The following is a 53,353-nucleotide window of genomic DNA, read 5'->3' on the forward strand; positions in this document are numbered from 1 at the left end:
TGCTTTAATAAAAAAATTTTTTGTGCAATTGGGACTATAACTGCTTCAGTTTTTCCGCTTGCGGTAGGGGCAATTATAGTGAGATTCTCATTGGCTAAGATTAAAGGAATTGCTTTTTTTTGAACTTCACTTAATTCCCGGAAATTTCTCAAAAAGATATAGCTTATTTTTTTGTCTAAAATTTTATTTTTCCCTCCTTAAATAGTTGATAATTATATAGATCGAGTTTTTCTATAACGAATTTTGAAAAAAGTCGAGTAGAATTGTTGGATTTCTGGAAAATGAATTCAAAATTTTCTTCAATGAAATCTTCAGCATTGATATTAAGTTTATAGCCTAAATTATAAAGGTTAATGATATTTCGTGTAAGAATTTTATAGTCATCTTTAGATAAATCATTTAATTCTATTACGTCTAAAGAAAAATCGTCAATTAATTCATCTGCAAATTCTATTGGAGTAAAAGCGATTACAGCTTTTAAATAATTTGGAGATTTGTGAATATAAGGAATGTCAGTATAGTTGGCACCATAGATTAGACCGGATTTTTTACCAATGGTCATATTTTGATCATTATCAGTATATCCTTCATTTGAAATAATTGAATTTTTACATGTTAATGTTAGAGCTTTAATAAAGTTTTTTGCTAAAGTCATACGGCGAAGATTTAGCAGGGTATTTTCAATGAATTCTGCTTCATCAATTAATATTAAAAGTCCATTAAAACCTAAATAACTTGTAAGATAATCACTCAAAAAAGTTAATAAATTTATATGAACATTTGTTGCAGTTTGAACTGTCGGGATTTTACTTTTCATTTTAGGGAGTTTAGAATATCCTAACCACCATTCTAAAACTTCATAAATATTTATATTATCAAATGTTTTTATATAGCTGAAAAAGGAATAGAGAATCCGATTATTTCCATAATAATCTAATTTGTTTTCTTTTATATTTTTTATCAAAAAGTTTAAGAGATCAATGAAATCATAATGGACATTCCCTTTTTTTACTTTTAATGATTCTAATATTTTCTTGTAAATTTTATATGAATTATTGGGTGGAACTTCAATATTATCAAGTTCAATTAATGCTGTAGCAAAATAATTTTCTAAAGCAACTTCATTAAGCCATTTTAGAAAATGAGTTTTGCCGCTACCATAATTACCGACCAAATAAATAACATTCTGACTATCACTTTTAAGAAAATATTTTAATGTATCTATTTCATGTTTTCTACCAACAATTATTTGTTCGGCATGATATAAAGGAACATTACCTAAACGTAATGATTCCAAGCTCATTCTTGCTTTAAGTTCTTCAGATAGTGGAACAGATTCAATTTTTTCTTTTTTTTCAGGAATTAGTGAGGAGTCTTCGATTATTTTAACTTTATTTCTTTTTAACCATCTTTTTAATTTTGGTTGATTAAATTCAATATATAACTCATCTTGCATAAATCGAGTACCAATAACTTTCCCGTACCCATATTCGTCCGAAAAAACAGTTTTGCCCAGCATAGCTACATTTCACCATTTGCTATTTTTTTAATTTCTTCTTCCGTTGGATATTTTCCATAAGTTTTTATAAACTTAAGACAATGAATTAACTTTTTGACAAAAAATCTTTTTAATCCCTCTTCATTAAATTGCCAGTTCATTGTTTCGTCAACCAATAATTTAATTGAGGTCTTGAGTTCAGTTTCATTAAAGGTAAAATCTTCAGCGATTTCAAAAATATTTGCTAATTTTAAACCGATTTGAAATAATAGTTCTTCGTTAGAGTTGTTTATATGTAATAAATTTAATTTTGTACCAAGAGGATTAAATTCAGTAAAATATGAATTTAGGCGTTGTTTTAACGCTTCGTAATCATAATCAGGTTGAGTTAAGAAATTTTCATCTGTATTTGCATATAAAATAAGACAATGTTTGAAATTGCTTTGTCCGCATTGATCAACTAATTGACGCAAATTATGGGCTACTTCTTTTTTTGCTCTTGAACCTAACGTAGAAAAACGTTCGCCTTCGTCAAATAAGATAACTAGCCCATTATAATCAAGTTGTCTAATTATACCTAATAAAGACCTTATCATTGGAAAGACAGTTGACTTGTCTATCTTATGTAAAATGCCATATTTTTTATGAACAGAAGGAAAGAAACCTTCACCTTTAATCCAGGAGATAATTATATCGAATTCATTTTCATCTTCTCTTAACAAAGCATTTAAAGCATTAACAATAGCGTTTTTAAAACTTGTATTTTCTACACCTTTTATTGAATTAAGATGATTTAAAATTTCTTTGTTAATCTCATCGTTTGAAAGTCCAGCTTGTATCAATTCTTCTTTCTTTTTTATAATCCAACGTCGAAGAAAGTACTCAATTCCTTTTTCTATATTAAAAACATTTTCTGGCTTTTTATTTTCAGGATCCATCAGGTTGTTGACTATTGCTTTATAAACAAGCTCTAATTTATGAAATGGGGTTTCATTGTTATTTAAGGAAACATAACTTGCTGCGTAGTTGTTATCGAAAGCTAAATCACGAATACTATATAAAAAATGGGTTTTTCCGTAACCATAATTTGCAATAATTAGCTTAAATGTAGATTGACCGTTTAAAATTAAATCTTTGAAATAATATTTATCAAAAGCATCTAATATACTATCTAATCCAACAGAAAAATAACTACATCCTATTTCAGGAGGGGTTCCAGTACTTCCAACAATATGAATAATGTTTTTTGCAAGTCTTTTATCAATTTGAGGTAATTCACTCATTTATGTTCCTCCTTTTAAAATCTTTCGTTAAAGTAACATTCACAATATATTGTACCTTCAAGTTTATTACCACTTGGGACCCAAATACTTGAAGCTTTATTTGCTTTACTAATATTGCTGGTAACTAAATTAATTTTATTTGCGATGTTTTCCTGTTTTAATAAATATAAGTCATAAGCAAATTGGGCTCTGGTATAAATATAAGTCATTTTTTTTGGATGTGGCTCAATGTAAAAATCCTTACTTTGAAGAGAAATTACTAAATTGAAATAAAGATCAGTTATGCTCATTTTTTCTTTTGGTTTATATTTTTGGATATAAATATCATATAACTTTCTATTAAACTCATCCATCGATTTCCAACGAGGTTTTTTAATGTTGTTTACTTCATTAATAATTGTTTTAGCTAATTGTTCTGGAGTTGATAAATTACCTTGGGATAGTAAGCTTCTTTGGTCACCAAAAAATAGTTTGTATTTGCGTTTTTCAAAATTAATTTCTAAAGAAAACATATCAAAAACTATTTTAGGAAGTTGACCAGTTATTTTTATTTCATTTTCTTCTAAACAGGTATTTAGTTCGTTTATAAATGAATTTTTAAGTTTAGTTATATTTTCTTTAAATTGTTTTTGAAATTCTTCAATTTCTAAAGTTAAATTATTGTTTAAATTATTAAAGTTGTGAAAAATATTTTCTTTCAAATTAATTAAGTTAGCAAAAAAGGACTCACTCACTTCTAATTTATACATTTTTGGTAAAAGCTTTAGAAATTTATTTATGTCTGATTGAATATTTTTTAGCTCATTAATAGTATTGGAAGTATTATTCATAAGCCACCTCCCAAAAAATACAAAAATTTTTGTTAATTCCATCAATATTACTAATTACGACACAATATAAAAATTTCCTGCTTTACATGTTTCTACCCACATAAAATAACTGTTCAATGCTCAGATTCCGTGGCCAAATAGAAAAGGAATTTGTTTAGATAAGTGAGCTAAATTTACGGCCACTTAATTTGAGCTAAGTTTGGGCAATTACTTGGAAGAAGTTATTAAGATTGCCAATGAAAATGCAAGTGCAAGTCCTGGTGAGGATATTACGAGTGCTGAAAAATATTTTCAAGTTTTAATAGAAAAAGATAACAAGATTCAAAAAATTTTTGAGGAAGAAGAGAAATTAATTTTAGAAGAGCAGAAATTAGTAAAGCAGTTAAAAGATGAGCAACTTAAAAGTACAGTGCAAACTTTTTATGATTCATTAGAAGATTACATAATTAGCACAAAAAATAACTTCTTAGTCTGGAAAATATGATAACGAAACGGCAGAACAAAAAATCAAAGAAATTAACAGTGAAATCATTTGATAGTGATGAATTCATGTTAGATTATGTGTATTATACATTAAAGAAAACAGAAAAAGGTTGGATAGGGGTTGATAAAGAATATGAATAAATTTTTTTACTAGTCACAATGGCTGGTTTATATTTTGTGTAAATTTGGCTTATAGCTGTGAAAGAACGAGATTGGCAATTAAGGCACCTTCCGGAGCATCTTCGGCCAGTAGTATTTCCGTCCAAGGTGATGGTTAGGCCGGTTGACACCAAAAAATTTAAGGAATAGTGTTTTTATCCTGGATTATTCCAGATTTTTTATTTGGGCTTAAAAATGAATTTGCAGGAATAAATCTCTTTATGCCGAAAATAAGCATTAGAATAATTTTTGGGGGTTTTTATGGATACCTTATTTTCAACAGAAATTACATTAACGAATAAACTTCATATCGTTGCGAATGGAGAAAAAGTTTCCTGGGGTAAGAAAGAAATATTCAATTCAGATTTATTTGATGAGTTTTATGGAATTAGTTATGTTTCTTCGGGTAAATTGTTTTCGGATTTAACCCGGGGATTTAAAAAAGTAAAGTTTGTTCTGGGACTACCAGATGGTAATTACCAGTTAAATTTTGCAGATTCTCTTGCTAAAGCAATTGACATAGAGGAAATGGCAAAGTTTTGGAATGAACTTGAGTATGAAGTTCAAAAAAATATTGCTCAAGAACGAATTCAAATACGGTATCCACTTAAGAAAGTTATTCACTCTAAAATTTATTTATTACAAAATGGTACTACCGGAAAAAAGAGAGTGATAATTGGGTCTACAAACTTAACTGAGCAGGCGTTTTCAGGTCTGCAGTATGAAGAAGTATTTGTTGTTGACGATGATTCTAAATTATTTCAAATATATTTTGAACGTTTTGAGGAAATATTTAATGATTCGGTGGATTATATAAACTCGTCGCTTAAGAAAAAAGTTTTACAGGAAGTAGATAATGAAACAGCCAATATTATTATTATAAATACTCCCGATGTATTAGCTGATTTACAGGTCGAAAAGTTAATTGCCAATCAAACACGGTTAGTCTTACAGGAAAATGAATTTGAGGAATTACACAGTTTACAGCAAAAAAAGAAACAAATGTTTGAATATCAGCTAGAAAAAGATGTAAAAACAAAAGAAATTATTAGTGAAGTTTTTAAAAAATCGGGAAAGGTTTATTATTTAAAATCACAGCAGGAAATAAAGAAAAACCTTCATACCATAAAAACTATCCTTTCTCCAAAATACATGCAAAAATATGAGGATATCGATTTACGCCCTCGGCTCATTTATAATGAGCTGGATAAAGATATTATTTTTACTGATGACGTGGAAAATAAGATAAGTAAGTTCTCACGGGAGGCTTCAAGGGAGGAAATAAAGGCATCTCTTGAAGTGATAAATAACTTTATAGAAGCATATAAAAGATTTACTGTTATTGAGACAAAGGACCATCGCAGCAAGGTTATGGAAGCAATAATGTATGCATTTCTTTCTCCTTATATCTGGCTTGCACGAAGAAGGATCAGTATTGAAAGCGGTTCAGAAGTGGTTAAAACCGATATTCCAATTTACCTGGTTATAGGAGGAAAAGCAAAATCAGGAAAAACAACTGCCTTAGAATTTATAGGTCTTTTACTTGGTTATAAAGCGCCTTATTACTTTGAATCGCCGTCCGGAGGGGTAAAAAGTCTTTCTCCTTTTATTCAAAGCTTTTTTACTACAGAAAATGTAACACCTGTGTTAATGGATGAAGTTCCGCCTAACTTTTTCAATGCATCAACCGGTGAAAATAAAATTAAAGAAACCAGTAATGCGGCATTAGAAAAGCATCCTACTTTTATTCTGACGACAAACGCGGAAAAAGTAAGCATGGCCCACCAGGTTCAACGACGGCTGTATTACTTACAGATTGATAATCCTTTTGACACCAATAACTTTAACAAGGAAATGAAACAGTATTTAGCTGATATCAAGAATAATGCCTCAGATATTCTTTTTCGCGACTTTCTCTACCGGGTAAGAGGAAAACTCAATGCAGGCCAACCTTTATTTGACGGTGAAAATATTCTTAATCTTGCCAGGGAAATTTTTAGGGAATACTATGAAATGTGCAGTTTACCAATTCCAGAATGGTTTCCTCTAAAACCTTTTGACGATTATGTTGAAGAAGGAAGGCATAAATGGCGGTTATTGTTTGAACATAAGAGGGAAATGTTTATAGTTCGTAAGGACGGCAAAATTTTTGTTGAAGAAAAACTGTTTAGCAATGATGAGGAAAAAAAGCATTATATCGATTATCTGGGAGATGGCTGTATAGAAAGGAAAACTCCGTTGGTGCTTATAAAGAAAAATTTTTATGAATTTATTGGAGTTAAGAATGATAATGTCTTAAATAGAGTTTTTGGGATTTTTAAAATAAAATGAGAAGATGGTAATCCCTAGCATGTAAAGCCGGGGATTTATCTTTTTTGTGCGAGGTAGGCAATACCCTTCTATTGCAAGTGTTAACCCATATTAGGAAAATGTTTATACCTTTCATGTTAAAAGAAGGATAATTATATTTTGATAATGTTTATTCGAAAAACTTTTTTTATTTAACCAAAACTAAAGGATTTTAAAAGAAAATGTAGAAATCAGGTAAATATAGCCATAAGAAGGAAAAATAATTAAAAATATCCTTTAAGTTTTTAAACAAGTAATCTTTGATGCTCCTTTGATTAAAAATTTGAAACTTTCGTAGTAAAAGTCTTTTTAAAAACAATAAAATTTGACGATAGACAAGCAAATTTTTTTTTTGGAGGTGTTGTTCATTGCTTTGGGAGATTAATGCGTTTGATGTAATTCATATTGGGAGAACTCCTGGAGGTGAATGTTTTTCAGAATTCATAGATGCGTTGATTTGTGCTCAAGCAACTATTAGCGGATTTCCTATATGTGAGATTCGCACAAATCTTAGGACGAATATCCCAGACGGTGGCGTAGATACTGAAGTGTGTCAGCCTATTCCCATAGATTGGACTGGTTGGCTAAAAGATACCCCAACTATTTGGCAATACAAAGCAACAGAAGCGAAGAATATTTTTTTGAAGTCAAATTTAAGGAAAGAGATTAACAAAAATTATGTAACATTGTTGCTTAAAAAAGGTTATGCATACCGTTTATGTATATGTGATGATATGTCTGCTCCAGAAAAGCAAGAATGGGAAGAGTACATAACTCAGCTCATTAGAGAAATTGAACCTAATGCTCCAAAAGCAAAAATTTTAACAGCAAGCGATCTTGCAAGGTGGGCAAATTGCTTTCCAACGATTATAAGTTACTATTTTCGACCTAATTTACTTAGTTCCTGTTTGCATATAGAGGCATGGGGAAACAACATTACTAACCTGACACCAGAATATGTGTTCGTGCCAACATGGGCTAATGTTCGGGAAAAAATTATGCAACATGTCAACTTTAAAAATGAAATACCTGATGCTGTTTTACCAATTTTTGGTGAAGCTGGTGTAGGAAAAACTCGACTGGTTTATGAATGTTTAGTTAACTTAAAAAATGCCAAATTTCTTGTAGCTTATACCGACGATGAAAAAAAAGCAAATGAACTGGCTCGATTGTTGGCCAATGATAGCAACCTTTTTGCCATTCTCGTTGCGGATGAGTGTGGCATAGAGGCGCGTATGCGGTTAAATGAATTATTACGGGGCTCTAGAAATCGTGTTCGGGTTATTGCCATTGATAATTCTAGCGAACGTCATTTTTGGTATACACCCGAAATATGGTTGGAAAAAATTCCTGAAGAGATTTTAATGGAGATCTTAGAGAAAAACTACCCAGAAGTGCCTGTGTTACGAAGAAGGGCTTATGCAGCCTTGGCAAAAGGTTTTGTGAGGTTAGCTGCGGACTTATGCAGGAATGATGGGTTGATTGCAGGTATTGGAAATGTTGAACCTATATTTCCCCATATTCGAGATTATCTAAGCAAGCGTCTTAGTAATAGTGAATTAATGGTATTGCAAGCTTTATCACTTGTTACGAAAGTTGGCATGAAAGGTGACCTTACTCATCAATTGGATGACTTAAACGAGTTAATTAAAATTAGTTCGCAAGAGCTTAAAGAAGTGGCAAATAAACTTCACGATGGACCCGGTTTTGTATCTAAGGCTGGCAGGTTTTTCTATGTTACACCAGAAATCATCGCTCAAGTAGGCTTTGATCTTGCATGGAAGCAATGGGCAAGTGATGATCCACAAAAATTCTTGGAATCAATTCCCCAATCGCTACTTGAAGGTTTTTTAAAGCGAGTTGCAAAGAGTGCATCAGACACTGTAAGACAAACAGTTGCTGACTTTTTTCGTAAATGGGCAAATGGCATTACCCCAAGAGATCTGGTCTCTATCGAAACGGTGGATCGTTTCGTAACCCTTGTTGAAATGGATCCTCATACGTATTTGCCAACATTACGCCGTATTATTGAAAAAGGGACTCGTGAAGAACTATTTGCTATAAAAGGGGATAGTATAGCTGGTCGGTGGGGACCTCGGCGTTCATTGGTGTGGCTTATGGAGCGTATTGCAGCGTTCCCAGAGCATTTTGAGGATGCCGAAAGGATTTTACTCAAACTTTCACTTGCAGAAACTGAACTTCGTATCGGTAACAATGCTACAAATATCTGGAAGCAGCTATTCCGCATCTTTCTTTCTGGAACTGCTATTCCATTTTTGGAGCGGTTAAAAAAGCTTGAGGAGAGGATTTTTGCGGATGATAGAGAAGTCTCGTTTCTCGCACTGGAAGCCTTAGATGGTATATTTACACCTTTTTCAGCGCGCGTGCTTGGTCCTCCTATTGTAGCAGGCAGAATCCCTCCTGAAGAGTGGCAGCCAAAAACGTACAGTGAACGAAAAGATTGCTTGGATGCGGCAACAAATTTATTAAAAAAAATAGCTAATTCAAGTTTTCCTATAATACAGAAGAAAGCATTAGAAATCGCGATTAAGCATACAAGATTTTTACTTACATCAGGATACTTAAGTTCCCTGAAAACTTTATTTTCCAGCGAAGTTCTGGACGACCAAATGCGTGTGGAAATTATTGGACAAATTCAAGAATTCTTGCATTTTGATTGTAAGTCAGAGCATAAAAAGGGTTGTCCATTATCGCAAAACTACATAGACGAGGTAAGACAGTGGTTAAGATTATTAAAGCTAACAGATTTTCACGGAAGGATTGTGACTATAGTTGGTGGAGATCCGTGGCAGCATTCAATATTGGGCGACGAGGGAGAGTGGAGAACTGAGTTGCATTCCGTTGCAATAGAATGCCTTAAATATCCTAAAAAGTTAATTCAGGAAATTGTATGGCTATGTTCTCCTAATGCAAAAAGTTCTGCATTTTTAGGCGAGGAGATTGGAAAATTAGATAAGGATGCAAAATATCTCAATTTGATTCTCGATTCAGCTTACCGTTTTAATACTGCAAATTTTGCCGGAGGTTATGTTCGTGGACTTTTAACTGCTTTTCCTAAACATTTAAACAAAGTGAATGACTGGATTGATAAAATACAAAATTTAAATCCGAAGTTAGCATATGAGTTAGCTTTAGCTGGTGGTGAATTTACAAAACCGCTTCAACGAACGTTGCAACTTGTGGATGAATTGAAATTATCGGCTGCCTATTTACAAGAATTTCTTCGTGGAGTTGGACAGAGGCCACTATTAATTGAAGAATTTGAGCAGATTTTTGTACGATTGATTAGAGCATCTGAAAGCGGAGATGGTTCTGCGATTAGAGTTGGTATTAGATTAGTTGCCTACCGGCTAAAAGATGAAGAAAAAGATGAAGAAGCGTCAATTTTGCAACACCAGCGTATCTATTCTATGGTTTGGCGCCTTATGGAAATTACTGCAAAGGATGGGGGTGGGGAATCATATTGGTGGACTCGAATTCTTGAAATTCTTACTAATTATGAACCTGATCGGGCTATCGGTATTGCTGTTACAGGCCTTATTAGTGATAACTTTATGCATAGAAAAGAATGTGAAAAATTCCTAATTGATTTAGGCCCAAAATACCCGGAAACGGTGATGGATCGAGTAGGCGCAATTGCTTTAGATAGTAAAAATGGAAGTAGATTTTTTATCGATATTTATAGGAATTTAATTCAATCTATTCCAGCTCCTATCATTATGGATTGGATTCAAATGCATGGAGTGGAGGCAGCACGTCGAATAGCAAGGCACTTACCTATACCCTTTATTGATGATGAAGGTAAAGCGGTAGTTCCGCCTTTGACAGAATTCGTCTTAGAAAAGTTTGAAGATGATGAACGAGTTTTTCGGGAATTCTGTATTGGTGTTCACGGTATTCAAATATATACAGGAGATATTGCGTTACAGCACAGGAAGGAGGAAGAGATTGCGCGAAAATTTCTCAATCATCCATTACGTCGGATTCGGGAATGGGCGCAAGTTGAAATAGAAAATGCATGTCGTAATGCAGAATATTGGTTACAGATAAATGATGAGTTTGGTATTGAATAATAAATCAGGCAAAAAAGAATTAAGATCACGGTTAGATATTTATTAATATATTACACTTATATTACACTTAAACTATTTACCATGAGGCCAGATTTTTACACTGAGAAGAACTGAAATTATAAATATATGTTTTTACTAACCAGCCTTTTTTTGGCTGGTTTTTTTGTGGCAGGGAAGTTAGTTTTTATGGCGAATTTTTGTTATATTCACAAAAATTAATGGAGGATGTAATGGAGGATGAAGGATGCCAGCTAAGCTTTTAAAACAAAATCGGGAAATAGAAGAAGAGTTTTATAAAAAAAATAGCCGAAAAACAGGCAAGGGAAAAAGTAATTATAATTTAATTGTGCATTAAATATTCTTGTTGCCGACGAAGTGGTTTTATTAATGTAAAAAACCTTAGTTTGCTGTCGACAAAGAAATTTTTACTAAAGGGAGATGATTAAGATAAATACAATTTCATCATTATTTAATGCGTTGCTTCAAGTAGTAATTTTTTCATTAGTTCCATTTATATGGTGGTTAGTAACGGCAAGAGAAAAAGAGAATTTTTTACACTGGCTTGGATTTAAAAAGCCATTAATAACAAATAAAAAACAATTTTTTACATTGTTTTTGGGCAGTATTGTTTTATTTTTTCTACTAACAATTATTATTTTACCTAAGTTTATTGATTCAGCAAATTTGGCAATATCACAATTTTCAGGAAAAGGTAAAGCAGTATTACTTCCAGCTTTAATTTATTCTTTTATCCAAACAGGCCTTTCGGAAGAAATACTGTTCAGAGGATTTATTAATAAGCGCCTTAGTGCAAAATTTGGATTTACTATAGCAAATTTTAGTCAAGCATTATTATTTGGGCTTTTACATGGGCTTATTTTTTATACTTTCGTGGGTTTATGGGGAATAATTATAATAATTACAATCACAGGATGTGTTGGTTGGATTATAGGATGGATAAATGAACAAAGAGCAGGTGGTTCGATAATTCCCGGGTGGCTGTTTCACGCAAGCTCAAATTTATTAATGTCAATTTTAGCAATGTTTAATTTGATTTAACCTTACTCAAGATTTTTAACTTTAAAACTTTCCTGGTGGTGAAAAAAGATGAGACAACCCAACCGCTTAATCCACGAAAAGTCGCCGTATCTTCTGCAGCATGCCTATAACCCTGTGGACTGGTATCCCTGGGGAGATGAAGCGTTTAAAAAAGCGCTGATGGAAGATAAGCCGGTTTTTCTTTCAATTGGTTACTCTACTTGCCACTGGTGCCATGTGATGGAGCGGGAGTCGTTTGAGGATGAAGAGGTGGCAGATTTATTAAATAAGCACTTTGTGGCCATTAAGGTAGACCGGGAAGAACGGCCGGACATTGACCAGATTTACATGACCGCCTGTCAGGCAATGACGGGGCAGGGAGGCTGGCCTCTTACCATAATAATGACTCCAGAGAAAAAGCCGTTTTTTGCCGGGACTTATTTCCCCAAAAGGTCTAAATGGGGCCGTCCGGGACTTATAGAGATCTTAACGGAAATAGCGAAACTCTGGGAGACTGACCGGGAGCAACTTCTTACAATAAGTAAGCGACTTTATGAATTTATGCAGGCGATGCCGCAAAGTAAAAAAGGGGATTTAACCGAAGAAGTATTAGAAAAAGCCTACCGGGAGTTTTTGGGAAGGTTTGATAGCGAATACGGCGGCTTTGGGCCAGCGCCCAAGTTTCCCACTCCTCATAATCTTATTTTTCTGCTCCGGTACTGGAAGAGGACCGGGGAAGAAAAAGCTCTTTTTATGGCGGAAAAAACTTTAGAGGCGATGACCCGGGGTGGGATTTATGACCATATAGGATACGGGTTTCACCGTTACTCCACTGACCGGGAGTGGCTGGTGCCTCATTTTGAAAAAATGCTGTACGACAATGCTCTTTTAGCGTATACCTACCTGGAAGCCTATCAAGCGACGAAAAAAGAAAAATATGCCCGGGTTGCCCGAGAGGTTTTTACCTATGTCAAAAGAAAAATGACATCACCCGAAGGAGGGTTTTATTCCGCGGAAGATGCCGATTCGGAAGGGGTTGAGGGTAAATATTACGTCTGGACGCAGGATGAGGTAAAAAAAGTTCTTGGTCCGGAAGAGGGGGAGTTATTCTGCCGGGTGTATGATATAACCCCGGAAGGCAATTTTGAAGGTAAGAACATACCTAATTTAATCCATACTGATTTGGAGTCAATGGCCGTAAAGTTTGGAAAAAGCTTGGAGGAATTAACCGAAAGTTTGGATAGAATGCGGCAAAAACTTTATCAAGAGCGGGAAAAAAGGGTTTTGCCGCATAAGGATGATAAGATTTTAACTTCCTGGAATGGGTTAATGATTGCAGCGCTGGCCAAAGGGGCAAGGGTACTGCAGGATCAGGAACTCTTAAATATGGCTCAAAAGGCAGCAGAGTTTATTTTTTCAAAGCTTAGAAGGGACGATGGTCGGCTTTTAGCCCGCTACCGGGAGGGAGAGGCGGCAGTTTTAGCGTATCTGGATGATTACGCTTTTCTTATCTGGGGATTAATTGAGCTTTACGAGGCTTCGTTTGAAGTAAGGTATTTAAAATTGGCGGTAGAGCTCACAAGGGAGATGCTAAAACTTTTCTGGGATGAAAAACACGGGGGGTTATACTTTACCGGGGTCGATGGTGAAGAGTTAATCACTCGACCCAAGGAAATATACGACGGAGCTATGCCCTCTGGGAATTCGGTGGCGGCGCTAAATCTTTTGCGTCTTGGTCGGATGCTTGGTGAGGAAGACTTTCTTCAAAAAGCCGAGGAAATATTATCGACTTTTGCCGGCAAAGTTTCGGAGATACCTTCTGCTTACTCCTTTTACCTGCTGGCGTATATATTTTACCTTGGACCTGTAAAAGAGGTAGTGGTGGCAGGAGAACCGGGTGGAGAAGACACCCGGGCGATGATCGAAAAAATAAATTTGGCGTATTTACCAAACTCGGTAGTGCTTTTCCACCCGATAGGCGATGCGGGGCAAGAGATCCAGGAAATAATACCGCATATTGCGGATAAAAAGCCTCTTCCTGGGGAAAGGGCTACGGTTTACGTGTGTGAAAACTTTAGCTGTAAAGCTCCGGTGGTTGAAGTGGAGATGTTAGATATTTTCTTCGGCAAAAAAGCTTGAGATAAAATCTTCCGGGGTAATTGGATTTACAGGTGAAGGCGCTCCTCTCTTGCTTCCTCTTCGGATATGGTATGAGGCAAAATACCTATTAAAGATTTAACAATAGCAGTTTTGTCTTCTACAGCACTTGTTAGCTTAGCAATACGTTTGCCGTTTTTGGTAATTATGATTTCTTCCTTTTCGGCAAGCTTAAGGTATTTACCAATTTTGGATTTAAATTCGGTGGCAGATATTATCATTTTTTCACCTCACTTTAAAAAATAGCTCAATATCTAATATTAGTATACTTAAAAATAGCACAAAAACAAAAATTAAAATTGGACAAATAACAACGATAAAAACCAGCCGGTGCGGCTGGTTTTTATTTAGAAATTTCTTTTCTTAAGACCATACGGATATAGGTAGAGTAACCAATGCCTAATTGTTTGGCCTTTTTCTTAATTGCAATTAGATCCTCTTTAGGGATACGGACGGAAACATGAACCATTTCAGGACGTTCAAATTTTATTGTTGCATCCTCCCATTCCAAATCTTGAGTATCAATGTTATCAAAAAACTGGGCGGTTTTTTCGATAAAATCACGAGAGTCTTTCAAGGTAATACCTCCTTTCCTTTGGGGTCATATCCCTTGCTGTAACAGGATAAGCTACTCCATGCCCTTCATAGATAAAAATAAAGACAATATATCTTCCTTCAGATGTACGACCAAGAAGACGGTAAATCTTTTGCTCAGGGTTTCTATCGGCTTGTTTTAGAACCTGAATAACGCAAGGGCTATCAAAGGCAGCTTCCTCAACTTCCTCAGGAGAAATATTATGCCTTGCGATATGGTTAATTCTATCTGGAGTCCAGTCAATACGTTTTATCTTCAAATAAATCCCTCTTTTTATATCATATAACAGTTAGGACTTGGTTATATTATAACACAATGTATCACAAAAGCATACCTTTAGATTTAAGTTTACGTTTAATTTTTTGCAGGTAAAAGTCGAAAACTGGAGAATTATATAATTAAAAAGCTTAAACTACATTTCTTTTGGAAATTTCCTGAGAATTTGTTATGATATAAAAAAATCATACATTTGGGGTAAGAAAGAATGAAGTTATTTTCGGTAGTGCCGGAAAGATTTTTTGGAATACTGGCCGGGCCCAACCGGGAGATTTACGCTGATTTACTTTTACAAATCTATAAACTTTACCAGCAAACTCCTTTTCGGCTTCAGCGGGAGGATGTTATCGCTTTAATAACCGACGTTCTTGAAGAGCGGGAGGATTTTGTTCCCGAAGAGGGCGAAGAGGAGATGGGAAGCGCCCGGGAACGGGCCAATTTTATTTTGCGAAGATTATGTTCTCAGGATGTGGGCTGGTTTAATTTAGAAGAGGATAATGACTACCAGCAGTATGTGACGATTACGGAGCCTGCCCGGGTTATGTTAGAAGCCCTGGAGAAAATAGCCAACCGGCAAACGGAGGAATACCGGGGGTATGTTTTTGCTACTTACAGTGCATTGTGTTCTCCGGAAGCCGAATTGCAGAAAGATTTGGCTTTAGATAGCGCTTACCGGGAAACCCGGAATCTTTTAAATAGCTTAAAGACGCTAAGAGACAACATTAAAGGTTATATCAAAGAAGCGGTAAGTAAAACTTCGGCAAAAGAACTTCTAATCCTCCACTTTGAAGAATATACCCAGAACATTATCGACCAGAACTACCACCGCCTGAAAACTTCCGACCATGTTTCCCGCTACCGTCCGGCAATTATTAACAAAATTAACGAATGGGAAATGGATCATGTGGATGAAATAATAAAATTATATCGGGAGCGGGATAAAGAAAAGCCGGAAGAAGTTATTCGGCAGGAGTTTTACGAAAAAACTTCGTTTATCAGAACTGCCTACCGGGAGCTTGATCTTTACCTGGAGGAAATTGACCGGTATAACGCCCTTTATGCCAAAAGCTCTTACCGACAGCTTAAGTATCTACTGGAAACTGACCGGGATTTAACCAGGACGCTTATAGATATTTTAGATTATATCGCCGGACAGGTAATGCAAAAAGAGCTATCATTAAAAGATTATTTAGAATATGCTTTACCTGTAAAACTTAATGAATTTAAATTTTTTAATAAAGACCCTCTCTATAAACCAAGAAAACCGGCCAGCGAACACCGGCCGGAACAAAAGCTGGTGGAATTACCGCTGGAGAAGAAAAAAGAGCTTTTAAGGAAAACACTGGAAGAAGTAAGGGAGCGGTATTCGGTCGATGTTATAAACGAATTTTTCCTGGAAAAAGCCCAAGGCCGGGAAGAAGTGGAAGCAGTAGAACTGGTAGAAAACCTGGAGGATTTTATCAAGTTAATTTACCTAAATGCGTATTTTCGCCACAAAAAAGCGGTTTACGTTATTAAAGAAGACAAACGGCGTTTTGCCGGAGAAAAAGTGCAAAAAGGACCTTTTGCGTTTAAAAACATTAAGATTGTAAGGAAGGGAAAAAATGGAAGAACTTCTTTTAATCAAAGATTATTCACCTAAAACCCGGGAAGAATTTACCCGGGCGGTAAATAAGCTTCTTACGCAAAATTTTGTGATCCGGGACCTTGAAGAGGATAGAAAAGACTATTATTTTATCTACCAGCATGAAAAAGAAGTGCGAGCTTTTTTAGAGCTTGCCGGCTGGGAACTGGTGCACTTTGCAGCCCAGAGGATTTACCAGGCGGCAGGTAGCAGTGATTTTAACAAGCTTAGGTTAAATTTAGTGGAAAGTTTAGTACTCTTAATTTTACGAACCCTTTATGAGGAAAAGCGGCGGGAGCTAACTCTTGCGGAAAATCCACTGGTGACGGTGTTTGATATTCAGGAGAGATTTCGGGAACTGGGAATTAAAGATAAACCTTTGGATAAGAAATCTCTTCGCGAATGTCTTTCCCTGTTTTCCCGTTACCGGCTGATAATCCTACCCGATGGAGCACAAACTTTTCCCGAGACGCGAATAATCTTGCTACCTACGCTGGCGGTGGTTCTGACCGATAAAGATTTGCGGGCGTATCTGGAGAGCTTAAAGAGCAGAGAAGCGGAGGAAGAAGCTGATGAAAGCTGAAAATTTTAAAGAGCTCAGGGGTATTAAGCTTATAAACTGGCATTATTTTCAAAATGAGACTATTAAACTAAAAGGGGCAACTCTTTTAACCGGGGATAACGGTTCCGGTAAATCAACCATCTTGGATGCTATCCAGTATGTTCTGGTGGCGGACCAGAGGAAAGTGCGCTTTAATTCATCGGCAGGGGAAGAACACTCTAAGAGGGATTTACTGGGGTATGTGCGCTGTAAAACCGGGGCCGACGGGGCCCAGGGGAAACGGGTACTGAGAACCGGTGACGTAACTTCCGTTATCTGCCTTGAGTTTTTTGACCATAAGAAAAAGGAGCCGTTTTTAGTGGGGGTAGTAATTGATGCCTACAGCGATGATACTTTAAAAGAACAGTTTTTTATCATAAATAATGCTTCTATAAACGATGACTACTTTATCGTTGATCAGCGGCCAAGGAATATTACGGAGTTTCGCGCCAAAATGGGGCCTTTAAAAAATGCAGAGCTTTTGGCCAAAGATGCGTATAAACATCAGCTGCGGACCAAACTTGGTCACATCCATGAAAAGTTTTTCTCTTTATTTGTTAAGGCCATTTCCTTTAAATCGATTAAGGACATCCGGGAATTTGTTTATGAATATTTGTTAGAGCCCAGGGAAATCGATTTAAGAAATCTTTTGGAAAACCTGGAGCAGTATGACCGGTTTTTGGTTCTGGCCGAAGAAACCGAGAGAAAATTACACGATTTAGAAGTAATCTTAGAAAAACATAATCAGCTAAAAAAAGACATAACAACCCGGAATCTGCACCGCTACCTGGTGTTACGGGGAAATCTTGTTGATTTGCAGGAAAGTTATCAAAACCTAAATAGGAAGATAGACGAGCTTGCCGGTGAAAAGGCAAAGCTTGAGGAAAAGCTAAACATTCTTACAAAAAGGTTGTTAGAGGTACGGGAAGAAAAGGATGATGTGAATAAAGCCCTCTGGGAAAATTCGGCGTACCGGAGGTTAACGGAGATTGAGAAAGAAATTAAAGAGCTCCAGGCGGAACAAAAAAGGTTAAAAACGTTACAGGAAAAAGTCCAGACTTTTTTACAGAATGAAGCAGCAATATATAAAAAATACGGTTTTAGCCAGGCAGAAATTTTAAAAGAAAGGGTCTTAAATTTAAGGCTAAAAGACGTAAAAGCGCTTTTACCGGAGCTTATAAACTTTCGGAAAAATTTAAAAGAACAAACGGCGCAGGAGTTATACCGGATAGAAGCCGAGATTTCTACAAAAAAGGCCTTAAAACAGGAAATCGAAGAAATCCTTGATGGTTTAAGGCAAAACAAGCATACCTATCCTCCGGAAGTGGGAGCGTTAATTAATCTTTTAAAGGAAAAGTTTCGGGAAGAAGCGAAAAAAGAAGTGGAACCGAAAATCTTAGCGGAGTTACTTGAGGTCAAGGATGAACGCTGGCAGAATGCGGTGGAGGGATATTTAAATACCCAGAGGTTTGATATCATCCTGCCACCGGAGGATTTTGACCGGGCTCTTGCCATTTACGAGCGGTATAAAAAGGAGCGGCGAATTTCCCGGGTGGGGATTGTCAATACCGGCCGGGTGAAAAAGTATTTAGGACAAATTGAGAAAAATTCTTTGGCGGAAGAAGTTACCAGCGAGAATCCCTACGCTCTGGCATATGCCCAGTTTTTAATGGGCCGGGTAATAAAGTGTGAACACGAGGGGCAGTTAAAACTTTATCCGCGGTCGATAACCCCGACCTGCATGGTTTATCAAAACCACACTGCCCGGCAGATTGATTTTAAAGTTTACGAAATACCTTACATCGGCAGCCGCGCTATTAAAAAACAGATCGAAAAAAGAGAACAGGAGCTCAAGGAATTAGAGCAGGAACTTGATAAGTTATACCAGGAGAAGTTTAAGCTTACCGAACGACAGGAGGAACTCTCAGGAGCACGGGATGAAAAGGACCGGGAGTATGCTCTGTTGGAGGACCGCTTGATGGAGCTTTTGGAGATTGGGGAAATCGAAGAAAAAATAGCTAAACTTTCCCGGGAAAGGGAAAGTATCGATACTTCTGGAATTAAAGCGCTGGAAGAAAGCCTTGCCAAACTTGCTATAGAAGAGAAAGCTTTAGAAGCAGAAAAAGATAAAGTTCAAAAGCGGCTGGGAATGGTTACTAAAGAAATTGAGTTGAAAACTGAAGAAGAAAAACAGCTTAAGATGGAACTTGAATCTGCCCGGAGGGAGTACGATGAGTTTTGTTCTAAGAATCTCGATTTGGTGGGGGATGGGGAAAAACGTTTTGAAGAAGAATTAAAAGGAAAAAGCCCGAAACAAATTGCCCAGAATTTCTTGAGCAGTTTAAAAGGCCTTGAGACCAGAATTAATAATCTTCGGGCGGATTTAACGGAGTTAAGAAGTAAGTTTAACCAGAAGTATGCTTTTGGCGGCAGCATAACCGGGGATGATATTACCGATTTTCTTGATTTATACAAAAAACTTGCCGAAAGTGAGCTTCCGGATTATAAAGAACGGATGGAGCGGGCGAAAGCCCAGGCGGAGGAAGAGTTTAAATCCCACTTTGTGCATAAGTTAAAAGAAAGCATTGAGGAGGCTAAAGGGGTATTCCGGGAGCTAAATGCAGCTTTGCGGGGCATAAAATTTGGGGATGATGAATACCGGTTCAGGTACGAAAATGCTCCGGAGTATAAAAAATACATGGAGCTTATCGATGAAGTGGATAAGTTAACTCCCGGGGAGACAAGCCTTTTTAGTGGAACTATCCGGGAAAAGTTTAAAGAAGTAATGGATGAGATGTTTGAAGGGTTTTTAACCCGGGATAAAGAGGCCGGGGAGTTTTTAAATCGTTTAACCGACTACCGGAACTACTTAACCTATGATATTGAGATTCTCCACGGCGATGGAACCACTTCCCATTACTCCAAAGTCTACGGTTTAAAGTCCGGCGGAGAAACACAGACTCCCTTTTATGTGGCAATTGTGGCGTCTTTTGTCCAGCTTTACCGGATACACCGGGGCGACAGCACTATAAGGCTAATGCTTTTTGATGAAGCTTTTAACCGGATGGATGCCGACAGGGTGGAGTCGAGTATCAGGTTTATGAAATTTTACGGTCTGCAGCCGATTATTGCCGTGCCTTCGGATAAGCTTGCTCTGATTGCTCCTCATGTGGAAACCAATTTACTGGTATTAAGGGCCGGAGATCAAAGTTTTGTGGAGGAATTTTATTATGATGGAGCCAAGGAAGGGATAAGGATTGCCAGTGCATCAGGTTAAAAAGCTGTTAGAGGAGCTTTTGGAGAAATATGAACAGGGGAAAAGGCCGCTTATCAAAATCGCCGAAAATACTTTTCCCCGCTATTTTACCGATGGGGAGTTTAAAGCTCTATTTCATGCAGCCCTTAAAGACTGGGAGCGGGAAGGGTTTATCACCTTAGTCTGGGAGCGGTTTGAAAAAGATAATCTTTTAAGGCATGTTAAACTAAATCCTGAAAAAGCTGAACTTCTTTATGAAAAGCTTTCCCGGCAAAAACCTCAAGAAAAAGAAGAGCATTACCGTAAGCTTTGGGCTAATTTAAACGATTTTCCCGAATGGCTCGGGGAACTGAAAAAAGATATGTTGATAGAGCCTTTATTTGATGATGATGCAGAAATAATAGTTGCCGTATTAAACGCTCTTTCCCTGAATAACGAAGAAATACCCAAAAGGGTTTTTAGCCAGCGGTATCTGGGCGATAGTAAACTTTTTTTAAAAGTGGAGCGCAAAGTTGCCGCACTTTTGCAAAAATACTACTTTAAAGATATTGAGGTATCCGGGGAAGCCGTTTTTTCCGAGTTTGGGGTGGTCAATAACCCGGTCTACCTTCATCTTGCCGGTCCCGTTATCCTTAAATACCCGGATGGACGGCTCTTTGACCTTAAAGGGCTTAATTATGATGTAGCTTTTCCGGCCGGACTTGCCCTGCAGCTGGAAATTGCCGATTTTACTGCTCAGCGGGTGGTGACGGTAGAAAATTTAACTTCCTATTACCAGTATGTAAGAAGCTATCCGGAGGATGCAGTGCTTTATCTTGGCGGTTTTGCCGGGAAGATGGAGCGGAAATTTTTAAGAAAAATTTATGATTATTGTTTAAATCGGGGATTAAGTATTGATTTTTACCACTGGGGCGATATTGACCTGGGCGGTTTTAATATTTTTTTACATTTGAAAAGGGAAACGGGGATTCCTTTTAAGCCGCTCTGGATGGATTTGGATACCCTTTTAAAATATAAGGAACGGGGGATGAAGCTTTCTGAAAGCTACCGGCAAAAACTTACTAAAGCCCTGGAAGACCCGGTTTATCAGGATTTCAGGACGGTTATTGAAATGATGTTAGCCCTAAATATCAGGCTTGAACAGGAAGCGATTGAGCTTTAATGGCGGAAAGGGTAATCAAATAAAAAAGCCTCTGGGTTTTCGCCCGGAGGCGTTTTGTGTGTATTATCAAGATTGGCAGCAGGTACCTAAAACCGCTAACCGGCCTTCGGAAAAGTATTTAAAAACCATTGTAAACGGTTTAAAAGAAACTTATAATTTAACAAAAGAGGAAATTGTAGAGTATTTAATCAAAAAGAATGGCGTGAAAGAATATTACAATTCTTCCGGTTTAATATGAACCTTTTAGAGTGAGGTGCTTTTATGTCTAAAGGGCAGCTTTATTTTGTGGTGGCGTTAATTTTTGCCATAGTTATTGCTATTTTTGCTTTTCAAAACCAAACGGCGGTAGCGATAAAGTTTCTCTTCTGGAGTTTACCGCAAATTCCCCTGGTTCTGGTAATTTTTCTCTCAGCCCTGGCTGGAGCCTTTACAGTGATTTTACTGGGGACTGGAGTTTATTTCAGGCTTAATCGGGAAATTAAAAGTTTAAAAAGAGAAAAGGAAGCTTTAAAAGTTTCTGGTACCAGGGAAGAAAATTAAGAATAGAGAGCTTCTTTATTAAGAGGTGACTTTTATGGAAAACCAGATACTGGGGATTTTACAGCAAATAGCAAAGGATGTGCAGGGGCTAAAGGGTGATATGAATGACATGAAACAAGACAAGCAAGGTATGAAACAGGAAATTAATGATCTTTAACAAGATATGCAAGGAGTAAAAGAAGACTGCCTTAATTGAGGAAAATAATCTAAAACTTCAACTGCTGGCCGAAATTCAGCAAGCTCACCGGGAGCAAACGGAGCGGCAAATTGCTGAGTTAAAAGAAGAATTAAATAAAAGGTTGGATGTTATTGAAGTGGTGGTAAAAAGTATTGCTTCTGAAGTTAAGCAAAATAATAAAAAAAAAATTTTTTAGCTTTAGCTGAAATTACCGGGACCCATGAAATGGAAATTAAAGTTATAAAAAAAGTATTGATTATGGCTTTGGCTGAATGAAATATTTTTGCTTTATAATGGGGATTCTTTAAGTTTATCCCAAAATTCACTCAAGATAGGATAACGTCGATAAATCAAGAAGTAAGCACCTTTTAAGTTCGTAGCGATGGAATCTTTTTGGTAATTACATTCAACACAGTACAGATTGTAATCATGATTAAAAATTTCATTTAGGTCTTTAATTTGTTTGGATTCATATAATTTTTGTATGTAAGTTATATCGAGAATTAAATAACCCAAGTTGTTGTCGTTTACTTCCAACCAGGCATGGGGTAAACCATCAAGATAGCCAATAACGATATTTGATTTTATATTATGGCTTAATAGTAATGAAGCTAATAACTCGGTTTGATTTAAACATACCCCACTTTTTTCAACCCAGGTTTTGCTTAATGGCTTATACCAAGAATATGAACTATTTTCATCGTATTTAATATTTTTTATTATGTATTCAATTGATTTATTTAATATTAATTTTTTATTATTAGCCTCATTTTTCTGGATAATTTGATAGGTTATTTTTTTGCCAAAGTTTAAGACACAATTTTTATAATTATAATTTAAAAGTTGAAACAGTCCATAAAACATTAAAATAATTAGAAACATTTTGAAAAATATAGCTATCACCTTTTTCATAAGCGGTACACCACCTTTTCGATAATATTATACATAATGTACGCTAAAATTACAATTAAACGAAATTAATGAAATAAAAAAACCGGCCCTTAAGCCGATTTATCTTTTATCTGGTGCCGAGAGCGGGAGTCGAACCCGCACGGGTGTTACCCCACCGGATTTTGAGTCCGGCGCGTCTGCCAGTTCCACCATCTCGGCACTGTCCATAAACTCTGCAAAACTTATTATAGTAAACTTCTTTTTATTTTGCAACAGGAAATTTATTTCGGGCAGGTTGTTTTGCCCGAAAAATTTTTTTATAATGTAATCGAACATATGTACTAAAATCAAGGGTGAGAAAGATGAGGCAGAGGGTAATTATTCATGTAGATATGGATGCTTTTTTTGCAGCGGTGGAGCAGCGGGATAATCCTGAGCTTAAAGGGAAACCGGTGATTGTGGGTGGAGTTCCTGGAGAGCGGGGGGTAGTAGCGGCGGCATCGTATGAAGCGCGGAAGTTTGGAGTAAGGTCGGCGATGTCTTTATGGGAAGCGGCAAGACTTTGCCCCCACGGTATATTTATTCCCGGAAACCATAAAAAATACCAGGAAGTATCGGAGAAAATCTTCAGGATTTTTCGGGAATACACTCCTTTAGTAGAACCGGTGTCGTTGGATGAGGCTTATCTTGATGTTACCGGTAGTCAAAAGCTTTTTGGACCAGGGGTTGAAATTGGGAAAAAGATAAAAAAGCGGATATTTGAGGAGACGGAACTGACGGCATCGGTAGGGGTTGCTCCCAATAAGTTTTTAGCCAAGTTAGCTTCGGAAGTAAATAAACCGGATGGTTTTTGTGAAGTTACCGAAGACAACATACTGGATTTTTTAGCACCGTTACCGGTGGAGATGCTCTGGGGAGTTGGGGAGAAAATGAAAGAACGGTTAAATGACATGGGGATAAAAACTGTCCAGGATTTCTGGGAACTGCCGGAGTTTTTTCTTAGGAAAAAGTTTGGGGTTCTGGGACAGAATTTATATTATTTGTCCCGGGGAATTGATTTTCGGGAGGTAATTCCGGAAAGAGTACCGAAATCTTTAGGCAAAGAAATTACTTTGCAAAAGGACAGCAGTGATGTGGATTACCTTTTAGGAACGCTTTTAGGGCTTACCATGGCAGTGGGTCGGGGGCTTCGCCGGGAGGGATTTTATGCCGGCGGAATCAGTGTTAAGATTCGCCTTTCAAGCTTTATAACCTATACCCGGCATACAATGTTTTTTGAGCCGACCTGGATGGATGAGGTGCTATACCGGGAAGCCAAAAGGCTGTTTTTAGAAAATTACCACGGTGAATTACCGGTAAGGTTAATTGGGGTAACAGCAACACCGCTAATTCCGGTAGAATCGGGCCGGCAAATATCGCTGTTTGGAGAAGATCCACGGCGGGAAAATCTTTACCCGATAATCGATAGGTTAAACCATAAGTACGGAAATAAAACCGTGACCAGGGCTAAAATTTTAAAAATTAGCGGTCGAGGATGAAACTTTTTTAATAAAGGAGCGTCAAAAAGGGGTAGAAAGGAAAAAGGGGGATTAAGGTGAGCAGCGACCTTTACCTGGTAGAGCAGGCCAAAAGGGGTGACAAAGAGGCTTTTGGTTATTTAGTGGAAAAGTATGAGAAAAAGATTTTTTCTTTAGCTCTAAGAATTTGCGGCCAGCGGGAAGAAGCGGAGGATTTGGCACAGGAAATATTTTTAAAAGTCTACCAAAAGCTTAATACTTATCAGGGGGAAGCGGCTTTTTCTACCTGGCTTTACCGGGTGGCGGCAAATACCTGTTTTGATAGGCTGCGTCAGCTAAAACGAGAAATGAGTATTCAGAAAGAGTTTAATGAAAGAGAATTTTACAAAAAGGCCTTAACCCCTGAAGAAGAGTTTTTTAACCGGCAGGAGATATTAAACATAGAAAAGGCCTTGCAAACCTTACCGGAAGATTTAAGGCTTGTTCTTCTCCTGCGGGAGCAGTATGGATTAAGGTATGAAGAGATAGCCAAAGCTCTTTCTCTTAATCTTGGTACCGTGAAAAACCGTATTTTTCGAGCAAGGGAGAAATTAAGAAAACTTTTAATGCAGCAAGGGGAAGGAGGGATGGACAGTGGAGTGTAATGAAGTTAGAGAACTTCTTTCCGCTTATATCGATGGGGAAGTAACCGCCGAAGAAAAGAAACAGGTCGAAAGGCATCTTCAAAGTTGTGCCGGGTGCCGGGAGGCATACGGGCAGTATGTAGATATGGGGGCGGTTTTGAAGATGTTGCCCTTTCTGGAGCCAGATACGCCACTGAGAGAAAAAGTTCAAGATAAAATTAAATATAAACGAAATATTTTAAACCGCTTTATCTGGTCGGAATGGGTTGCGGTGGCTGTGGCGATGGTCTTAGTTTTTGCTCTGGGAATTACGGCGATAAGCTTATCGGGGTTAACGCTTTATCCAAAAAATGAAGCGGTAGAGGTAGTTCGGGATAAAGCGGTTAGCGTTGCGGGAGGGCCATCCGAAGGTGCTCTACCTGATGAGCAAAATACGGGAGTGCTTCCGGCAAAAAGCCCAGCAAAATTTGCGCCAGACCTTACCGGGGAAGAAGCTACTTTTAAAACTACCAGTACCGACGAGCGAAAAATTGTAAAAACTGCTTCCGGCAAGCTTACGGTAAAGAAGTTAGAGGATTTTGACCGCTGGCTTGCCCAGGAGCTTGGTCGCGTTAACGGCTATGTAAAATTTTCCCGGGAAGAAAAAGAAATCCGGGAATTGACCTTAATGATTCCGGCAGATAAGCTAAAAAGCTTTGTTGATGATCTAAAAAAGCAGGGAGAACTGGAAAGTTACAGTGAAAATGCCGAAGATGTAACCAAAGCTTACCGGGATATGGAAATAAGGATCAAAAACCTGGAGTCGGAGATTGCGGCAGTGCGGGCGTTGCTTATCAAAGCTCAAAAAGTCGAAGAAATTTTGGCAGTACGGGCAGAGCTAAATCGGCTGACCGAAGAATTAGAGATCACTAAAGCTTCTTTTGAAGATTTAAAGCAAAATGTAGCTTATTCGACTTTAAATTTAAAGGTAGTAAAGGAAAAAACAGCACAAATCGGAGAAGATTCGCTTTTTAAAAATTTAGGTAAAAAGATAAAAGAGCAGTTTGTAAAAGCCTTTAACAATTTTTTTACGGTTTTAATAAAACTTTTCTTCCTGTTAATTTATTTACTGCCGTATTTAATCCTCTTACTTTTAATAATATTTTTCGTCTACCGCTTTAAAAAGAAAAAGTCCGGTACTTAAGCTGTCCTTTTCGGGCAGCTTTTTTCTTTTACCAGTCAGCTTTATTTGGTACAATAAACTTAAAATTATTATTTTGGAGGTAATTATGGGAAAAGTAGTCCTGGTGGATGGAAATAGTTTATTACATAGAGCGTTTTTTGCCCTTCCGCCTTTAAAAACTACTAAAGGGGAGCCTACCGGGGCGGTTTACGGGTTTTTAACGATGCTTTTTCGGGTAATAAGAGATGAAAAACCAGAATATTTAGCGGTAGCTTTTGATGTTAGCCGGAAAACCTTTCGTACCGAGCAGTTTACTGCATACAAAGGGCACCGCAAAGAAGCTCCGGATGAACTGGTACCCCAGTTTGCCCTGGTACGGGAAGTATTAAAAGTTTTAAATGTGCCCTATATTGAACTTGACGGCTATGAGGCAGATGATATTATCGGCCACCTATCAAGGGTGTTTGCCGGGCAGGGGCATGAGGTAGTAATTTACACCGCTGACCGGGACATGCTGCAACTGGTCGATGAAAAAACCGTGGTATACCTTACCAAAAAAGGCATTACCGAACTGGTTAAAATGGATTTAGCTGAGGTTTTGGAAAACTACGGCTTAAAACCTCAGCAGCTTGTGGATGTTAAAGGATTAATGGGTGATCCCTCGGACAACATACCCGGAGTTCCGGGGATTGGGGAGAAAACTGCTTTAGATTTAATAAAAACTTATGGCTCGGTGGAAGAAGTTTTGGCCCGCAAAGAAGAGTTAAAACCTAAATTAAGAGAAAAACTTGCCGAACATGAAAGTTTAGCGAAAATATCGAAACAATTAGCTACTATCCTGCGGGAAATACCGTTAGAAATCTCCCTGGAAGATTTAAAAGTAAAAGAACCTAATTATGAAGAAGTAGCTAAATTATTTCTTCGCCTTGAGTTTAAAAGCTTTTTAAAAGAAATAGAACCAAAAATAAAGAATGAATACCAGGAAAGTAAAGAGTTGGTGCAATTTGAACCGGTAGCAACGGAAGAACGGATTGCGGTAATCTTTAATAATGGATTTTATGTTGATGACGGGGAAAAAACAAAGTTTTATTCTTTAGAACAGCTTTTTGAAATACAGGAAATATTTCGGAATAAAAAAATTATTACCGACGACGCCAAAGGAATTTATCATGTCTGTTTAGAAAAAGGTCTGACTTTTCCCGAAATTTGTTTTGATGCGCGGATAGCAGCTTATGTTTTAAATCCGGCCGACCAAAATCCCGGGCTCAAGGGGCTGTATTTAAAGTATGGTTTGCCGGTGTTTGAAGATTTTTCTTTAAATATCAGGGGTTTATTTTATTTATGGAAAGAAATGATGGAAAAAGTTCACGAGCAGGAGCAGGAAAGGTTATTTTATGAAATAGAACTTCCTCTAACTCCGGTTCTTGCTCAAATGGAGCATACCGGCATTCAGGTTGACCGGGAAGCTTTAAAAGAAATGTCGGTGGAGCTGGGAGAGCAAATTGAAGAGTTAATCCGGGAAATTTATGCGCTGGCGGGGGAAGAGTTTAACTTAAACTCTCCCAGGCAGCTGGGAGTTATTCTTTTTGAAAAACTTGGGCTGCCGGTAATTAAAAAGACCAAGACGGGCTACTCTACCGATGCGGAGGTTTTGGAAGAGCTTTTACCTTACCACGAAATTATTGGCAAAATTTTGACTTACCGTCAGCTTATGAAGTTAAAATCAACCTATACCGACGGTTTAATGCCTTTAATAAATGAGCGTACCGGTAAACTTCACACCACTTTTAACCAGACCGGTACCTTAACCGGACGTCTGGCGTCTTCGGAGCCCAATCTTCAAAATATTCCGGTGCGGTTGGAACTCGGCCGGAAATTACGCAAGATGTTTATACCTTCCCCTGGTTATGATTATATTGTTTCGGCGGATTATTCCCAGATTGAGTTAAGGCTTCTTGCTCATTTTTCCGAAGAGCCCAAGCTTATTGAAGCGTACCAAAAAGGGGAGGATATTCACCGGAAAACCGCTTCAGAAGTATTTGGTGTACCTTTAGAAGAAGTTACCCCTGAGATGCGTGCTCATGCCAAGTCGGTGAACTTCGGCATTGTCTATGGCATTAGCGATTTTGGTTTAGGCAGAGATTTAAAGATTCCCCGGGAGATTGCCGGAAAATATATTAAAAATTATTTTACCAATTATCCCAGAGTGCGGGAGTATCTCGATGAACTTGTCCGTACGGCAAGAGAAAAGGGATATGTGACCACGTTATTTGGGCGAAGACGTTATATTCCGGAGCTATCGTCCAAAAATCGCACAGTGCAGGGTTTTGGCGAAAGGACGGCCATGAATACCCCCCTTCAGGGCTCAGCTGCCGATATTATTAAGCTTGCAATGATTAATGTAGAAAGGGAATTAAAAAACAGCAAGCTTAGGTCCCGGCTCCTTCTTTCGGTGCACGATGAGTTAGTTTTGGAAGTGCCGGCGGAAGAGCTGGAAGAAGTTAAAGGGCTGGTAAAAGGGGTTATGGAGTCGGTGGTTGAACTAAAAGTGCCTTTAATCGCTGAAGTTGGCGCAGGAAAAAACTGGTATGAAGCCAAGTAAGGAGAGAGTATTATGCCAGAACTTCCGGAAGTAGAAACCATTAAAAGAACCCTTGCCCCTAAGATTGTGGGAAAAACAATTTACCGGGTAGAAGTATATCTTCCAAAAATTATTAAAAATGTTTCGGTTGCCGAATTTACCCGGCGCGTTGTGGGAAAAGAAATATTAGCTTTAAAACGCCGGGGGAAGTATTTACTGATAGATCTTTCCGGAAAGGAAACGGTAACGGTTCATTTAAGGATGACCGGGAAACTTTTAATACTGCCCAACGGTTCGCCGAAAGAAAAACATACCCACGCTATTTTTGATTTTGGCGATTTAGAGTTACATTTTAATGATATACGCCAGTTTGGTGGCTTTTCTTTTGAGATGCCGGAAATAGGTCCTGAGCCTTTAGATGACGAGTTTACCCTTGAGTATTTGAAAACAAAACTAAAGGCGTCACGGAAAAATCTTAAGGCCGTTTTATTAGACCAAAAAATAATTGCGGGTATTGGTAATATTTACGCTGATGAAATCTTATTTGAGGCAGGGCTTTCTCCCAAAAGGATAGCCGCCGGCTTATCGGAAGATGAGGCAGAAGAGTTATTTAAAGCTATACGGAAAGTCTTAACCCTGGGGATTGAGCACCGGGGAACGTCTATTAGAGATTATGTTGATGCGGAAAATCAGCAGGGGAGCTTTCAACGCTTGCTAAAGGTTTACGGGAAAAATGGTTCACTCTGTGTTAGATGTAATAAGGTCTTAATCCGCGAACGTCACGCCGGTCGCAGTACCCACTACTGTCCGCACTGTCAGAAATAAAGGAGAGACAGGCACCTTCTCTTACGTCTTTAAATAATTTAAAAAAGACGGGGAGGTGCCGGCGATGGAATTTTATTTAGCGTTGTTTGCTTTAGCTCTTAGTGTAGACGGGTTTGGTGCAGGAGTAGCTTATGGGCTAAGAGGATTGAAAGTTCCGACCCTGTCGGTACTGGTGGTAAGCAGCACTTCTGCTTTGACCATTGGGCTTGCCATGCTGTTAGGAAAATTTATCAACTTTTTTGTTCCGGAAAGTTTTACCCGCTATTTTGGGGCGTTTTTACTTATGGCCATCGGTTTGTATGTTTATTTTTCCGGGGGTAAAGAAGAGAAAAAGTCTTCTATCGACCCGGAAGTGGTTTTTAGTGTTAAAATTTTTGGTTTAATCTTTCAAATTTTACGTTCTCCGCAATTAGCCGATCGGGATGAATCGGGGGTCCTGTCTTATAAAGAGGCAGTTTTGTTGGGTGTGGCCCTTGCTTTGGATGCTTTTGGGGCTGGAATTGGTTTAAGTTTATCCGGTTACCCGGTTATTTTAACGATGCTAAATGTGGGGTTAATTAAGTTTTGCCTTTTTTATGCAGGATTGATTATCGGTAAGTTAAATGGGAAGGTGAGTTTCATTAAAAATTACTCCCGCTACTTGGCTTCACTGGTTTTAATTTTTTTGGGAATTTCACGTATAATTTAGATTAGGGGTGTTGTTATTGCTGGTTATTGGACTTACCGGAGGTATAGCGTCCGGTAAAAGCACTGTTTCCCGGATCCTGCGGGAACTGGGTTTTGCAATTATCGATGCTGACCGGATTGCCCGGGAAATTTTAAGCCCTGGACATCCGGCATATCAAAAGGTAATTGATACTTTTGGTAAAAATATTTTAATGGAAGATGGACAAATTGACCGGGCTAAGTTAGGTAAGATCGTATTTGCCAACCGGGAAAAGCTTTTGGTTTTAAACAGCATTACTCATCCGGAAGTTTTAAAGGAAATAAGAAAAAAAATAAAGGAGTTAACTTCGGCGGGGGTAGAAAGGATTGTCGTAGATATTCCTTTGCTTTTTGAGGCGAAGATGACTTCACTGGTCGATGAAATTTGGGTGGTTTACGTTCCCGAAGAAGAACAAATAAAACGGCTTATGGCCCGTAATGGCTTTTCCAGGGATGAAGCTCTGGCCAGAATTCGGTCCCAGATGCCGTTAGAGGAAAAAGTGAAACTGGCGGATGTGGTGATTGATAACAGCGGAAGTATCGAATCTACCCGGGAGCAGATTTTAACCATTTTGCAGAAACGGAAGTGGAACGGTTGATCAGAAAAATAAATGGTTTTTCCTTAACGCTGGCGGTTTTGCTGGTTGCGATTTTACTTTTTCCCTTTTGGGGTAAAATATTGTATCCCATAAAATACAGGGATAAACTTTACGATGCTGCATCTTTTGCCGGAATTGATCCGCTATTAGTGGCGGCAGTGGTTAAAGCGGAGAGTAATTTTAATCCCAGGGCTATTTCCCAAAAAGGAGCAATGGGTCTAATGCAGATAATGCCGGAGACTGCTTTTTGGCTGGCCAAGGAGATTAATGAACCTCTGGCTAAACCGGAAGAGCTTTTGGAACCTGAAAAAAATTTGGTTTTGGGAACTTTTTATTTAAAGTATTTAATTGACCGCTATGGTAACTTAGAGTTAGCTTTAGGTGCCTATAATGCGGGTGTCGCCAATATGGATATTTGGCTGAAAAGCAATAAAGCTAAAAATCCAAGTCTTTATCCCTTTAAGGAGACAAAGGCTTTTGTAAAAAAAGTTTTATGGAATTATAGGGTATATTGTTTTTTATATTGATGCGGGGTGATAAATATAAAAATATTCCTGGATAAAGAGGGTAATTGGTATTACGCGGGACAGCTAATAATCAATGAGAAGATAATTGAATTATTTTATAAAAGTTTGACCTATAAAAATGGGAATTATTATTTAGTGCATAATGGTGAAGAAAAAAAGATTGATGTTGAGGATGCTCCGTATTTTGCTGAAGGGGTCGTGGAAAAAGATAGCTGGCTGTATTTAAAATTAAAAGGTGGATTAATGTTACCCATGGAAGGGCCGGTTTATTTTAAAAACCGGATTCCTTATACCAGTGTCAATAACCTTCCGGTGAAGTTTACAAGAAAGGCTTTTTGGGCTTTATCCAGGTATTTCAGCGACGACGGGCAGAAGGTAATTTGCGGAAATTTTTGTACTAAAATTGTAGAAGAAGGTGAAGGAGATGAAAAGGGTACAAGTTAAGGTTATTTGGGTTATTTTTTTACTTTTTGCACTTTTTCTTCAGGGGTGTGCCGGGGATGTTGATGCTGCAACAAATTTTATTCCTGCTAAAGTAGTAAAAGTTAGTGACGGTGATACGGTAAAAGTTAAATTATCTTCCGGTAAAGAAATAAGGGTAAGAATGATTGGGGTAAATACACCGGAACTTTCTCATCCGGAACTTGGAATTAAGGAGCAGCCTTACGGGAAAGAAGCTTTTAAATATACCAAAAAAGTTCTCTATCCCGGACGGATTGTTTTTTTAGAGTATGATGTGCAAAAGCAAGATAAGTACGGGCGAGATTTAGCTTATGTCTGGCTTAAAAAACCGGTGAAGATTACTGAAGAGGAAGTTCGGGTTAAAATGTTTAATGCCCAACTTTTGCTGGAGGGGTATGCTCAGGTAATGACTGTTCCTCCCAATGTAAAATACTCCAAGCTTTTTGTAAAGTTCCAAAAAGAAGCCCGGGAAAACTCCCGGGGCTTATGGAAATAATTTCTTATTTTTTAAGTTACGAAAACCTTCTATGCAAAAACCTAAGGGGTACCACTCACAGTCCTGGCAGAGGGCGATAAATTTACTCTCTTCCAGGACCATTATTTTTTGGTAGGCATTCTTAACTGAAATTTCCCTGGTATTAAAAAAGGTTAAAAGAAACTCATCTTTTTTAATTACTTTATCATTGCTGCGACACAAACCGTTTATGAGTTCGGGACAGTTTTTACATATGTCGTCGGGCTGAATTTCAAGCTCAAGGAGAAGCGTGGGGTTTTTAAGAATTTTAGAGCGAATTTTGGAAAAGTTTTGGGCAAAGTGGTCGTTATAACCCAGGCCCCGGAAACCTAAAAAACACAGCAGATGATGAGGCCTTAGCTTAACCATTTAATTTGACCCCTGCGGTGGATAGAGCTTTTTGAAGATGGGTTGCCAGTAATAGAGCTATGGCACCTTTTAATATATCCCAAGGGATAAAAGGTGTAACACCAACAGCTATGGCTTTACTTAAGGGTAGTTTTAAAACATAAGCCAGCTGGATTGTTCCCAGGGAATAAATTATAAGAAGAGATACAACGACTGCCAGAATTTTACCCCGGAGATTAAAGTTGGTGAACTCAACAATATAGCCAGCGATTAATCCGCTTAAAGCAAATCCGAGCAAGTAGCCACCGGTTGGACCTAAGATAACGCCTATACCACCGCGAGCCTGGGCAAAGACCGGAAGACCCACCGCTCCTAAAAGCAGATAGGTAACCATTCCCCAAAAAGATTTTTTTCCCAGTAAAAAAATTCCGAGAAAAACTGCAAAGACCTGAAGGGTAAAGGGGACTCCTCCGGGGAGAGGTATGGCAATCTGGGCCAAAACTGCGGTAACGGCCGCTAATAGAGCAGCATAAATAACCGTCCTAATTGTCAACTCCAACACCTCCAAAGTTAACCTTTTATTTTAAAATAACCTGAGAAATTAAAAAAGTCAACTAAAAAGTTAGACAAAAAAATAAAAAATTTTCTTAAAAAATTATTCCTGCTACTTAAAATTTTAATAAAATAGTGATAATATAATTATAATAAAACGAAAGGGGTGAAAAAATGCCTCGAAAGAAGGCTACAAAAGTAACCGGGGAGAGCGTAAATATTAATATTTCTGAAGCTCAAAAAAATGAAAATACCGCAAATAATGCTAATAATATAAGTAGAAAAACAGCAAAGCATTATATTATAGAACTTTTAAAAGAAGCTCCGGAACAAACAATTAAAATGACTTTGGAAAAGATTACGGAGTTAATAAATCAAAAGATTGTCCTTGAGGGCCGGGATTATAGATATCAAAGGCCCAATATTTGGTCCGCAATTCAGAAATTAGCGGAAAATGGTGTTATAAAAATTAAGAAAGGGAAAAATCGCCGGGATCCAAATACCATTATCTTACTGCAGCCGGAGGTAGACTTTAACAAAATTTCCAGCAAGCGTTCACCGGGAAGGCCGGAGCAAAAAGTTTTTATTACCAAAAAACAGTATAATCTTTTGAAGAACCAATTAAAGAAAACCGAGAAACAGCTTCTAAAAATTTTCAATAACTTAAAGGATATTAAAGAAACTCTGGATTTAATGGAAAATAAAAACAGGAGAACTCCTGAAGATAAGGGAACGGTTAGAAGACGGGGGCGACCCAAAAAAGTTTAAAGGAAGGGAAACATTATTTACGAAAAATACGTTGGGGTAGCGGAAATAACGCCGGTACCTCTTTTTTATAGTTTTCGTATTCCTGACCAAAAATATTAATAAGCTTTTTTTCTTCTAATTTAATACCGATAAAAATATATCCGCTCAGGATTATATTAACCAGAAGTCTTGGCAAATTAAAGCCTTCACTCCAGATTAAAAGGAGAGCTGCCAAGTATAAAGGGTGTCGCAGATATTTTAGAGGTCCTTTTTTAACAAGGTTTTTGCTATCTTGCGCAGCCAAACCTAAAAACTCTTTAAGGTTATAGCAGGAAAAACTCCAGAGGATAAGCAAAATTCCGGTTATTATAAAAATAGCACTCAGCCAAAGGGGAATGACTACAAGTTTGGGCTCGGAGAAGTTAATTTTTAGATATAAATAGGCACCGGCAAAACTAATTAGGGAAATTAAATTATAAAAAATTCGATAGCTTTTAGGGAAAAATTTATCTTTTAAGAAATTTTCCACCGGGGGATGAATTAAAAAACTATGAAGAAAGCAAAATAAAAGCCACAAAATTATTAAGATGAGATATTTCATGTTGTTACTCCTTTATAGATTTTTTCTTTATTATCTTACATTATGTAATTTTGTCAAGGTGATTATATGTGCGGGCGATTTTCCATGGCAGAAGATTTTGCAGTCTTAGAAAAACTTTTTAATTTAGAACCTGTAGATTTTCCTTTAAAACCCCGGTACAATATTGCTCCTACCCAGGATGTACCGGTGGTAATCTGGGAGGGAGGACGGCGTTTAAAGTTATTTCGCTGGGGCTTAATTCCGGCGTGGGCCAAGGACCCTGCTATAGGCCAGAAAATGATTAATGCGCGGGCGGAAACCGTTGACCAGAAACCCAGTTTTAAAAATCTTCTTTTTCGAAGGCGATGTCTGGTGCTGGCCGATGGATTTTACGAGTGGGAAAAGACCGGAGGGAAAAAAATTCCTTATCGGATAGTTTTAAAAAACCGAAAGCCTTTTGCTTTTGCGGGATTGTATGACATCTGGCAAGATTCCGGAGGGCGGATGTTATATTCCTGTACGATTATTACTACGGAGGCTAACAAACTTATCAGGTCAATACATGACCGGATGCCGGTAATTTTAAACAATAAAGCAATTTCGGTTTGGTTAGATTTAGGAATTAAGGACATCGCTTTACTTAAAAATTTGCTTGTACCGTATCCTGAGGAAGAAATGGATATTTATGAAGTAGCACCGTTAGTTAACTCGCCCCGGGTAGACATACCTCAATGTATTGAACCGGTTAAACGTTTGTTTTAAAACAAAAAACCCGTAAGCCAGCAGCTTACGGGTTAATTTTTTTATGGTGTCGGAGGTGGGACTTGAACCCACACGGTTTCCCACACGCCCCTCAAACGTGCGCGTCTGCCAGTTCCGCCACTCCGACGTAACTCGCAAGTTTTATTATATAGTTACCTTTAATCGGTGTCAAGAATTTATTTTTTGGAAATAATTACAAGTAAAAAACGGATGCGAAAAATGTGGTAATATGTATTATGTAATTAAGGAAATCACTGCAGAAGAAAGGTGGAAACTGATGTGAGTAAGGTTTGCAAAAAATTTTCCTTGCTAACTTTATTGCTTTTATTTAGCCTTTTTGTTAATGGATGTGCAAGTTTTACGCTATCCGCTAAAGATTTTGCTAAACTTTATAATTTACAGCAAAGTTCAGCGATTTATGATAAAAATGGTCGTTTTTTGACCCAAATTTCGGGAAGCGAGCGCCGAACTTATGTAAAAATTGATGAGCTTCCGCCATATGTTCCTCAGGCTTTTGTAGCAATTGAAGATGCGCGTTTTTATCAGCACTTTGGTATTGACATCGTGGGAATTTTGCGGGCATCAGTAGTTAATATTTTAAAGAAAGACCTTGCCCAGGGGGCAAGCACCATTACCCAGCAATTAGTACGTAATGTTTATTTAACCCAGGAAAAAACTTTTGCCCGGAAAATTAAAGAAGCCCTTTTAGCGATTCAGCTTGAACGGGTTTATACCAAGAAAGAAATACTGGAAATGTACTTAAATGTAATTTACTTTGGCAATGGAAATTATGGTATTGAGGAAGCTGCCCAAAATTATTTCGGAAAGCCGGCTTCCAAGCTCACCCTTGGAGAAGCGGCAATGCTTGCGGGAATACCCAGGAGACCAAATTTTTATGCACCGACTATAAACTATGAAGCGGCGGTAAGTCGAAAAAATCTTGTTCTGGATAAAATGGTGGAGCAAGGTTATTTAACCCCGGAGGAGGCGGAGAAGGCTAAAAGGGAAGAAGTAAAAATTAATCCTGAGGCTCAAAATAAGGGCAACCAGTATGCAGCGGTTATTGATAAAATTTTCCAGGAAAGCGAAGAGGATTTTGGACTTTCCCGGGAACAATTAAATACCGGTGGTTATAAAATTTATACTACTGTTGACCGGGAAGTCCAACGGTATGCGGAAAGAGTCTTTGCTGATGCCCGGAATTTTCCGCCCAGTACCGATGAAATTATAGTTCAAGGGGCTGCTGCGGGAGTTGATCCTGAAACCGGTGGGATTGTTTTCTTAATAGGAGGCCGGAATTATGGAAGATTTGGTGGGTTTAATCGAAGCTTTATGATGTACCGCCAGCCCGGTTCTGCTTTTAAACCAATTGTTGATTATGCTCCGGCTTTTGAAAAGGGGTATTTACCATCGGATTTTATAGTTGATGAACCTGTAGCTTTTGGGGATTATAAACCAAAAAATTACGATGGCACTTATCACGGTAAAGTAACTTTAAGAAAAGCCCTGGTAGAATCTTTAAATATCCCTGCAGTAAAGCTTTTAAATGAGATTGGAGTTGACACCGGGTATGAATATGCCAAAAGGTTTGGTTTTGAATTAACTGCCAAAGATAAAAACCTGTCACTGGCTTTAGGGGGATTGGAGCGGGGAGCATCACCACTGCAGATGGCTGCTGCCTATGCCGTTTTTGCCAGTGGCGGGGTATACAGGACGCCCCATATCATTAATAAAATCATTGATAAAGATGGAAATGAGATTCCCAGAAGAAAATCTTTAGAAGAAAAGAAAGTTATTTCCGAAGAAACGGCTTATTTAATTACCGATGTGTTAATTGATACCGTAAAAAAAGGAACGGCCAGAAGGGCAAATTTTGGGGGAATTTTAGCGGCAAAAACTGGAACTACCGAAGTACCCTTTAAAACTCCTGGGCAGAAGGGTACCAAAGACGCGTGGATTGTAGGTTATACGCCGGATATTTCGGTGGCAGTTTGGATGGGTTATGATAAAACCGACCGCTTGCACTATTTAAAAGGTGTTACCGGAGGCTCATACCCTGCGGTGATTTTACGAAAGATAGCTTCTTACTATGTACAAGTGCATGGAGAAAAGCCTTTTACAATGCCCAAACAACTGGTGCGGGTAAGCATCGATGAAAAAACCGGATTAATTGCGGGGCCTTTAACCCCTCCCGGACAGGTAGTTGACGAAGTTTTCCCTAAAGGTAAGGAACCTAAAGCTCTTTCGCCCGATACCCCACCAAATCCTGAAACTCAAAACGGTAATTTAACGGCAGCGTATATTGAAGGTAAAGGGGTTGTTTTAAACTGGCAGCCAAAACCGGGATATACCTACCAAATATACCGCATAAATGAGGATGGTTCAACGTTAATGGTTGGGGAAAGCTCAACGGGGTCTTTTACCGATGCTAAGGTGACTTCGGGCAGCCATTATCAGTATTACCTTTTACCCGTACAGAAAAAAGAGGATGGCAGTGTTAAAATGGAGTTACCAAGCGTTCCGGTAGTTATTGATATTCCAGCGTCGGTAACCGGCGGAGTTTACTGAGTGGGTTTTTCTAATTTTTTTCAGGTAAATTGTTGAAATATTTAAAATTGTCATTTAACATAAAAAAGAGATATGAATTTAAAACAGGGGGGATTAGGCTTTGGTGGATGTGGCGATTGTCCGGGCCAAACGGACGCCTATTGGTAGTTTCGGGGGACAGTTTAAAAATGTATCTGCAGGTAATTTAGCAGCGACAGTTATAAAGGAGTTAATAAAGGATTTACCCTTTCCGCTGGAAAAAGTAGACGAGGTAATACTTGGGAACTGTCTGATGAATACCGATGAGCCAAATTTAGGAAGAACTGCTGCTTTGATGGCCGGGCTTCCCATTACAACCACTGGCTTTACAGTTCAAAGGCAGTGCAGCTCCGGGATGCAGGCGATCGTTTCGGCGTATCAGGAGCTGGTTTTGGGTGATAATGACATAATTATTGCTGGTGGAGTGGAAAGTATGAGTACCGCTCCCTTTGTGTTGAAAACTGCCAGGTGGGGGCAGAGGCTTACTCACGGGGAGATGACCGATGCCCTCTGGGAGCTCCTAACGGATCCGCTACATAAAATTTTAATGGGGGTTACGGCCGAAAATTTAGCCCGTAAATATAATATTTCCCGGGAGGAACAAGACGAAATTGCTTATAGGAGCCATAAACTTGCCATTGAGGCAATAGATAATGGTTGGTTTGCGGAGGAAATAGTGCCGGTAGAAGTAAAAAATAAAAAAGAAAAAGTTTTGGTGATGACCGATGAACACCCGCGCCGGGATATTTCCTTAGAAAAATTAGCGGCCCTTCCTCCCACTTTTGTTAAAGACGGTACGGTAACCGCAGGGAATTCTTCCGGTTTAAATGATGGGGCAGCGGCGGTTTTAATGATGCGGGAAGAGACGGCGAGGCAGTATGGACTGGAACCGCTTGGTTACATTCGGGCCTATGCCTGGGCGGGGGTTGAGCCGGAGTTAATGGGATATGGACCGGTGCCAGCTGTTCAAAAACTTTTAAAGAAGACGGGGCTTCTTCTAACGGATATTGATTTAATTGAGTTAAATGAGGCTTTTGCGGCTCAGTACCTTGCCTGTGAGAAGCTTTTAGAGTTGGATAGAAATAAAGTAAATGTAAAAGGCAGCGGTATTGGTCTTGGACACCCGGTGGGTGCTACCGGAGCCCGGATAATAGTAACTTTACTTTATGAATTAAAACGGCGGAATTTAAAACGGGGCATTGCTACTTTATGTGTTGGCGGTGGTATGGGAATGGCAGTACTGGTGGAACGGTAGTTTGTGAAAAAAATATTTTTATTTTAAGAAGGAAAAAAGGAATAAATGTAGTATAATTTATATCAGAAAACAAACCCAGAAGGGTTTAACGTTTCTTTATTTTACCAAAAGGACAACTTTATAATATGGAAAAAAAGCCACGAAGGCCGGGAGCAGGAAGCTCGGTTTTGGTGGCTTTTTGTTTTTTAAACCTTTAGGAGGGAGATTTTATGCATATTGCCGATGGAATTTTAAGCCCGGAAGTTTTAATAACAACAGCGGGAGTTTCGGTAGGAATGATAGGACTTTCGCTTAAGAAAAGCAAAGGGCAGTTAGGAGAGCGACAAATTCCCATGCTTGGGGTGGTTTCAGCGTTTATCTTTGCCGCCCAAATGCTAAACTTTCCGATTATCGGTGGTACTTCGGGACATTTACTGGGGGGAATGCTGGCAGCGGCTTTACTTGGTCCCTGGAATGCTGTTTTAACCCTTACCACGGTCTTATTTGTTCAGGCGGTATTTTTCTCGGATGGTGGCATTACAGCTCTGGGGGCTAATGTCTTTAACATGGCGGTAATAGGGGTTTTTACGGGGTATTTGTTTTACCAATTGCTGCAAAGAATAATTCCAGGAAAAACCGGGAGAACCTTAGGGTTAATTGGGGGAAGTTGGCTTTCGGTGGTAGCTGGAGCTTTAGCCGCATCGGTTGAAATATCGTTATCCGGTTTATTGCCTTTTAAAGTTGCTGCAGGGGCCCTGCTTTTCTGGCATTCTTTTATTGGCCTGGGTGAAGCACTTATTACTTTAATTGCCGTAACGTATTTGGAAAAGATTTTTGGGGTAGGGTTTTTTCATGGAGTAAAGGAGGTTGCAATAAATGAAAAATAAGATTTTAATCGGCTTAGGTACTGCCCTTCTGCTGGCGCTTTTATTGTCGCCTTTTGCTTCGGCTAATCCGGATGGTTTAGATAGAGTTCTTAAGGATTTTGGTTTGGAAGAAAGGAGCAAGACGATTCTTGTTTCACCGGCTGCCGATTATGTTTTTCCTGGGATTAAAAACGAAAAGCTGGCAACGGGGATAGCCGGAGTTTTTGGTACCTTACTGACTTTTGGGGTTGCCTGGTTTATAGGAAAAAAGCTGGTAAGTCGGTAAAATAATCTAAACCTTGGCATTTTAGATAAAATTCCCGGCCGGTAAGCAGCTTTGCTTATTGGCTATTTTTCTTTTTTTTGTCATAATGGAAAAGGGGTGTAAAATGAAGAAAAGTCACTGGCACCTGGAAGATATAAAAAAACAAAGTCGCCTTTTTAACAAACTTGATCCGAGGATAAAAGTTATAGGCTTTTTTTTGTTAATTGCTTTAAGTAGTTTTATAAAAAGTTTTATACCGCTATTTCTTAATTTAGGGCTGGCAATTACCCTGGTGTTGCTTGCCCGTTTGCCATTAAACTTTTTGCTTACCCGGTTTATGTACTTTTTGGCTTTTGCTGGTGTTTTTCTTATCGTGCTACCGCTTATGACTCCGGGAGAGGTAGCTTTTACCTTGGGACCGGTTGTTTTTTCTAAGCCCGGGCTTATAAAAGGAGCGGTAATTGGAATCAGGCTTGTTACCATCTGGTTGTATATTTCTTTAATGCTTGGTAGCACCGGTTTTCGGGATTTTCTGTGGGCTCTTTCACGGTTACGTATTCCCCCGGAGTTTATAGGTATTATCGAGTTTATGTTACGTTATTTAGCTTTATTTTCCGAGGAATTGAAAAAGGCACAAACAGCAAGGAAGGCCCGACTTTTTCAGGAAGGAAAAAGTTTATGGCATAAAAGAACTTTTAAAATTTTGGGCCAGACTATTGGCATGCTTTTTTATCGAGCTTATTTAAGAGGTGAAAGGGTCTACCGGGCAATGCTGGCCAGGGGCTTTACTGGTAGGTGGCAGGTGCTGGAGGAAAAAAAAATAGGGAGGAAGGATGTTGTATTTTTTTTGTCGATAGTATTTTGGGTTTTAATGTTACTTGATTTTGAATATCATGGACTTGCCTGGCGGTTAATTTGGAGGTTATTAGAATGAAAATTGCGGTGGAAATAGAAAATTTAATGTTTTTTTATCCTGATGGGAATAAAGCTTTGGATGGGGTATCTTTTGTAGTACCGGAAAGGTCAAAAACAGTTATTTTAGGCCCTAACGGTGCGGGAAAATCAACTTTGCTTTTACACTTAAACGGACTTTATACCCCGAATCGCGGGAAAGTCAGGATTTTTGGTAAATTAATTAATGCGGAAAATATCCGGGAGATTAGAAAAAAGGTTGGACTTGTTTTTCAGGATCCCGATGACCAGCTATTTGCTTCAACGATTTTTGATGATGTGGCGTTTGGACCGCAAAATCTTGAACTTGATAAAAAGGAAATTTTAAGGCGGGTTGAGGAAGCCTTAAAAGCGGTGGATATGTGGGATTTAAGAGATAGACCGCCCCATCATTTAAGTTTGGGACAGAAAAAGCGTGCTGCTATTGCGGGAGTATTAGCGATGGAGCCGGACATTGTGGTGTTAGATGAACCCATGGCTTATCTTGATCCAAGAGGTCAGGAAGAAATTACTGCTATTTTAAACAGGTTAAATAATGAGGGAAAAACGGTTATTGTCAGCACCCATGACCTGGATTGGGCGCTGGAATGGGCCGATTACGTGGTGATTTTAAACGCCGGACGGGTGATGGCGGAGGGGGATAAAAGCATCTTAACCAATCGCCGCTTATTAGAACAAAATGGGTTAAAAGCACCATTGCTTGTAACGCTTTTTGAGGATTTTGAAGGAAAACTGGGTATTCCTACCAGTTTAAAGGAAGCAAAGCAAAAGCTTAAGAAGATTATGCTGTAACATTTAAAGCCCGGCTTTAAGCCGGGCTTTAACCTTTTTTAGCCTCCGGTCATAAAATAGTAGACGACTGGAGGGAGAACAATGGTATTGGAGATAAAGGCCCGGAGTAGTTTTTTTTACAAGTTTACCGCTTTTATGGGACCGGCTTTTTTAGTTTCCATTGGTTATATTGATCCGGGAAACTGGGCGGCAAACTTTGCGGGAGGTTCGCGTTATGGTTCGATCATGTTAGTAATGGTGCTGTTATGCAATCTTTTAGCTATTTTGTTTCAATCGTTGGTTGCCTATTTAACTTTAAAGACCGGAAAAAGTCTGGCGGAAAATATTGTGGAGAGATTACCTAAACCTCTGGTAGCTTTTTATGGAGTATTGGCGGTAACCGGTGCTATGGCTACCGATGTGGCTGAGTTTGTAGGCGCGGCATTGGGATTTAGCTTAATATTTGGTTTGGATCTTTTGAAGAGCGTTTTAATTGCCGTGGTATTTGTGATTTGTGGTTACTTTTTGGAAAGACAGGGGAACCGCAAAGTTGAATTTTTAATCATGTTTTTTTTAGCCGCCATAGGTTTTTGTTATCTTTTAGAGCTTTTAATTTTAAAACCGGAGATAGATAGCCTGATTAACTCAAAAATCAAGCTGGACCCGGATTTTCTTTTTGTAGTACTGAGTATGCTGGGGGCTACAGTTATGCCTCATAATCTTTTTTTGCACAGTGATCTGATTGCGGAAAAACTAAAGCAGAGAATAATAACTACTAAAGATTTTCCTGTGGTTTTTTTGGAAAACTTAATTGCGTTAAATTTAGCGTTTTTGGTTAATTCAGCGATGATTGTTGTGGCCAAAGATATGTTTTATGACTGTGGAGTAGCGGTGGATTCCCTGCGGCTGGCCTATCATACCCTTGAACCGGTGTTAAACGGTTGGGCAGCACTGCTCTTTGGATTGGCCCTGGTGTTATGCGGCCTCAGTTCATCCCTCACGGGTACAATAGCAGGACAAAATCTTTTAGAAAAGTTTTTACCTGTAAACCTTTCGGTACTTATGAGAAAAATGATAATCATAACCCCGGCATTGTATTTCTTTTTAAAAGGCCTGGGTGAAATTGAACTTTTGCTTTTAAGTCAGGTGGTTTTGAGCTTTGTTTTGCCGTTTGTTTTAATCGTGCTCCTCTGGTTTTTAAATAAAATTGCCAATAAATATCTATTAATTTTAGGCTGGCTTTTAACGGCAGTAATTGGAGTGTGTAATGGGATTTTACTTTGGACAGCTATTTTTTAATTGGTTTTTTGCCAGGTTATGATAAAATTAGATGGAAGACAGGAGGTCATATGATGAAAGTTAAAGTCAAACCTGACGATTTTATTGTGAAAGAAGAAATCACGGCACCAATTTTAAAAGAAGGAAATTTTAAAGTTTATCTTTTGGAAAAACGCTATTGGAATACTTTAGACGCCTTGCAGAGAATTGCTGCCGAAAGCGGTTTAAAGCTTTCGGAAATTGGTTATGGCGGAAAGAAAGACCGCTATGGCCATACTTTTCAATACATAACAGTTAAAGCTACCAAAAATTTAACGACCCGGGAAAGAAACTTAAAATTGACTTTAATGGGTTATCTCAATTCGCCAATGAGTCCGGAATTAATTGCGGGGAATCATTTTGAGATAACATTACGGGCGCTTTCGGGAGAAGAAGGGCGCGACCTAATAAAAAGGGGAGAGCAGGTTAAAAGATACGGTTTTCCCAATTACTTTGATGACCAGCGCTTTGGGAGTTACGATAAAGAGCAAGGTTTTTTTGCCAAAAAATTAGTGCTGGGTCATTTTAATGGAGCTTTAAAGATTTATTTAACTTCAATTTATCCCGAAGAATCAAAGGAAGCAAAAGAAAGAAAAAGGTTTTTTATGGCTAACTGGGGTAATTGGTCTTTGTGTCTTGAAGCTTCTAAAACTCGCGTTGAAAGGGAGATTTTTAGTTTTTTAGAAAAGGAACCGAAAAACTTTGCGGGAGCGATAAATTTAATTCCTAAAGAACAGCTTTCCCTTTACTTTGCTGCTTATCAAGGTTACCTTTACAATAACTTATTAAAAGAAGTCCTCTTAAATCAGGGAATTGAGCTAAGAGCGTATCCAGGAGTAGTGGATGACTATTTATTTTATTTAACATTACCGAAAAAGAGTTTTATTTATTTAAAAAGTTTACTGCTGCCAACAGCAGCCCAAAAAGTTTCCTTTCCCAACGAGGAAGTACGGCGGGAGTACTTTAAAATCCTGGAACGGGAAGGCTTGAAAAGTGGCGATTTTAATTTAAGAAAAATCCGTAAAGTTTATTTTAAATCGTTTTTAAGACCTGCGGTGGTAATTCCCGAAGGGTTTTCTGTAGGAAACCTTGCCAAAGATGAACTTTATCCGGGAAAGCAAAAATTACAGTTAAAATTTTTCCTTCCCCGGGGAAGTTATGCCACGATGTTAATTAAAGCTTTAAGCATAAATTATTAGGTATACCTTTAGCCTCCCGTGTTCTCTGGGAGGTTTTAAATTGCGTTCTTATATTTTTGGTATTGGAATGATAGTGGAAGTAAGATATATTGTAGGTTAGAGGGGGTTTAAACAGCTGAGCCGAACAATGTACAGTAGTGCAATAATAAGTTTTGCAATAAAGAAATCTAATTGTGCAAAATTGGAAGGCAGCGATGGTAATGAAGCAAATCATAACAATACAGGCAAGGTTATTCCCAAAAAAGAAAGAAAAAGAATGTTTAGATAACCTGATGCGAAAATGGAACTCCTGCAAAAGATATGCTTATAACCGCCTGCTTGAAGGAAAAACCCGAAAAGAACTCAAGAAAGATCTGCAAAGCCTCTTTGGATTGAATTCCAGATATGTAGACGATGCTATACTTGAAGCCAGCGAAGTTTTGCAAAGCACCAAAGAACTTGGAGAAAACCCTCGTAAAGTTATCTTTGGCGGGAAAGACCTGTTTTTCAAGTTGAAAAGCAAGCATTTAAGTATCAAACAAAGGCAAAAGTACAAAAAAGAATGGTTAGATAAACGCAAAGGAACTCTTTTCTCCAGAGGGGATAAAACCAAGCAGGGGAACTTAAATTTAAGAGTTATCGAAGAAAACGGTCAATTTTTTCTAAGGATAAATACAGGAAACAGGAAATGGTTGTTTATCCAGCTTAAAAGTTCTCATAAAAAGTGGCAGAAGTTTGATGAAACAATGCTAAATTCCTGTCCTTACAGCGTTCGCCTTCAAAGAAAAAACAATAAATACTATGCTTACATTTCTTTTGAAGATAACCTACCTGATACAGCAATAGATTTCAGCAATGGAGCTATCGGAGTAGACTTGAACGCTTTTCCATCCCACATAGCCTGGGCTGAAATAAAGAAAGAGGGCAATTTAGAAAGCTATGGAGAAATCCCCACACCACATCTCTGGGATGGAGGAAAAGAGAAAAGAGATTACTATGCATGGGTGTATGCCAACGAAATTGTAAAATTGGCACTTGCAAAGAATAAAGGCATAGTGATAGAAAGGGTAGCAATAAAAGACAAAGGCTTTCGTGGAGATAACAAAGGCAGGAAATCCAGAAGGATAAAGCACAGTTTTAGTTACCGAAAGTTAATTAGCAGAATAAAGACCATTGCCCAAAGGTACGGCGTAGCCATAAGAGAAGTAAGTCCGGCTTATACAAGCGTAATAGGAATGCTAAAGTACGCACCGCAGTTTAATTTAACAAAAGATACAGCAGCAGCCTATGTGATAGCCCGAAGAGGATTGGCTTTAAGGGAAAGAATTCCCTTGAAGTATAAAGAGCTTTTGAAAAGCCTGCAAAGTAAGTCACAGTCGGTATCTTCATCAACCGAAGGAAGGAATGAAGGTACTGCGGTAAAGGGGAAAACCTTACCGTACAAACCGTGGCGAGTTTTGCGGGTAGCCCTCCTGACTGGAGCTCTCCTTGACAGGCCATTATATCGTGACCTGTCACCGCTGAAGAGAATACTTGTCAGCGGTATGGGAGAAGGTGGCTGAAAGCTACGGCAAGTTCCATAGCTTGGTGATGGGACTATGGGAGTGCCTGAATACCGCCTGCTGGGAATGGGCACTCTTGAAAGGGCGGACTACAAATAGCCCAGCTTCTCAAACTGCACGGTTTTGTACAGTTTGGGGTACCAGGATAAGGATGAAGTTTGATAATAAGAGGAAGATCGATAAATACCTTTTTTCATCGTTAATATTATTACTGGGTACACCTTTGGTTTTAGCCGGGGTATTATACACTCAAGGGGTTAAAAATGGCTTTATTTCGATATCCGCATTTTTTTTAATTGTGCTTAGTTTATATCTCATAAATATTCCAGTCTGGCTTGTATCTCGAAAAAACTTTAAAAAACTTTCAGTAACTTTTGAAGTAACTCCGGAAAAGTTAATTTATGAAAGCCAGGAAGGAAAAAAGGTTTTTCCCAAAAAAGAGATTAAAAATATAATATTGTTAAAAGACGGAAAACATGAAGGTTTAAAAATCGCTACTACCCAAGAAAATTTTTACATATCTCTTAACCAATTTTCTGACGGATTTAAAATTAAGGAGCAGCTCAAAAATGACGGATACAGCATCAATTAAACCCCGACTTACTTTTTTACCGCCTTTTATTGCAGTTGTTACTTTAATCCTGGCTATAACCGTGTTAGACCTCTCACCGGTTTACCCGATGAGCCTTGCTTTTTTCTTAACAATAATTTTCGCTTTAATTGATGGTTATGATTATCGGTTTATTTATCGTTCAGCGTTAGAAGGAATTAAGTCGGTTTGGACGATCATTATAATGTTTACCTTGCTTGGGGCTTTAATTGCTCTCTGGTTAGCCGGTGGTACCATTGCCACCATGATTTACTATGGTTTACAGTTAGTTGAACCAAAGTTTTTCCTGGTAGAGGTTTTTTTATTAAGTGTTTTCTTATCATTAGTTATCGGTACTTCCCTTGGTACTATAAGTACTTTAGGAGTTGTATTAATGGGAATTGGCCGGGGGCTCAATTTGCCTCCGGAAATGATAGCTGGCGCGGTGGTGGCTGGAGCGTTTTTTGGTGACCGGATTTCACCGGTTTCTACCAGCCTTTATTTGACGGCTGAAGTTACCGGCACCAAGGTTGAGGATAATCTAAAACTTATGTTAAAAACTACTTACCTTCCTTTTGTGCTTGCAATTTTTCTTTACTTTGTTTTAGGCATGTTAAATCCAACTAAGGAAGCGGGAGTTACTTCAACTTATTTAAAACTGTTACAAAGTAACTTTTACCTTAGTCCGGTTCTGTTGCTCTTACCTTTGTTATTCCTTATTTTAGCGCTGGTTAGGGTTTCCATAAAAATTAACCTTTTTCTAAATGTAGTTTTAAGTTTTATTTTAGGAATTATTTATCAAAAGGCATCAGTACCAAAACTTTTATTAGAGGTATTTACCGGCTTTGAAGCTCCTAAAGGGCTTACAGCCCTGGCGGGAGGTGGCGTGCTAAGGTATTTATCTTTAGTGTCGATCATTTTGGTTGCCTCGGCAATGGCAGGAATATTAATTAATACGGGAGTTTTCACTACTTTGCTAATTCGACCTTTAGCTCATTTTAAGTCATATTTTTCCCTTACCTTTGGCATAATGATTTTAGCAGTATTGCTTTTAATGGTGACCTGTACCCAGGCTTTAGCTATAATGATTCCCGGAATGACCCTTAAGGATGAGTTTAAACGTAAGGCCACTGCTAACGAACTTTCAAGAATTTTAGCGGATTCGGCAGTAGTTTTAGCGCCACTTATTCCCTGGAACATGGCAGCAATTTTATCAGGAGCGGCTTTACAGGTAAACCCAAAAGCTTACATTTTATTTGCTTTTTATCTTTGGTTAACTCCATTTAATAATTTGCTGGTAAGCTGGCGAAAGAAGGGTGAGGTTTATGGAGAAAAAGGGTTGGGCAATTATCGGTAATGGCATTACAGCAGCTTTAATAGATAGTGAGGCCAAAATATGCTGGCTCTGCTTACCTAAGTTTGATGGCTTACCGGTATTTGCAAAAGCTCTATCGCCAGAAGCTGGAGGGGTACTAACCCTTAAATTAGGGGAAAAGACTTTTACAAAAGACCAAAGATATTTGGGAAAGGGAGCGGTGTTAGAAACAATAATTGTTTCTAATTCCGGGGAATATAGAATTGTGGATTATATGCCCTGGGGAAAAAATCTCCTGATTCGAGAAGTTTTTGGTGACGTGGCTAAAATCGAAGTTGAGGTAGAATTAACTAAATTTAATTCTATTGAGTTTGCTGTAAAAAAAACTGAGCGGCAATGGCAGGTGCAAGGGCCGGGAGTGGGTTTTTTTATTGATTTCAGGAAAATTTCCAACGATAGGATGCAGATTGTGCTAAGTTATGGTGATAATTTAGATCAGGCATATCAATTTTTGGTTAAGATAAGCGATAGAGAACTTTTTGAGGTAATGACATTTTGGGAGCGCTGGTTTTTACCAAAAAAGGAGCTAATAAATGTTCCGGTTTCCTGGCAGGAGTTTTACGAACGTAGCTTAATGGTTTTAAAACTTTTAACCTATGAACCAACGGGAGCTATTATTGCTGCTCCTACCGCTTCGTTCCCGGCCTACCCCAATGGAGAGGATAATTGGGACTACCGTTTTTGCTGGTTAAGAGACGGTTTTTATACCGCTTATGCCTTCGATTTAGCGGGATTTCATGAAGAATCCCGAAAGTTTTATGAGTTTTCGCTAAAACTTTTAGAGAAAGCGGATCACTTTGAAAACCCCTTATATACCATTGAAGGATTATGTTCTTACGAAATAATTATGCCGGAGTTATCGGGACCCGATGGTGAAAAACCAATTCGTTTTGGCAACAAAGCAGCGGAACAGCTGCAGCTCGATAATGAAGGGAATATCGTTTATGGCTTGTGGAAACACTGGCTTTTTACTAAGGACACGAACTTTTTAGCAGAAGCCTATCTAAAAATCAAAAAGGCGTTAGAATTTACTGCCCGCAACTGGGATAAACCGGAGCACGGCATCTGGGAGTTCAGGGATAAAAAACGGCAGTGGGTTTTTGGTAAAGTAATGTGTTATGCCGGAATGGTTGCCGGGGCTAAAATTGCTTCGGCATTAAAAGATTATCCCCGGGCAAGGGAATATCTAAAAATTGCCAGAGAAATAAAAGAAAATTTGTTATCCCGGGGGTACAATAAAGAAAAGCAAGCTTTTCTTCAGCATTATGATCCCGATGCACCTGCTGATTGTTCGGTTTTGGCTCTAACCGAGTTTGGTGTGCTGCCGGCGAGGGATGAAAGGATGGTAAATACGTTAAAGTATGTTGAGCAAAAGCTTACTTTTCACGGGGCGGTTTTGCGGTTTGAAGGAGCGGTTTTGCCCTTTTATCTTTGTACATTTTGGTTAATCCGGCAGTATTTAAGGATGGGAAACTTAGAGAAAGCTGAGGAATTTTTGGAAAGGACTTTAAAATCGGCAAGTCCATTAAAATTAATGGCGGAGCATTACGACCCACGGACGGGAGAACAGTGGGGCAATTTCCCACAAGGGTTTAGCCATGAAGAGTTAGTGCGCACGCTAATCTTTTATGACGATATTATGGGGAAACAGGAGGGATATAGTGGCTAAGATTAATGATTTTATTAAACTTGCCCAAAACATGGAAATAAGGGGTATCGAATTTTATGAAAAAGCTTTCAAATTAGCGCAGGTCGAAGAGGTAAGGGAGACCTTTAGGTTCCTTATCGAAGAGGAGAAAGAACATGTCCGGTTTTTTGAAAAACTTTTAGAAAAAGATTGGGATGTAGAAATAAGTGCTGAAAGCTCCCGGTATCTGAAAGGTATTTTCGACTTTCCTTTTTTGGGGGAAAAGGAACTTGAAGAAGTTTCCAGGTACACGCGGGAAAAAGAAGCTTTGGAACTTGCAGCCCAAGCGGAAAAGGATGCAATCTTATTTTACCAGGAGCTTTCTAATGTAATTCTGGATGAAAAATTAAAAGATGCTATTGGGAAAATCATCGAGGAGGAAAAAATGCACTTAGTTGCTATTCGTGAGCGAATTTATGAGTTATTAAGCGATTGATAAAAATTTTTAAGATTAACGTTAAAAGATGTTTATTTTTTTCAGGTTTTTGCTATAATATTCATTGTTTAATTTGGAAAGTTAGAAAAAGGAGGCAAAAATATGTTACCAACCCCAAAAAAATACTTTGTGACAGCCGCTGCTGCGGAAGGTGAAACGGCATTAAATGCTTTTGACAATGCCTTATTAAAAGCCCGGATTGGGAATGTGAACTTGCTGCGGGTTTCATCCATTTTGCCGCCCAATTGCGAATTGGATAATGATCTTGTGATTCCCCCGGGTTCCTTAGTTCCAACAGCTTACGGAGCAATAATTTCCGACACTCCGGGAGAATTAATTGCTGCTGCTGTAGGGGTGGGTATTTCGGAAGCTGATCATTTCGGGGTAATTATGGAGTTTTCGGGTAAATGTTCGGCCAAAGAGGCGGAAGAACAAATTGCCCAAATGTTAAAAGAAGCCTTTAAAGTGCGGGGTATTGCTTTAAATAAGACTATTATTAAGTCAGCTGAACACAGGGTTGAAAAAATCGGCTGTGCTTTTGCTGCGGTACCTCTCTGGTACTAAAAGAGGTGGATAAGGATGGAACTCTGGTTTACCGAAAAACAAACTCCAAATGTGGGCATTACCTGTAAAATTACGAAAACCCTGCATACAGAAACCACACCTTTTCAGGAATTAGCCGTAATTGAAACTTTGCAGTTTGGACGAATGCTCGTTTTAGATGGGATGGTTCAAACTACGATTGCAGATGAGTTTGTATATCATGAAATGATTGCCCACGTGGCTTTAAATACCCATCCCAACCCGGAAAAAGTTATGGTAATTGGGGGCGGCGATGGCGGAACTATCCGGGAAATAGTAAAACATCCTAAAGTAAAAAAAGCAGTTTTGGTAGAAATTGATGAAAGAGTAATAGAGGTAAGTAAGCAGTATTTACCTGAAATTGCCGCTGCGTTAATGGGGAACCCTAAAGTTGAAGTGAGAGTCGAAGATGGGATTAAACATGTAAAAGAACATAAAGGGGAATATGATGTCATAATCATTGATTCAACCGAGCCTGTAGGACCGGCGGTGGAACTTTTTAGTGAAGATTTTTATAAAAATGTCTACGAGAGCTTAAAAGAAGACGGAATTATGGTGGCCCAAACCGAATCTCCCTTTTTTAATCGTGATATAATTAAAAATTCGTTTACAAGAATAGGAAAGAATTTCCCCATTACCAGGCTTTACTTTGCGACTGTTCCCACGTATCCCAGCGGTGTCTGGACCTTTACTTTAGGATCGAAAAAATTCGACCCGCTGGCGGTAAAAAAAGAAGATATTTTTGTTGACCCAAGCAATAAATACTACAATGCTGAGGTTCACTTTGGGGCCTTTATGCTGCCAAACTTTATTGCCGAGATAATCAAATAGAAGGTGAGATAATGCTTCCTGTTGAAAAATTTACTGGTTTTATGGGCAGTTCCGACGATTATGAAGGTGCTGCCTTTGTTTTATTTGGAATTCCCATGGATTTTACCGTTAGTTTTCGTCCCGGGGCCCGCATGGCTCCTCCGCATATCCGTCAGGTTTCCTTTGGTTTAGAGGAGTATGACTGGGATTTAGAAAAGAGTCTTAATGACGTAAACTTTTACGATATGGGAGATGTAGCCCTTACTTTGGGCAGAATTGAAGAAAGCTTTACCAACATCCAGAAAGTAACGAGAAAAGTGTTGAGGGACGGTAAAATTCCACTAATTATTGGTGGGGAACATTTGGTTACTTATCCGGTAATCCTGGAATTTGCCGAAAAATATCCCGATTTAGCAGTTGTTCACCTTGATGCTCATGCGGATTTGCGGGATCACTATTTAGGAGAAAAACTTTCCCATGCAACGGTTATGCGGCGTATATCGGAAATTATTGGTCCGCAAAATCTTTATCATATTGGTATCCGGTCCGGTACCCAGGAGGAAAAAGAGTTTATTACAAAAAAATCAAATTATCTTGGCCAAAGCGTGTTAGCGGGGGTAGAGAAGGCGTTAGAAAAGCTCGGGCAAAAGCCGGTGTTTATTTCCCTGGATATTGATGTGGTAGATCCGGCTTTTGCGCCGGGAACCGGAACGCCTGAACCGGGTGGAGCTACCAGCAGTGAGATAATGGAAGCCATTGTAAAACTTAGTTCTTTAAATATTGTTGGTATGGATTTAGTTGAAGTATTACCCGTATATGATCCATCGGAACGTACATCACTATTGGCGGCCAAAATTTTACGCCGAGCATTGTTATCTTTTAATATCGGCAGGTAATATCAAAACATTAAAAAAATAAAAAACTCAAAAAAAGTAGTTGACTTCTAAGTAAATGTCATGTAATATAATAATTGTCGGTTGGGCCGACAGGCAGATAAAGATGCGGAGCTGTGGTGTAGGGGCCTAACATGCCTGCCTGTCACGCAGGAGATCGCGGGTTCGAATCCCGTCAGCTCCGCCATAAAATTTGCCACGGTAGCTCAGTCGGTAGAGCAGAGGACTGAAAATCCTCGTGTCGGCGGTTCGATTCCGTCCCGTGGCACCATTTTAAAACGGGCGGAAGTGGCTCAGTGGTAGAGCATCGCCTTGCCAAGGCGAGGGTCGCGGGTTCGAATCCCGTCTTCCGCTCCATTATTTATCTAACCTGGCGGCATAGCCAAGTGGTAAGGCAGAGGTCTGCAAAACCTTTATTCCCCGGTTCGAATCCGGGTGCCGCCTCCACATTGAAAACAATCAATTAACTTTTTTTATAAATTTGCCGGGGTGGCGGAACTGGCAGACGCACGGGACTTAAAATCCCGGGGGCCCTCAAAGGCCCGTACCGGTTCGATTCCGGTCTCCGGCACCACTTGAATGAAAAGCCTGCAGCAATGCAGGTTTTTTGTTTTTTTGAGTAAATTGCTAAGTTGAGAGAACCGCGCCAAATAAGGTATAAACACAAACCCAAAAATAAAATTACCCCAAAGTAGGGCGAAAAACAGCGGTTTTAAGGAGCAGGAACAAAAGA

At 38.6% G+C, this 53,353-nt stretch carries 51 protein-coding genes and 7 tRNA genes; 45 read left to right on the forward strand and 13 right to left on the reverse strand.

The genetic code is table 11. The features are described 5' to 3' along the window. The 4 genes from ciss_RS13800 to ciss_RS04035 all read right to left on the reverse strand — a co-directional run. A partial coding sequence (locus ciss_RS13800) for a DEAD/DEAH box helicase (RefSeq protein ID WP_369689009.1) occupies window positions 1-152 on the reverse strand: 152 nt, incomplete at its 3' end. 23 nt (window positions 153-175) lie between these two features. Then, window positions 176-1,519, reverse strand: coding sequence for a BREX system ATP-binding domain-containing protein (locus ciss_RS04025; RefSeq protein ID WP_075865024.1), 1,344 nt, complete (start codon window positions 1,517-1,519; stop codon window positions 176-178). Between the two features lie 2 nt (window positions 1,520-1,521). Next, on the reverse strand, window positions 1,522-2,781 hold the full coding sequence (locus ciss_RS04030) for a BREX system ATP-binding domain-containing protein (protein ID WP_075865025.1): 1,260 nt from the start codon (window positions 2,779-2,781) through the stop codon (window positions 1,522-1,524). A gap of 14 nt (window positions 2,782-2,795) precedes the next feature. Then, window positions 2,796-3,611: a hypothetical protein gene (locus ciss_RS04035; RefSeq protein WP_075865026.1), complete on the reverse strand. Its 816-nt coding sequence runs from the start codon at window positions 3,609-3,611 to the stop codon at window positions 2,796-2,798. A 211-nt stretch (window positions 3,612-3,822) separates the two neighbouring features. Between ciss_RS04035 and ciss_RS04040 the strand changes: the two genes are divergently transcribed. The 5 genes from ciss_RS04040 to ciss_RS04060 all read left to right on the forward strand — a co-directional run bounded on the left by ciss_RS04040 (window position 3,823) and on the right by ciss_RS04060 (window position 13,873). Beyond that, window positions 3,823-4,095: a hypothetical protein gene (locus ciss_RS04040; protein WP_143298471.1), complete on the forward strand. Its 273-nt coding sequence runs from the start codon at window positions 3,823-3,825 to the stop codon at window positions 4,093-4,095. 419 nt (window positions 4,096-4,514) lie between these two features. Continuing rightward, on the forward strand, window positions 4,515-6,584 hold the full coding sequence (locus tag ciss_RS04045) for a phospholipase D family protein (RefSeq protein WP_075865028.1): 2,070 nt from the start codon (window positions 4,515-4,517) through the stop codon (window positions 6,582-6,584). A 386-nt stretch (window positions 6,585-6,970) separates the two neighbouring features. Beyond that, on the forward strand, window positions 6,971-10,696 hold the full coding sequence (locus ciss_RS04050; protein WP_075865029.1) for a hypothetical protein: 3,726 nt from the start codon (window positions 6,971-6,973) through the stop codon (window positions 10,694-10,696). A gap of 438 nt (window positions 10,697-11,134) precedes the next feature. Then, window positions 11,135-11,755, forward strand: a complete 621-nt coding sequence (locus ciss_RS04055; protein WP_075865030.1) for a CPBP family intramembrane glutamic endopeptidase — start codon at window positions 11,135-11,137, stop codon at window positions 11,753-11,755. A 48-nt stretch (window positions 11,756-11,803) separates the two neighbouring features. Continuing rightward, complete coding sequence (locus ciss_RS04060; protein WP_075865031.1) at window positions 11,804-13,873, forward strand: thioredoxin domain-containing protein; 2,070 nt, start codon at window positions 11,804-11,806, stop codon at window positions 13,871-13,873. 26 nt (window positions 13,874-13,899) lie between these two features. On the opposite strand, the gene ciss_RS04065 is transcribed toward ciss_RS04060, so the two are convergent. The 3 genes from ciss_RS04065 to ciss_RS04075 all read right to left on the reverse strand — a co-directional run bounded on the left by ciss_RS04065 (window position 13,900) and on the right by ciss_RS04075 (window position 14,745). Further along, window positions 13,900-14,112, reverse strand: a complete 213-nt coding sequence (locus ciss_RS04065) for a type II toxin-antitoxin system Phd/YefM family antitoxin (protein WP_075865032.1) — start codon at window positions 14,110-14,112, stop codon at window positions 13,900-13,902. 122 nt (window positions 14,113-14,234) lie between these two features. After that, window positions 14,235-14,468 carry a CopG family antitoxin gene (locus tag ciss_RS04070; protein ID WP_028052347.1) on the reverse strand — a complete coding sequence of 78 codons (234 nt, stop codon included), beginning with the start codon at window positions 14,466-14,468 and terminating at the stop codon, window positions 14,235-14,237. After that, window positions 14,452-14,745, reverse strand: a complete 294-nt coding sequence (locus ciss_RS04075; RefSeq protein WP_075865033.1) for a BrnT family toxin — start codon at window positions 14,743-14,745, stop codon at window positions 14,452-14,454. Before ciss_RS04075 ends, ciss_RS04070 begins: the two co-directional genes overlap by 17 nt. Before the next feature lie 225 nt (window positions 14,746-14,970). Between ciss_RS04075 and ciss_RS04080 the strand changes: the two genes are divergently transcribed. The 7 genes from ciss_RS04080 to ciss_RS13670 are packed head-to-tail and all read left to right on the forward strand — an operon-like array spanning window position 14,971 to window position 22,102. Then, window positions 14,971-16,404: a Wadjet anti-phage system protein JetA family protein gene (locus ciss_RS04080; RefSeq protein ID WP_075865034.1), complete on the forward strand. Its 1,434-nt coding sequence runs from the start codon at window positions 14,971-14,973 to the stop codon at window positions 16,402-16,404. Next, window positions 16,367-16,969 carry a DUF4194 domain-containing protein gene (locus ciss_RS04085; protein ID WP_075865035.1) on the forward strand — a complete coding sequence of 201 codons (603 nt, stop codon included), beginning with the start codon at window positions 16,367-16,369 and terminating at the stop codon, window positions 16,967-16,969. The genes ciss_RS04080 and ciss_RS04085 overlap by 38 nt, the downstream gene beginning before the upstream one ends. Next, window positions 16,959-20,264: an ATP-binding protein gene (locus ciss_RS04090; RefSeq protein ID WP_075865036.1), complete on the forward strand. Its 3,306-nt coding sequence runs from the start codon at window positions 16,959-16,961 to the stop codon at window positions 20,262-20,264. Before ciss_RS04085 ends, ciss_RS04090 begins: the two co-directional genes overlap by 11 nt. Then, complete coding sequence (locus tag ciss_RS04095; RefSeq protein ID WP_235837239.1) at window positions 20,251-21,405, forward strand: DUF2220 domain-containing protein; 1,155 nt, start codon at window positions 20,251-20,253, stop codon at window positions 21,403-21,405. Before ciss_RS04090 ends, ciss_RS04095 begins: the two co-directional genes overlap by 14 nt. Before the next feature lie 58 nt (window positions 21,406-21,463). After that, window positions 21,464-21,643, forward strand: a complete 180-nt coding sequence (locus tag ciss_RS04100) for a hypothetical protein (RefSeq protein ID WP_075865038.1) — start codon at window positions 21,464-21,466, stop codon at window positions 21,641-21,643. A 23-nt stretch (window positions 21,644-21,666) separates the two neighbouring features. Beyond that, window positions 21,667-21,945: a LapA family protein gene (locus ciss_RS04105; protein WP_075865039.1), complete on the forward strand. Its 279-nt coding sequence runs from the start codon at window positions 21,667-21,669 to the stop codon at window positions 21,943-21,945. A 34-nt stretch (window positions 21,946-21,979) separates the two neighbouring features. Then, window positions 21,980-22,102, forward strand: coding sequence for a hypothetical protein (locus tag ciss_RS13670; RefSeq protein WP_268874196.1), 123 nt, complete (start codon window positions 21,980-21,982; stop codon window positions 22,100-22,102). 309 nt (window positions 22,103-22,411) lie between these two features. On the opposite strand, the gene ciss_RS04110 is transcribed toward ciss_RS13670, so the two are convergent. Beyond that, the gene (locus ciss_RS04110) at window positions 22,412-23,035 is read right to left on the reverse strand and encodes a transglutaminase-like domain-containing protein (RefSeq protein ID WP_075865040.1); all 624 of its coding nucleotides are present in this window, start codon (window positions 23,033-23,035) and stop codon (window positions 22,412-22,414) included. Window positions 23,036-23,146: 111 nt separating this feature from the next. Next, window positions 23,147-23,233: transfer RNA gene (locus tag ciss_RS04115), tRNA-Leu, on the reverse strand. Between the two features lie 143 nt (window positions 23,234-23,376). Here ciss_RS04115 and dinB point away from each other — a divergent pair. The 10 genes from dinB to ciss_RS04165 all read left to right on the forward strand — a co-directional run bounded on the left by dinB (window position 23,377) and on the right by ciss_RS04165 (window position 32,511). After that, window positions 23,377-24,552, forward strand: coding sequence for a DNA polymerase IV (gene dinB, locus ciss_RS04120; RefSeq protein WP_075865041.1), 1,176 nt, complete (start codon window positions 23,377-23,379; stop codon window positions 24,550-24,552). A 56-nt stretch (window positions 24,553-24,608) separates the two neighbouring features. Then, complete coding sequence (locus ciss_RS04125; RefSeq protein ID WP_075865042.1) at window positions 24,609-25,175, forward strand: RNA polymerase sigma factor; 567 nt, start codon at window positions 24,609-24,611, stop codon at window positions 25,173-25,175. Further along, on the forward strand, window positions 25,165-26,337 hold the full coding sequence (locus ciss_RS04130; RefSeq protein ID WP_075865043.1) for a DUF4349 domain-containing protein: 1,173 nt from the start codon (window positions 25,165-25,167) through the stop codon (window positions 26,335-26,337). The genes ciss_RS04125 and ciss_RS04130 overlap by 11 nt, the downstream gene beginning before the upstream one ends. An 85-nt stretch (window positions 26,338-26,422) precedes the next feature. Next, window positions 26,423-28,918: a DNA polymerase I gene (gene polA / locus ciss_RS04135; protein ID WP_075865044.1), complete on the forward strand. Its 2,496-nt coding sequence runs from the start codon at window positions 26,423-26,425 to the stop codon at window positions 28,916-28,918. A 12-nt stretch (window positions 28,919-28,930) separates the two neighbouring features. Next, complete coding sequence (gene mutM / locus ciss_RS04140; RefSeq protein WP_075865045.1) at window positions 28,931-29,722, forward strand: bifunctional DNA-formamidopyrimidine glycosylase/DNA-(apurinic or apyrimidinic site) lyase; 792 nt, start codon at window positions 28,931-28,933, stop codon at window positions 29,720-29,722. 64 nt (window positions 29,723-29,786) lie between these two features. Continuing rightward, on the forward strand, window positions 29,787-30,410 hold the full coding sequence (gene ytaF, locus ciss_RS04145) for a sporulation membrane protein YtaF (RefSeq protein WP_075865046.1): 624 nt from the start codon (window positions 29,787-29,789) through the stop codon (window positions 30,408-30,410). A gap of 16 nt (window positions 30,411-30,426) precedes the next feature. Beyond that, window positions 30,427-31,026, forward strand: coding sequence for a dephospho-CoA kinase (gene coaE / locus ciss_RS04150; protein WP_201787769.1), 600 nt, complete (start codon window positions 30,427-30,429; stop codon window positions 31,024-31,026). Next, a complete protein-coding gene (locus ciss_RS04155; protein ID WP_235837235.1) occupies window positions 31,014-31,553 on the forward strand; it encodes a lytic transglycosylase domain-containing protein in 540 nt (179 codons plus the stop codon). Before coaE ends, ciss_RS04155 begins: the two co-directional genes overlap by 13 nt. 6 nt (window positions 31,554-31,559) lie before the next feature. After that, entirely contained in the window at window positions 31,560-31,997 is a 438-nt protein-coding gene (locus tag ciss_RS04160) for a DUF1285 domain-containing protein (protein WP_075865049.1), read from the forward strand. Beyond that, window positions 31,978-32,511: a thermonuclease family protein gene (locus tag ciss_RS04165; RefSeq protein ID WP_075865050.1), complete on the forward strand. Its 534-nt coding sequence runs from the start codon at window positions 31,978-31,980 to the stop codon at window positions 32,509-32,511. Before ciss_RS04160 ends, ciss_RS04165 begins: the two co-directional genes overlap by 20 nt. On the opposite strand, the gene ciss_RS13805 is transcribed toward ciss_RS04165, so the two are convergent. Both ciss_RS13805 and ciss_RS04175 read right to left on the reverse strand, forming a co-directional pair. Beyond that, complete coding sequence (locus ciss_RS13805; RefSeq protein ID WP_075865051.1) at window positions 32,500-32,898, reverse strand: DUF1284 domain-containing protein; 399 nt, start codon at window positions 32,896-32,898, stop codon at window positions 32,500-32,502. The genes ciss_RS04165 and ciss_RS13805 overlap by 12 nt on opposite strands. After that, complete coding sequence (locus ciss_RS04175; RefSeq protein ID WP_166503981.1) at window positions 32,891-33,430, reverse strand: biotin transporter BioY; 540 nt, start codon at window positions 33,428-33,430, stop codon at window positions 32,891-32,893. Before ciss_RS04175 ends, ciss_RS13805 begins: the two co-directional genes overlap by 8 nt. A gap of 173 nt (window positions 33,431-33,603) precedes the next feature. Here ciss_RS04175 and ciss_RS04180 point away from each other — a divergent pair, with 173 nt between their 5' ends. After that, window positions 33,604-34,197, forward strand: coding sequence for a hypothetical protein (locus tag ciss_RS04180; RefSeq protein ID WP_075865053.1), 594 nt, complete (start codon window positions 33,604-33,606; stop codon window positions 34,195-34,197). 13 nt (window positions 34,198-34,210) lie between these two features. On the opposite strand, the gene ciss_RS04185 is transcribed toward ciss_RS04180, so the two are convergent. Continuing rightward, window positions 34,211-34,777: a methyltransferase family protein gene (locus ciss_RS04185; protein ID WP_075865054.1), complete on the reverse strand. Its 567-nt coding sequence runs from the start codon at window positions 34,775-34,777 to the stop codon at window positions 34,211-34,213. A 66-nt stretch (window positions 34,778-34,843) separates the two neighbouring features. On the opposite strand from ciss_RS04185, the gene ciss_RS04190 reads away from it, so the two are divergent. Continuing rightward, window positions 34,844-35,518 (forward strand): SOS response-associated peptidase, encoded by a 675-nt coding sequence (locus ciss_RS04190; protein WP_075865055.1) that lies wholly within the window; start codon window positions 34,844-34,846, stop codon window positions 35,516-35,518. 44 nt (window positions 35,519-35,562) lie between these two features. Here the strand turns inward: ciss_RS04190 and ciss_RS04195 are convergent. Next, a tRNA-Leu gene (locus tag ciss_RS04195) sits at window positions 35,563-35,645 on the reverse strand. A 152-nt stretch (window positions 35,646-35,797) separates the two neighbouring features. Between ciss_RS04195 and ciss_RS04200 the strand changes: the two genes are divergently transcribed. The 21 genes from ciss_RS04200 (at window position 35,798) to ciss_RS04300 (ending at window position 53,194) form a co-directional block, all read left to right on the forward strand. Beyond that, window positions 35,798-38,086 carry a transglycosylase domain-containing protein gene (locus ciss_RS04200; RefSeq protein ID WP_075865056.1) on the forward strand — a complete coding sequence of 763 codons (2,289 nt, stop codon included), beginning with the start codon at window positions 35,798-35,800 and terminating at the stop codon, window positions 38,084-38,086. 103 nt (window positions 38,087-38,189) lie between these two features. After that, window positions 38,190-39,359 carry a thiolase family protein gene (locus ciss_RS04205; protein ID WP_268874197.1) on the forward strand — a complete coding sequence of 390 codons (1,170 nt, stop codon included), beginning with the start codon at window positions 38,190-38,192 and terminating at the stop codon, window positions 39,357-39,359. A 209-nt stretch (window positions 39,360-39,568) separates the two neighbouring features. Beyond that, a complete protein-coding gene (locus ciss_RS04210) occupies window positions 39,569-40,225 on the forward strand; it encodes an energy-coupling factor ABC transporter permease (RefSeq protein WP_075865058.1) in 657 nt (218 codons plus the stop codon). Beyond that, complete coding sequence (locus ciss_RS04215) at window positions 40,215-40,490, forward strand: PDGLE domain-containing protein (protein WP_075865059.1); 276 nt, start codon at window positions 40,215-40,217, stop codon at window positions 40,488-40,490. Before ciss_RS04210 ends, ciss_RS04215 begins: the two co-directional genes overlap by 11 nt. A gap of 103 nt (window positions 40,491-40,593) precedes the next feature. Next, on the forward strand, window positions 40,594-41,403 hold the full coding sequence (gene cbiQ / locus ciss_RS04220) for a cobalt ECF transporter T component CbiQ (protein WP_075865060.1): 810 nt from the start codon (window positions 40,594-40,596) through the stop codon (window positions 41,401-41,403). Then, the gene (locus tag ciss_RS04225) at window positions 41,400-42,212 is read left to right on the forward strand and encodes an ATP-binding cassette domain-containing protein (RefSeq protein WP_075865061.1); all 813 of its coding nucleotides are present in this window, start codon (window positions 41,400-41,402) and stop codon (window positions 42,210-42,212) included. Before cbiQ ends, ciss_RS04225 begins: the two co-directional genes overlap by 4 nt. A gap of 81 nt (window positions 42,213-42,293) precedes the next feature. Beyond that, entirely contained in the window at window positions 42,294-43,490 is a 1,197-nt protein-coding gene (locus ciss_RS04230) for an Nramp family divalent metal transporter (protein ID WP_075865062.1), read from the forward strand. Window positions 43,491-43,498: 8 nt separating this feature from the next. Continuing rightward, complete coding sequence (gene truD, locus ciss_RS04235) at window positions 43,499-44,707, forward strand: tRNA pseudouridine(13) synthase TruD (protein ID WP_268874198.1); 1,209 nt, start codon at window positions 43,499-43,501, stop codon at window positions 44,705-44,707. 209 nt (window positions 44,708-44,916) lie between these two features. Then, entirely contained in the window at window positions 44,917-46,248 is a 1,332-nt protein-coding gene (locus ciss_RS04240) for an SSO2105 N-terminal domain-containing protein (protein ID WP_501161881.1), read from the forward strand. Window positions 46,249-46,399: 151 nt separating this feature from the next. Beyond that, window positions 46,400-46,840 carry a PH domain-containing protein gene (locus ciss_RS04245; protein ID WP_075865064.1) on the forward strand — a complete coding sequence of 147 codons (441 nt, stop codon included), beginning with the start codon at window positions 46,400-46,402 and terminating at the stop codon, window positions 46,838-46,840. Beyond that, window positions 46,818-48,194 carry a Na+/H+ antiporter NhaC family protein gene (locus tag ciss_RS04250; RefSeq protein ID WP_075865065.1) on the forward strand — a complete coding sequence of 459 codons (1,377 nt, stop codon included), beginning with the start codon at window positions 46,818-46,820 and terminating at the stop codon, window positions 48,192-48,194. The genes ciss_RS04245 and ciss_RS04250 overlap by 23 nt, the downstream gene beginning before the upstream one ends. Beyond that, the gene (locus ciss_RS04255) at window positions 48,163-49,881 is read left to right on the forward strand and encodes a glycoside hydrolase family 15 protein (protein WP_075865066.1); all 1,719 of its coding nucleotides are present in this window, start codon (window positions 48,163-48,165) and stop codon (window positions 49,879-49,881) included. Before ciss_RS04250 ends, ciss_RS04255 begins: the two co-directional genes overlap by 32 nt. Beyond that, window positions 49,874-50,335 (forward strand): ferritin family protein, encoded by a 462-nt coding sequence (locus ciss_RS04260; protein ID WP_075865067.1) that lies wholly within the window; start codon window positions 49,874-49,876, stop codon window positions 50,333-50,335. The genes ciss_RS04255 and ciss_RS04260 overlap by 8 nt, the downstream gene beginning before the upstream one ends. 102 nt (window positions 50,336-50,437) lie before the next feature. Next, a complete protein-coding gene (locus tag ciss_RS04265) occupies window positions 50,438-50,899 on the forward strand; it encodes a pyruvoyl-dependent arginine decarboxylase (RefSeq protein ID WP_075865068.1) in 462 nt (153 codons plus the stop codon). A gap of 15 nt (window positions 50,900-50,914) precedes the next feature. Beyond that, on the forward strand, window positions 50,915-51,748 hold the full coding sequence (gene speE / locus ciss_RS04270; protein ID WP_075865069.1) for a polyamine aminopropyltransferase: 834 nt from the start codon (window positions 50,915-50,917) through the stop codon (window positions 51,746-51,748). 11 nt (window positions 51,749-51,759) lie between these two features. Beyond that, window positions 51,760-52,623, forward strand: coding sequence for an agmatinase (gene speB / locus ciss_RS04275; protein ID WP_075865070.1), 864 nt, complete (start codon window positions 51,760-51,762; stop codon window positions 52,621-52,623). Window positions 52,624-52,730: 107 nt separating this feature from the next. Next, window positions 52,731-52,807 (forward strand) — tRNA-Asp (locus tag ciss_RS04280). An 8-nt stretch (window positions 52,808-52,815) separates the two neighbouring features. Then, a tRNA-Phe gene (locus ciss_RS04285) sits at window positions 52,816-52,891 on the forward strand. Window positions 52,892-52,902: 11 nt separating this feature from the next. Continuing rightward, a tRNA-Gly gene (locus ciss_RS04290) sits at window positions 52,903-52,977 on the forward strand. 15 nt (window positions 52,978-52,992) lie between these two features. After that, window positions 52,993-53,067, forward strand: a tRNA-Cys gene (locus ciss_RS04295). Window positions 53,068-53,103: 36 nt separating this feature from the next. Then, window positions 53,104-53,194, forward strand: a tRNA-Leu gene (locus tag ciss_RS04300). Window positions 53,195-53,353: the final 159 nt, after the last annotated feature.

The sequence above is a fragment of the Carboxydothermus islandicus genome (assembly GCF_001950325.1).
Classification (GTDB): domain Bacteria; phylum Bacillota; class Z-2901; order Carboxydothermales; family Carboxydothermaceae; genus Carboxydothermus; species Carboxydothermus islandicus.

What these genes read in the sequence shown, in the direction of transcription:
- ciss_RS04060 (WP_075865031.1), top strand. Translation starts at nt 11,804, where the DNA reads ATGAGACAACCCAACCGCTTAATCCACGAAAAGTCGCCGTATCTTCTG.
- ciss_RS04065 (WP_075865032.1), bottom strand. Translation starts at nt 14,112, where the DNA reads ATGATAATATCTGCCACCGAATTTAAATCCAAAATTGGTAAATACCTT.
- ciss_RS13805 (WP_075865051.1), bottom strand. Translation starts at nt 32,898, where the DNA reads ATGGTTAAGCTAAGGCCTCATCATCTGCTGTGTTTTTTAGGTTTCCGG.
- ciss_RS04265 (WP_075865068.1), top strand. Translation starts at nt 50,438, where the DNA reads ATGTTACCAACCCCAAAAAAATACTTTGTGACAGCCGCTGCTGCGGAA.
- polA (WP_075865044.1), top strand. Translation starts at nt 26,423, where the DNA reads ATGGGAAAAGTAGTCCTGGTGGATGGAAATAGTTTATTACATAGAGCG.
- ciss_RS04045 (WP_075865028.1), top strand. Translation starts at nt 4,515, where the DNA reads ATGGATACCTTATTTTCAACAGAAATTACATTAACGAATAAACTTCAT.
- speB (WP_075865070.1), top strand. Translation starts at nt 51,760, where the DNA reads ATGCTTCCTGTTGAAAAATTTACTGGTTTTATGGGCAGTTCCGACGAT.
- ciss_RS04225 (WP_075865061.1), top strand. Translation starts at nt 41,400, where the DNA reads ATGAAAATTGCGGTGGAAATAGAAAATTTAATGTTTTTTTATCCTGAT.
- speE (WP_075865069.1), top strand. Translation starts at nt 50,915, where the DNA reads ATGGAACTCTGGTTTACCGAAAAACAAACTCCAAATGTGGGCATTACC.
- ciss_RS04090 (WP_075865036.1), top strand. Translation starts at nt 16,959, where the DNA reads ATGAAAGCTGAAAATTTTAAAGAGCTCAGGGGTATTAAGCTTATAAAC.
- ciss_RS04215 (WP_075865059.1), top strand. Translation starts at nt 40,215, where the DNA reads ATGAAAAATAAGATTTTAATCGGCTTAGGTACTGCCCTTCTGCTGGCG.
- ciss_RS04245 (WP_075865064.1), top strand. Translation starts at nt 46,400, where the DNA reads ATGAAGTTTGATAATAAGAGGAAGATCGATAAATACCTTTTTTCATCG.
- ciss_RS04085 (WP_075865035.1), top strand. Translation starts at nt 16,367, where the DNA reads ATGGAAGAACTTCTTTTAATCAAAGATTATTCACCTAAAACCCGGGAA.
- ciss_RS04180 (WP_075865053.1), top strand. Translation starts at nt 33,604, where the DNA reads ATGCCTCGAAAGAAGGCTACAAAAGTAACCGGGGAGAGCGTAAATATT.
- ciss_RS04105 (WP_075865039.1), top strand. Translation starts at nt 21,667, where the DNA reads ATGTCTAAAGGGCAGCTTTATTTTGTGGTGGCGTTAATTTTTGCCATA.
- cbiQ (WP_075865060.1), top strand. Translation starts at nt 40,594, where the DNA reads ATGAAGAAAAGTCACTGGCACCTGGAAGATATAAAAAAACAAAGTCGC.
- ciss_RS04055 (WP_075865030.1), top strand. Translation starts at nt 11,135, where the DNA reads ATGATTAAGATAAATACAATTTCATCATTATTTAATGCGTTGCTTCAA.
- mutM (WP_075865045.1), top strand. Translation starts at nt 28,931, where the DNA reads ATGCCAGAACTTCCGGAAGTAGAAACCATTAAAAGAACCCTTGCCCCT.
- ytaF (WP_075865046.1), top strand. Translation starts at nt 29,787, where the DNA reads ATGGAATTTTATTTAGCGTTGTTTGCTTTAGCTCTTAGTGTAGACGGG.
- ciss_RS04025 (WP_075865024.1), bottom strand. Translation starts at nt 1,519, where the DNA reads ATGCTGGGCAAAACTGTTTTTTCGGACGAATATGGGTACGGGAAAGTT.
- ciss_RS13670 (WP_268874196.1), top strand. Translation starts at nt 21,980, where the DNA reads ATGGAAAACCAGATACTGGGGATTTTACAGCAAATAGCAAAGGATGTG.
- ciss_RS04210 (WP_075865058.1), top strand. Translation starts at nt 39,569, where the DNA reads ATGCATATTGCCGATGGAATTTTAAGCCCGGAAGTTTTAATAACAACA.
- ciss_RS04230 (WP_075865062.1), top strand. Translation starts at nt 42,294, where the DNA reads ATGGTATTGGAGATAAAGGCCCGGAGTAGTTTTTTTTACAAGTTTACC.
- ciss_RS04030 (WP_075865025.1), bottom strand. Translation starts at nt 2,781, where the DNA reads ATGAGTGAATTACCTCAAATTGATAAAAGACTTGCAAAAAACATTATT.
- ciss_RS04255 (WP_075865066.1), top strand. Translation starts at nt 48,163, where the DNA reads ATGGAGAAAAAGGGTTGGGCAATTATCGGTAATGGCATTACAGCAGCT.
- ciss_RS04165 (WP_075865050.1), top strand. Translation starts at nt 31,978, where the DNA reads ATGAAAAGGGTACAAGTTAAGGTTATTTGGGTTATTTTTTTACTTTTT.
- ciss_RS04250 (WP_075865065.1), top strand. Translation starts at nt 46,818, where the DNA reads ATGACGGATACAGCATCAATTAAACCCCGACTTACTTTTTTACCGCCT.
- ciss_RS04110 (WP_075865040.1), bottom strand. Translation starts at nt 23,035, where the DNA reads ATGAAAAAGGTGATAGCTATATTTTTCAAAATGTTTCTAATTATTTTA.
- ciss_RS04185 (WP_075865054.1), bottom strand. Translation starts at nt 34,777, where the DNA reads ATGAAATATCTCATCTTAATAATTTTGTGGCTTTTATTTTGCTTTCTT.
- ciss_RS04035 (WP_075865026.1), bottom strand. Translation starts at nt 3,611, where the DNA reads ATGAATAATACTTCCAATACTATTAATGAGCTAAAAAATATTCAATCA.
- dinB (WP_075865041.1), top strand. Translation starts at nt 23,377, where the DNA reads ATGAGGCAGAGGGTAATTATTCATGTAGATATGGATGCTTTTTTTGCA.
- ciss_RS04190 (WP_075865055.1), top strand. Translation starts at nt 34,844, where the DNA reads ATGTGCGGGCGATTTTCCATGGCAGAAGATTTTGCAGTCTTAGAAAAA.
- ciss_RS04080 (WP_075865034.1), top strand. Translation starts at nt 14,971, where the DNA reads ATGAAGTTATTTTCGGTAGTGCCGGAAAGATTTTTTGGAATACTGGCC.